Origin of the sequence: Cellulophaga sp. F20128, assembly GCF_023015805.1 — a bacterium.
Taxonomy (GTDB): Bacteria; Bacteroidota; Bacteroidia; order Flavobacteriales; family Flavobacteriaceae; genus Cellulophaga.
This window is the reverse complement of the sequence record NZ_JALKBA010000016.1, coordinates 1-57,671: the sequence shown is the minus strand read 5'-3', so window position 1 is coordinate 57,671 and position 57,671 is coordinate 1. Positions and strand designations below refer to the sequence as shown.

Below are 57,671 nucleotides of genomic sequence, written 5' to 3'. Positions count from 1 at the left end.
CTTTCACGCAGATTACCCCCTTTTACCGGTTTTGGTCAAGTTAGAACCAATATAGGGCAATTAGATAATAAAGGTCTTGAGGTTTCTTTAAAAACAGTTAATGTTTCCTCTAAAGATTTTGAATGGAGCACAGGAATGACATTTTGGTACAACCGTAATAAATTAGTTAGTATTGTAGGTATAGATGCTGACGGTGATGGTATTGAAGATGACGATATAGGCAATAGATGGTTTATTGGTGAGTCGTTAAGTTCTATTTATGACTTTACTATTGACGGGGTTGTTCAAACTGAAGATTCCGATTACTTAGATACTTATGGAGGAAACCCTGGTGATCTAAAAATTGTTGATATTAACGGTAGAGATAATGAAGGTAACTTAACAGGTGAACCTGATGGAAAGATTGATGCAGATGATCGCTCGATAATAGGAAATTCTTCACCTAATTATAGAGCCAACATAACCAATACTTTTCATTATAAAAATTTTCAACTTTATTTCGATATTAATATTGTTTCTGGAGGTGGAAAAGGAAATCATTATCTAAGCGGCAATCAGCGCGCTTTTTTAGGAACATCTACTAATAATAACCATGTCGCAAATTGGATTTCAGGAAGAGAATACTGGATGCCTGATAACCAAAGTAATATTGTTCCACGACCTAATTACAGTAATCCATTTGGTTATGGTTTCTATCAAAATCGGGGGTTTGTTCGATTACAGAATGTTTCTCTGGCCTATAATTTTGATGATGGAGTTAAAGAATTGTTAGGGGTTAAGGAACTCAAGTTATACCTCACAGGGAAAAATCTATTGACCAAAACAGATTGGGTTGGCCTAGATCCAGAGAACGCTGGTCAACTCGCAAGCTCAAGTCCCGTAATACGTACATTTACGCTAGGTGTAAACCTTAGTTTCTAATTAAATAAATTAATAAAACATGAAAAAATATATAAATAAAACTTTGATGCTATTGAGCAGTTTGCTTTTCATGGTATCCTGTTCAGATGAGGATTTTTTGAAAGAGGAACGTAAAGATGCGTTTACAACAGAGAATGCCTTTTTAAACAAAGCCCAGTTCGAAACACTTTTGGCTAGCAATTACAGAATTTTACAAACAATTTATAATTCGGGAGATGCTGATAGCGACCCATGGGTTTTAGGATTGGGTACTGATGTATGTTTTTGGCCTTTAGGTGATACTCAAGCTTATAATGATTGGAATTTAGTCACACCTTTTGAAGCTTATACCGATAGATGGGTTAGCTGGCAATATCAATTTATTAGAAACTCCAACACTGTAATCGATGCTGCACAAAAAGAAGGGGTAGAGTGGAACAGTAATGAAGAAAGAGATGCAATCATAGCAGAAGGAAAGTTCTTTCGTGCTTTTGCATACCGTAACCTTGCTAATGTTTTTGGTGGAATGCCAATAGTAAATGAACCGGTTACTGAACCGAAGGTAGATTTTAAAAGGAATACGCGGGAAGAATGTTGGCAGTTTGCTAAGGAAGACTTGGAATTTGCTCGGACATATTTGAATACTACTGCCAAGTATCCAGGGAAAGTAACTAAAGCAGCAGCAGATCATTTACTGGCTGAAGTTAATATTTGTTTAGAAGATTGGGATGGCGCCATAGATGCTGCTAGTCGTGTTATTGACGGTAAAGACGGCGATTACCAATTAATGACAGGACGCTTTGGAACGCGGGCTAATGAAACAGGAAAAAACATTTTCTGGGATTTATTTCGAATGGGCAACCAAAATTACGAGACAGGAAATAAAGAAGCGATATGGGTAGCCCAGTTTGAAGATAAATTAAGTGGTGGAACCGTTAATTTTGGAAGACCTACCGTAGAGCGTACTTGGTGGAATAGAATTTGGAATTTTAGAAAAGCAGGATATAATGGGGTTGCACCAGATTCGACCGGAAGAGGCGCATCATTTGTTAGGCCAACAGATCACGCTAATTTCACCATTTGGAAAAACACGGGTAACGATTTAAGAAATACGGAGGCTGTTATTAAAAGAAAATTTTATTTTGGAGCAGATGTTCCTCCCTATGCTAAGGGGGACTTAATTCCTAAATCTTTTTTAACTGCCCCGGAAGATACCTTACAATTTGTGTATCCTAATTGGTCAAAATTTGGAACAGATAAACATATAGATGGTAAACCTGACAATGGTTATATCCGAGATTTCTATGTAATGAGATTACCTGAAACTTATTTATTAAGAGCCGAGGCCTATTTAGGAAAAGGTCAGAAGAACCTTGCTGCAGCTGATATAAATGTACTCCATACAAGAGCACAATCTCCTCTAATTAGTGCCTCAGATATAGATATTGATTACATTTTAGATGAGCGTATGCGAGAATTATTAGGAGAAGAATTTCGTATGTTAACATTGTGTAGACTCGGTTTATTGTACGATCGTACAAAAAGGTTTGGGTATGAACCTGCTCGAAATTCCATAAAAGAAAAAAACAACCTTTTTCCAATCCCTCAACGTGTTATTGATGGTAATGTAGGTGCTGCCATAGAGCAAAACCCAGGGTACTAAAAAATTAAAAGTAGTTTAGTTAAGTTTAGTTTGCAAGGTGTCATTGTCTATCGGCAGTGGCACTTTCTTTTATGTTAAACAAAAAATCTTTTAAAGTAATGAAACAACATAAAATATTTTTAGAAGCTTATATTTTAGTTATTGGCATTTTTTTTAGTTTTGGAACGCTAAATGCCCAGAACACCGGTTTTTTTGCTGAAATTGGAAATAAAAGCCAAAATGAACGTATGAATCTTTTGGAGGAAAAGCAGCCTCCCAAATTATCAGAAACCTATATTCCTTTTGAAAAAAGCAGCAAATATGCTTTTAAAGAAGTGCGGGAAATTAGTGATAAAAAAGAATTATATAAGGAGTTAGAGGTTTTGAAGAGAAGGTTCATCCCCTTTATGGAGAACAAAGCTCCAGAAATTGTAAATACCAGAGAACGACTCTATTTAACAGAATTTCAATGGAGGCAAGAAACTCCAGAGGATAGGCAAAACTTTTTTTCAACACTTCGAGGTGAAGGATCTTGGAAGAACATAAAAGTACCCCATTTTGACGCCCCTATTGGAAAAGCGACAACCTTTTATTTTAAAAAAATAAATATCACCCCTGAAATGTTAAATGACCGTGCTCTATTTGTTCATTTTAAGGCGGTTGATTACAAAGCACATGTGTTTTTAAACGGAGCTTATATTGGCTCCCATGAAGGTTTTTTTGCTCCTTTTGAGTTTAATATTAGCAAAAATGCTCGGATAGGTGAAAATGAACTTTTAGTACAGGTACAAAACGATTTTACAACTACCGGGTTTGTCGCAGCCGGAAAAGAACGGGTTTTTGGGGATAAGATCTATGGTGTTACTGGTCTAGGCTATGATAATTTTCACGATGGTGGTCATCAAGGAGCTGCTGGAATGGGTATTTATCAGGACTGTTATATTGAGTCTAGAGATTTTATTCATATCAATGATGTTTTTGTAAGACCTCTTTATGACGATAATATGGTTGAAATCCGTATCGAAGTGAACAATTACCATGAGACTAATAGACCCATTGGCTTTAATCTATCCATATATGGTCAAAATTTTGAAGATATAGTACTTAAGGATTCCCTTATAATACCCTCCGCCTTACACGTACCGGGAATTGGTGATTTACAAAAACCGATGGATTGGAAAAAGTCCCGAACCAATTTGGGTTATGGTCCCAATTATTTCACCTACTATGTCAAAATACCTGAGTTTCGTTCGTGGAGTAACGATTCTCCATGGCTGTACCAGGCGCAAATAAAGATTTTAGATAATAACAATACCGTTACGGACGTACGAAAACAAACCTTTGGAATGCGCTCATTTGCAATGGATACTGTTTCTATTCCCAAAGGACGTTTGTATTTTAATAATAAAAAAATAAGGCTGAGAGGGGCCAACACTATGGGTTTCCTTCAACAAGATGTTTATAAAAAAAATTGGGATCAGTTAATTGAAGATATTTTACTGGCCAAACTTACCAATATGAATTTCCTTAGGATGACTCAACGTCCGGTCCAACCAGAAATCTATGAATACGCGGATAAATTAGGCCTAATGTTACAAACCGACTTTCCTACATTTGGTGGAATTCGCTATAACCAATGGGAAGAATGTGTAAAGCAAGTTGCTGAAATGGAACGGTTAGTTCGGAACCACCCAAGTAATGTGATGATAACCTATATTAATGAGCGCTTTCCTAATGGCGAAGGGCATCCTCATAGAAATATGGCAAGTCCTGAACAATATTTTTCATTGTTTAGAGCTATGGATGAAGCGGTGCTAAAAGAGAACCCTGATCGTGTTATTAAAAAATCGGATGGCGATTATGATCCACCAACTCCAGGCTTACCTGACAACCATTGTTATAATACGTGGTATAATGGTCAAGGTTTAGGTATAGGGAAATTATATAAAGGATATTGGCAATGGGTAAAACCAGACTGGTATTATGGCTGTGGGGAGTTTGGGGCAGAGGCTTTAGATCCGGTTGAGGTTATGGAAAAATACTACCCCAAAGAATGGTTGCCTAAAAATAAGGAAGAAGATAAAAATTGGACGGCCAATCGAATATACGCTGCCCAGACCCAAAAGTTTCATTATATGTGGTACAATACACAGCATTCCTTGGAGGATTGGGTCGATGCCAGTCAAGATCACCAATCCTGGGCTTTGGAAACGGTAACCGAATCGTTTAGAAGAGATTCCAGTATGGTAACGTTTGCAGCACATTTATTTATAGACGCATGGCCAGCCGGATGGATGAAAACCATTATGGATGTGGATAGAAATCCAAAAAAAGGTTATTTTGCTTATAGAAATGCCTTAAAGCCAACCATAGTTAGCATTCGTAGTGATAGGAAGCACTTTTATGAGGGAGAGGATATTTCTGTTGAATCGTGGATTGCTCATGATCCTAATAGCAGTCCTAAAGATTATTTTATTCAATACCAATTGGAGCAGAATGGCAAAATTATTTATTCTGGAAAAAATGCAGCTGTTGTCCCGCATAACAGTTCAAAATTTCAAGGCTTTTTAAAGTTTAAGACTCCACAGGTGAAAAAAAGAACGCCATATATATTACGTGCCGCGGTTTTTGATGGAGCTGGCAACAGTGTAGATCAGACTACTATGAATATCGACGTTTTTCCAACGGTTGAAAATTCAAATCTGAAGAAGATAGCCTTTCTTGGGAATGAAAGCAAAATAAACACCTATTTGAAATATAATTTTAGAGAAACCATAACTTCCAATTGGGAAAATGCTAATGTTATATGGATTGATCAATTTAGTGATTATGAAAAAAATAAAGAAAAATTTGATCAATTGGCAAAATCAGGAACTAGAATTATATTATATAATGTTCCCATTGGAAGTCATACTATAGGTGGTACCAATGTGAAAATTCTAAACACCTCCATGGGAAGTTATTATTTTACTTCTCCTCTAACAGGTCATCGGTTTACTCAAAATGCAAAGCCGTTCGATTTTAAAATGTGGTATGACGAGGAAACTGGATATATTACTCCATTCTTAGACAAAATAATCTTGGCCGAAAACTGGTCGCCAATATTAGCCACTGGTAATACTAATTGGACAGAGGACCATGGTGAAGCTATGGCTGCGGGGGAACTAAAAATTGGGGATGGGGCTATATTTATTTGTCAATTAGATTTGATTAATAGAATAAAATCGAATCCAACTGCCCAAGATTTTGTGCTTAAATTATTGTTTAAATAATTCTTAGATTGGAATAAAAGGGGGAGTGTTTAAATGGCAATATTTTTATTTTGGGAACTTCCTTTATTTGAGCTGATTCCTAATGGTGTTTTTATTGCATCCCAATATTAAATTAATAAGATTTGTAGTTTGAAGAATAATAAAAATAAACCGATGAAATTAAATGTAATACTTACAATTTTTTGTACATTTTGCTTGAGTGTAAGCAGTTATACGCAAGATATTTATGTGTCTATTGACGGAAATAATAGTAATCCAGGTACAAAAGAAAAACCAGTTGCTACACTAGAAGCAGCACGTGATTTAATTAGACATTTCAAGTCTATAAATGATGTGCCTAAAGGAGGAATTACCGTATGGATTGGTAAAGGACAGTATGAACAAACTAAACCATTCATCCTAAATGAGAATGATTCTGGAAAGCCAGATGCTCCAATAGTATGGCGAACTTTGCCTAACGAAAATGCAAGTGTTACAGGTGGTAAAAGCATTCCTTCTGAAAAATTTATTAAAGTTACGAATAAGGCGATTCTCAAAAGGCTCTCCGAGAATGCTGTTAAAAACGTATTACAAGTTAATTTGAATGAATTAGGAATTTATGATTTTGGAGAAATAAAACAATATGGACATGCACTGTCGGTTACACCTGCACCTATTGAGGTTTTCTTCAATAATGATGCAATGAACTTAGCACGTTACCCAAATGAAGGTGATATTAAAATAGGAAAGGTAATAGATCCTGGTTCCGTTCCTAGAAATCAAGATTATACCAATCGAGGAGCTGTTTTTGAATATACTGACTTAAGACACGATAATTGGGTAGGGTTAGAGGATATTTGGTTTCAGGGATCTTTTATGTGGGGGTTTGCCGATGATAATATTTTAGTGGAATCTATTAATTCAAAAAAGAAACAAATTAAATTAGCCAATCCATCTCTATATGGTGTGGGGGGCGGTCGTAATTATCAGCATTATGTGGCCTACAATATTCTCGAGGAACTCGATAGCCCAGGAGAATGGTATGTAGATAAAAGAACTGGCATACTATATTTTTGGCCACCTAGTAGTATTTCGAATGCTTCTATAATGGTTTCCTGTTTGGAAGATCCTATTATAAGTTTAGAAGGTGCAAGCTATGTAACTATTCGGGATCTAACAATTGAAGTTGGAAGAGGTATTGGCGTTTATATGGAAAGAGGTTTTAATAATCTAATTGCAGGCTGTACCGTTAGAAATGTGGGAACGAGCGGAATTTTTATGGGACAAGGGGCTAAGCAAACATTTCCTTTTATTACGCACGATGACTATGAGGGGGTACCAGTGTCAAGAAGAATAGGCAACTTGCAAGGACATATTTATAAATACACCCATTGGGATCGTAATGCTGGATCAAATAATGGTATTTTAAGCTGTGATGTTTACAATACAGGAAGTGGAGGAATTTACTTAAGTGGAGGAAGTAAACGTAAATTGATACCTGGAAATAATTATGTAGAAAATTGCAAAGTGAATAATTATAACAGACGTAACAAATTCCTTTGGTCTGGGATTAATATTGACGGCTGTGGTAACAGAATTTCTCATTGCGAAATATTTGATTCGGAATGGCAAGCAATATATGTTCATGGTAATGACCATCTATTTGAATACAACAATATTCATCACGTAACCTTAAACTCTGATGATACTTCACCTTGGTATATTGGTCGTGATCCAAGTGATAGAGGTAATGTTATAAGATATAATTATTTTCACCATTCTGGTAACCCCAATCGAATGAATATGGGAATTTATTGTGATGACTCAACTACGGGTGTAGAAATTTTCGGTAATGTATTCTATAAGATGGATACAAAACACGGGATGTTATTTTCTAACAGTGGATGGGATTTAAAGATGAAAAACAATATTGTTATTGAGCCCATTTCTTCCACAGCGGAATTTTCTGCTCATAATTATACTTGGAGTAAAGCGCAAGCACCAAAAACATTTGGTGAAAATGGGCTAATAAGAAAACGTTTAACAGAAAATGTCAATATTTATGAAAGCCCATATTCTCAAAGATATCCCGAATTAACAAGTTATTTAAATCCTATTGTTGATGGCAAAGAATGGGAAGGAATGCGAGCAAAAGGGAATGTTCTTAGCAATAACCTGATAATAGGTGGGCCTGATAACCCTTTACTATTGAGAGGAGGTGAACATGCGAAATGCGAATATATTAATAACTACAAAACAGATCATGATCCAGGTTTTGTGGATTATAAAAATGAAAATTTTAACCTACGTCCCGATTCAGAAGTGTTTACGAAAATACCTGGATTTGAACAAGTACCTTTTGATAAAATGGGACTCTATATTGATCAATACAGAAAAAGTATTAATCCATCTGGTTCAAAATAGTAGCAAAATATTTTTAAGAAATTGAATAAAAATTATATGAAAAAAATTATTTGGGGTTTATTTTTGATGGGCATAATTGTGATTCCAGAATCGGCAAAATGTCAACAAAGGAATAGCGGTTCTAAAATTAGTAATTCAGATGTAATTTGGGATACTCCATCAGAAAATTCTTTGGGTTCTATGCCTGCAGGGAACGGTGATATCGCTATAAATTTTTGGATTGAAAAGAATGGAGATGCCATCTTTTACTTGGCTAAAACTGATGCATGGAGCGAAAATGCAAGACTTCTTAAACTTGGGAAAATAAGGTTGTCCCTTTCTCCTAATCCGTTTAAGGAAGGCGTACCATTTCTGCAACAGTTGGTTTTAAAAGATGGAGTAATTTATATAGAGGCAGGTGATAAAGGAGATAAGGTATCCATTAAAGTTTGGGTAGATGCCAACAACCCCGTGGTGGAAATTGATGTAAACAGTGAAAGTTCGCTATCGGCACGTGCAACCATAGAACCTTGGCGAACCCAACGTCGTAAATTAGTCAACCCTACCGAATTACACTCAGCCTACGGTTTGCATGGAAACGGAGCTCCGGATGTTTTTGTTGAACCTGACACTATATTGTCGGGTTATGAAAATAAGGTTGTATGGGCCCATCGCAATAAAAGTTCTATTTGGCAGGATAATTTAAAACTGCAGGGCTTGGGCCAATATACCATTCAGAATCTAGATCCCTTACTACATAGGACTTTTGGTGCGGTATTAGAATCTAAAGAACTGATAAAAATTAAACCAACAACGCTGTCTACCGATAAAAAAGTAAAGTCATTTTCCCTATCTGTTATTGCACATACCTCGCAAACGAATACATTGAATGATTGGGCTGTTCAATTAAAAGCCGTATCTAACTATATTTTTAAAAAATCCCGTACAAAAAGATTTAAAAGACATCTTGTATGGTGGCAGTCCTTTTGGGATCGAAGCTATATTAACATAAGCACCAAGAACGATAACGAAAAAGAAGAGATCTACAATATTAATCGTGGATATGCGCTTCAACGTTATATTTTAGCATGTTCGGGACGTGGGAACTCTCCAATAAAATTCAACGGTTCCTTGTTTACTGTTGATACGAAGCATTTAAAAGGTGAATTTGAAGGTTTTGATGCAGATTATCGCCGTTGGGGTGGACCATATTGGTGGCAAAACACAAGATTACCTTATTGGGCAATGTTAGAGTCTGGTGATTTTGAGATGATGAAACCCCTTTTTAAAATGTATCAAGATGCTTTGCCCATCCGGAAATTTGCCACAGAAACTTACTACAATCACCAAGGAGCTTTTTTTCCAGAGACTATGTATTTTTGGGGCACTTATGTCGATGGCAACTATGGGAGGAATCGAGATGGTTTGCCCTTAGGAATGACTGAAAATAAATATGTAAGACATTATTGGCAAAGTGGACTAGAGATTTCTTTAATGATGCTTGATTATTACGCTTTTACCAAAGATCCAATTTTTCTTAAAGAAACTTTGTTGCCTATAGTTTCTGAAATTATAAATTTTTACGATCAACACTGGGATCGTGATGAATTTGGAAAAATTCGATTTGATCCAGCTATGGCATTGGAAACTTATAGTATAGCGGTAAATCCTTTGCCAGAAATTGTTGGGATTAATAAAGTATGTACTGAATTATTAAAAATCTCTGATGTAGAAATTAACAAAGCCCTAAAAGAACAATGGGCACGATTAAAGAACGAAATACCAGAGGTACCCATGCGAGAAGTAGATGGAGTAAAAATGTTGGCTCCAGCGCAATCTTATAGTGGAAAACAAAATTCTGAAAACCCTGAGTTATACGCTATATTTCCTTACCGTGCTTATGGAGTTGGGAAACCTGATTTAGAAATTGCACTAGAGTCATTTAAAAATAGAGCTTATAAACAAACAGGAGGATGGCAGCAAAATGCAATAAAAGCTGCGTATTTGGGTTTAACCAATGAGGCAGCAAGATTAACTACTTCGAATTTTAATACTAGTAACGATGCTTATAGATTTCCTGCCATGTGGGGGCCTAATTACGATTGGACTCCCGATCAAGATCATGGGGCAGTTGCTATGATAGCACTTCAACGAATGTTGTTACAATACGATGATGAAGAGATTCATTTATTTCCTGCTTGGCCGAAAGATTGGGATGTAGAATTTAAGTTGTTCACTCCTGAAAAAGGGATCGTTACTTGCAAAGTAGAAAACGGGATTATTACACTTTTGGAACACTCACCAAAAAAAAGTAAACTAAAGGTAGATATTTCTGAAAAATTTAAAATGTAAGATGCTAAGTTACAAAGGTTATCCAAATAAAAAGTGTGGTGATAATGCAAATTTAATAGCTTTAAATATTACCAGGAATAATTAAGGTGTGCATATTTTAGGAGATTAAAATTATTATGGACTTTATAATAACTCTCTAGGTATAAGCCTAAATTACCTAAAGTTTTAGGAATCATTACGCTTTCATTTATAAAGGTGGAGGAATTACGTAGTAGTGCGATAACAAAAGCTAAGGAGTTTCAAGTGCCTTAAATGGAGGGCAAAAACCAGTGAACATCAGCATAAGTATTATTTGAAATTTGTGCAAGAAATATTGTTTAAAAGTTAAAAATGAAATTACCCAAGCATAGGTAATACCTATCATATTCACTGTTTCAGGTATGATTATTCATATTTATTTTGTGCACTTATTGATTTAAAGATGTTTTTTATGCTAAAATATGCATCTCAATACCTTGTTTTATTTTGCATATTAAAGGGGTGTTAATTTTATAATTGCAAATATAGAGGTGGTTATGGAAAATTTAAAACAATTCATTTTAAAAATCGATGGATACATTTGTGATGTAAATTATAAATGATAAAAATATAAGATGAATCTTTCTGGATTGGATATAATTGTTTTCGTGTGCTATTTTTTACTTGTTCTTTCGGTTGGTATAGGAGTCACTATATTTTTAAAAAGGAAACAAACCTCGAAAGATTATTTTTTTGCGGGTAATTCATTGCCGTGGTGGGTTATAGGCTCTTCTGTAATAGCCGCAAATATTTCTGCTGAACAATTTATTGGTATGACGGGATCTGGTTATGCTATAGGATTAGGCATTGCTACTTATGAGTGGTTAGGTGCTATTGGGTTACTAATTGTTGCTAAATATTTTTTGCCGATTTATTTAAAAAATGGTATTTATACGATGCCAGGGTTTTTAGAAAAGCGTTATGATTATAGATTAAGAATTAGTCTTGCTGTATTTTGGTTGTTAGTTTATTGGTTTGTTAATTTATCATCTGTATTTTATTTAGGAGCTTTAGTTTTAGAAGGGTTTTTAGGTTTGTCTCTTGTTCAATGGATATTAGTTTTAGCAGTTTTATCAGCGATTTATGCAGTTATAGGAGGGTTAAAGGCAGTTGCTTATACTGATGTAATTCAGGTTATTTTTTTGGTAGCTGGTGGACTCCTAACAACCTACTTTGTCTTAAAGGCTATTAGTAATTCTAACGATATAATTCTAGGGTTAAAAATGCTTTATGAAAAGGCGCCTGAAAAATTTGATCTAATTCTTGATAAGTCTGATCCAAATTATAAATATTTACCAGGTATAGGTGTTATTCTAGGGGGTCTTTGGGTGGCAAATATTGCATATTTCGGTTGTAATCAATATATAATTCAACGCTCTCTCGCGGCAAAAAACATTAAAGAAGCACAAAAAGGGATGGCATTTGCAGCATTTTTAAAGCTTTTTATCCCTTTAATTGTCGTACTTCCTGGTATAGCTGCATTTGTTTTACAAGCTGATATTGCAAAACCCGATGAATCTTATCCTTGGTTATTGAATACATTCATACCTACTGGTTTTAAAGGGTTGGCATTTGCTGCCTTAATTGCTGCCATCGTTTCTTCATTAAGCTCAATGGTAACTAGCGCTTCAACAATTTTTACATTTGATATTTACAAACCAATTTTCAATAAAAATGTAAAAGATAGTAAGTTAGTTTTTGTTGGAAGAGTAATGAGTGCAGTATCATTGGTTATTGCTGTTTTAGTTGCACCGTTATTATCTTCCTTAGAGCAAGCATTTCAATTTATTCAAAACTTTACAGGTATGGTAACACCTGGGATAGTTGTTGTTTTCTTGTTTGGTCTATTTTGGAAAAAAGCAACTGCCTTGGGTGCTTTATGGACAGTGATTTTAACGATTCCTGTAGCATTGATTCTTGATTTACTTATTGCTGATTTACCTTTTTTGGATAGAATGGGGTTGTCTTTTCTTATCTTATCGGTAGTGTTAATTGGTGTTACCTTTTTATTTAAAAAAGATGGTAAAGACATTATAAAAACAAATAAAAATAGCTATAAAACAGATATGATTTTTAATGTATCCGCAATAGTTATATGTGCATTACTTGGTGTGTTGTACTATACTTTTTGGTAAAACTGAATAGAATAATAATGTTATGATAAAATTTTGGAATAATGATGATGAGCTTTTTGCTGCGGCAAAAGAAGAGCTCTTTACTGCAGTTGTAGGTGATGCAATGGATAAAATGTTATTGCTACACCAATTTCTTCCGCCAAAGATTCAACCATTACAGGAGAGGATGTTTCTTATTGGTCGTGCTATGCCCGTTTTAGAAGCGGATACTTTTGAAGAATTAAGCTACGGTAGTCAAAATAAACTAATGTCAAAACCTTTTGGGTTAATGCTTGAAGCTCTTGATGACTTAAAAAAAAATGAAATTTATATCTGTTCAGGAGCATCTCCCAACTATGCACTTGTTGGTGAGCTTATGATGACTAGGGCTAAAATTCTAGGAGCTGCAGGTGCCGTTGCCAATGGTTATTCAAGAGATACTTTTGGAATGTTAGATTTAAATTTTCCAATATTTTCCTATGGCAATTATGCTCAAGACCAGGGCCCAAGAGGGAAGGTTATAGATTTTAGGGTACCAATAGAAATGGAAGGAGTACGCATAAATCCAGGTGATATTATTGTAGGCGATGTAGACGGGGTTTGTGTTGTTCCAAAAGAATATGAAGAAGAAGTGTTCCTTAGGGCCTTTGATAAAGCTAGGCGGGAAAAAACGGTCTTGAAGGCCATTCAAAATGGGATGAGTGCAGTAGATGCTTGGAATAAATATCAAATAATGTAAATATGAGGTTTTATATGAGTAAATTAAGTCTTAAAATAGTTTGGTTCGTTTTTATGATATCCTGTGGTCTTTCTCAGGCTCAAGTTAATAATGAAGTATCAGTAGCTTATAGTGATAGTGGTAATCCTGGTAATCAACCTTTTCTGGTACTCGGAGATAATTATACGTTTCCCGATGAAAATCTAGGAAGTGAAGTGGATAGGTCCTGTAACTATGGACCAAAGGTTATTTATGCGTTTGATAATATAGATATCAATGCAACATATTCTTTAAGAGCAGTTTTTGTTTCAGATGCTGATAGAACAATTAAGATCACAGCTGATGGAAATACAATAGGAGAAACTATAAAACTAAGCAAAGGTTCAAGGAAAGAAATTAATCTTCAGTTACCGGCAAAATCTTACGCCTATAAGCAGCTAGTTTTAGTTTTTGAATTGGTTTCTGGTGCTAATGTCATTATTTCAGAACTTGAAGTATTCTCCTCCAACAAAGCTTTACTTAAGCCATTTGATAATTCACGGCAAACAGAATTAATTAAATCAAATTCTTTCGTTATAAAAGAAAAGATAGAGGTTGAAAAGTTTTTACCACAATATACACCGCGCCCTTCAAAGGTAATTGAAGTATACAACCCAAAAATATCACTTAATGGTGAATGGAAGTTTAATGCAAAACCGGAAGTAGATTTTCATAAAAATAATGCATCTAACAAATGGAATACTATTAATGTGCCTGGAGAATGGGCAATGCAGGGGTATGAAGTAGATTCCGCTGCATTTGCAGGCTATGAGAGAAAATTTAATGTTCCTACAGATTGGAATGATAAACGTGTTAAACTTCGTTTTGATGGTGTTTCTAGCGAATGTACTGTTTGGATTAACGGCCAAGAAGTTGGTTCACATATGGGGGGAATGACCGCCTTTGAATTTGATGTTACTAAATACTTGAAAAAAGACCATAACAGTATTGCATTAAAAGTCCGTAATGAATCCTTAGCAGATATGTTAGGCAGTTTAACGCAATATGCCGCACATCAAATTGGTGGTATTACAAGAAAAGTAACTCTTTTTGCAGTGCCAGAAGTGCATTTGTCTGATATTAGAATTGTTACAGATTTAGATGCAAACTATAAAAATGCGATACTAAAATTAAAATTAGAGATTACTAATCTAGGAAATACAATATCGAAAAATAAAACTTTAAGGTTTACACTTCCAGATGAGAATTTGGTGAAAGAGTTCGGTATAGAAAACATAAATGTAGGAGAAACGATTACTAAAAACATTGAAATAAATGTTAGAAATCCTAAAAAATGGACGAATGAAACTCCAAATATGTATGATTTTTTTACTGATATTTTAGATGGTAATGATTTATCTGAAAGAGTTGCAAATAGAATAGGGTTTCGAGAGGTAGAAGTAAGAGGAAACGAATTATTGGTGAATGGTGTTTCTGTTAAATTAAGAGGAGTTAACCGGCATGAAATACATCCACTTACAGGTAGAGTTCTTAATCAAGAAACATGGGAAAAAGATGTGGAATTATATAACAAAGCCAATTGCAATTATATTCGTACATCTCATTATCCGCCAGGGGAAGAATTTATAGCTCTTTGTGATGAAAAAGGAATTTTTGTCGAAGTGGAAGCTCCAATTTGTTGGGTTGGACATCATGCTAATAAAAATTGGCTAACTTTAGATTATAAGGATGAACAATATTTTCCGTATATGTTACAAGCCAATATGGAAACCATTCAGTTTTATAGAAACCATCCTTCAATTATCTTTTGGTCTGCTGCCAATGAATCCTATTGGAATTATAATACAGCAAAGTTAATGAAGTATGTTGACGCGGCAGATGCAACAAGACCAAATGCTTTTCATGATCAAGGATATGGTGGCTTTAATAATCAAGGAAGTACTGCAAGTATTGCAAATATTCATTACCCCGGACCAGAAGGTTATAAAAAAGCAGTAGACTTTGATAAACCTTTAATTTATGGTGAGTATTGCCACTTAAATGTATATAACCGAAGAGAACTTATCACAGATCCCGGTGTTCGGAATGATTGGGCAATGGCATTGGCACCAACTTGGGAAAATATGTATTATACAAAAGGTATTTTGGGTGGTGCTATATGGTCTGGTGTGGATGATATTTTTCAAATGCCAAACGGCGAAGCAGTTGGTTATGGACCTTGGGGACCAATTGATGGATGGAGAAGAGAAAAACCTGAATATTGGCACGTTAAAAAAGTATACAGTCCAATACGAATTTTAACAAAACAGTTAGAAGTTCAAAGTACATTTGAAATTGAAATAGAAAATAGGTATTCATTTGTTAATTTAAAATCTGCCAAAATAGTTTGGTCCTATGGTGATGAAGCTGGTATGGTTTTTCCAGATATTAATCCAGGACAAACTGGATATACAACAATAAAGGTTGAGAAACTGCTAAAAAATGAAAAACTCAATCTAAAAATTTATGACCCTAGAGGTTTCTTAGCAGATGAATTTGTGATTCCAGTGGGGAAACAAACCTATTCAGATGTAGTGAATTACCAAACCCCAATAAAAACAAATTTAAGTACCAATAAAACTGAATTTATCATCAAAGGGAAAGGTTTTGAATGTGTTATTAGTAAGAAAAATGGACAGATTGTTTCACTTAAAAAAGACAATAAACTAATTTTAAATGGTGGTCCGTGGTTAATGGTATTACCTTTAGACGGTGAAGGTTGTGAGCCAGATCATGATGCTAATATTCCACCTTTCAACGAACTAGCAGCCAATTGGGTTGCGAATTCTGTGATTGCAAAGAAAGACGGAGAGGATATTAAGGTAATAGTTGAAGGAGTGTATACTGATTTTTTAGGAAGCTATATATTGTCAATTAATGCAAATGGGGAACTTAGTGTTGATTATTCTTTTCGTAGTAAAATTGGAGTAAACCCCAGGCAATGGGGAATGGTGTTTAATGCACCAAAGAGTTACAATACTCTATTTTGGAATAGAGAAGGTAGATGGACCTCTTACCCTTCAAAACATATAGGTAGACCATTTGGCGAAGCACCATTGTTCTATGAAGGCGTTCCTAATAAAATCAATCCTAGAGAAGAACCGCTTTGGCATTGGAGTATGGACTTTAATAAATTAGGGAGCAATGACTTTAGGTCTACTAGAAGAAATTTTAATTATGCAGGCCTAAAAGATGGAAATGGAAAGCAAGTTTTGGCTATTTCAAAAGATGCCTCTCAACACTGGCGTTCTTGGCTAAATGGTGATGATATACAATTTTTAGTGGCAAAATTTGTTACCGCAGGGAACGAACTTTTCTTAGGAAGTTTTTATGAACCAACCAGGGTTCCATTAAAATTAGGGGATTCAATTTCGGATAAAATTCAAATTCAAATAAAATAAGGATGAAATAAAATTCCGAATAATTATCAATTACTTTAACTATAAATAAAGAACTGTGAAAATTACTGATGTAAAAGTTTGGCTCGTTGAGGGCGTGAAATATAATTGGACCTTTTTGAAGATATATACGGACGAAGGTTTAACCGGAGTAGGAGAAGCTACGAATTGGCCCGGAAGCCAAATAGTTGAAGCAGCAGCAAAAGAACTTGGACAAAGAATTATAGGAATAGACCCAATGAGAGTTGATTTTATTTGGACAAAACTTTATCGTGATATGAATTGGGTTGGTCCTTACGGAGCCAGTATGTGCGCAATCTCAGGTATAGATATGGCTCTACTTGATTTGAAAGGAAAAAAACTCGGGGTTCCTGTCTATGATCTCTTGGGGGGATCCTATAGAACCAAAATCCAACTCTATGCAAATTATTGGTTTACAAACGGAGGCCATAATATGGAAGATTATGCTAGGCAAGCAGTGGAGGTTAAAAAAGCAGGCTTTACAGGTTTAAAATTTGATCCATTTGCTCATACGAATTACTTTTATGGAGATGATTTGGACACCAACTTGTCTTTGACAAAATCACAACAAAATAAGGCATTTGAAGTTAGTAAATCTGTAAGAGAGGCGGTTGGTGAGGATATGGATATTATGATTGAAACACACGCAATGCTTAATTTTAAAGTAGCCGTTACCATGGCAAAGCGTCTGGCAGAATTAGATATTACTTGGTATGAGGAACCTGCTGGACCTGAGAATCCAAATACGTTAAGAGCCCTTCGAGAACGAATAGATCCAAGTGTTTCTATTTGTGTGGGAGAAAGACATTATACTAGACATGGCATAAGACCTATATTGGAAAAACAAATATGCGATGTTATTATGCCAGATATTACGCGCTGTGGTGGACCATCAGAAATGAAAAGAATGGCAACCATGGCAGAGGCTTACAATGTTCTTGTAGCGCCTCATAATCCCAATGGACCATTGTCAACATTGGCATCAGCCCATGTGTGTGCATCTATTCCTAATTTTTTTAGACAAGAATTTATTTTCAAAGATGTACCCTGGAGGGATACAATAATAGATCACCCCATTCATGTTGAAGGAGGTCAACTCATATTAAGCAATAGACCAGGGTTAGGTGTAGATTTGATAGAAGATGAAATGGATGCACACCCTGGAATTAGAGAACACAGGGATGGATTTTATATTTAATAATTAAAATACGATTACAATGTTGACCATTGATTTAAAGGGAAGAACAGCCTTAGTAACAGGTGTTAGTAAGGGTATTGGCCAAGGAGTTGCCAAAATGTTGGCGAAAGCTGGGTGTAATATATCTGGGTGTAGTAACTCTCCAGAATTTTCCGAAGGTGTGAAAGCCTTTATGGATAGTGTAGCATCTGAAGGTAGACAAGCAATATACACTCCTTTAAATATTACATCTTGTGCAGATCAAGAAGCATTAATAAAAAAAACAGTTGCCACTTTTGGCGGTATTGATATTCTAGTTTCTAATGCCGGAGTCAACGTTTTTGAGGGAGCAGAAAATTGTTCAGACAAAGAATGGGAATTTAATATGGATTTGAATTTAAAATCACATTGGCAATTGAGTAAACTTTGTAAACCTTTTTTAGAATTGGAAGGAAAGGGGGTTATCATCATCATGACTTCAAATCATAGTAATTACACCATTCCTGGTTGTTTTCCATATAATGTAGCTAAAACCGCTATTAAAGGTTTGGTACAATCTCTAGCTATAGAGTGGGGGCCCAAAATCAGAACGATTGGGATAGCACCCGGGTTTATTGATACCAAAGGGAATCAAAAATGGTTTGATAGTTTTTCTAATGCGGAAGAGGAACGTCAACGTACTATAAACACTCATCCAGTAAAACGGATAGGAACCACAGATGAAGTGGGAGGATTGTGTGCCTTTTTAGCATCTGATCAAGCTGCCTTTATTTCGGGAACAACCTATCTGATGGATGGCGGAAGATCGGCACTGATGCAAGGTTAAAATTTAAAAAAGTTTATGATTATAAATATAGATTGAAAATGCATAAAATGAAAATCGAAATAGCATCATTATGGCTTAAAACCAAGGCAAACTTAGGCGAAGGACCTGTATATTTTAATGACTCCGAAGAACTGGTTTGGTTAGACATAAATAATGGCTATGTTCACGTTTCAGATTCTATATCCAAAGAAAATAAAATAATATACGAAGGAGAGAAATCTTCTTGTATTATTTCAATCTCTAATGAAGAACTTCTTGTTGCCGATATTGATAAATTGATTCGGTTAAATAGAAGTACAGGAGCGATAACGTTATTTCTTAAAGTTGATTACAAATCAACAAATATAAGGTTCAATGATGGTAAGGTAGATCCATATGGGAATTTATGGATTGGAACTATGGAAATGAATGGCTTACTCCAAAAAGGTAATTTATACTGTGTAGAGCCAAATAAAAAGATATCAATAAAATTAAAGGGCGTTAGTATTTCGAATGGATTGGCTTGGTCTATAGATAAAAAAACAATGTATTTTATTGACACTGCAATAAGAAGCATTTACGCATTTGATTTTGATAACAAAAGTAAAATATCCAATCAACGAATTTTAGTGACAATACCAAAGCAATTTGGGTCACCCGATGGTATGACTATAGATAATAAAGGTAATTTATGGGTTGCTATGTGGGGTGGAGCTTGTGTCTTATGTATTAATCCAGAATCTGGACTTATACTTGAGAAAGTTGAAGTTGATGCACCACTTGTTACCTCCTGTGTTTTTGGTGGACAAAATATGGATATACTTTTTATAACCACGGCCAGAGAAGGTTTGAAAACAAAAGAGTTAGAAAAATATCCTTACAGCGGAAGTATATTTTCTTTTCGAACGAATGTCAACGGTTTAAAACCTAATCGATTTATAATTAATTCAAAATAAATAAATAAATAAATAAATAAATAAATGATTCGGAAGATTTATAATTGGGTAAATGTCAAAGTGACGTTGTTTAGGAAATATTATAGAATAGAAAATTAATCATACAATCTACTAAAAATTAAAAACTGATTTATTATGAAAAACATTTTACTTATATCAATCCTTACTTTGTTTGTAAGCTGTTCAAAACAGAAAAAAGGAGTCGATATAGATTGGGGAAAACACGATCTTGATTTTAAAACTCTTGCACAAAGTTGGGATGAAGGTATTCCTTTGGGAAATGGTGTTATTGGAGCACTGGTTTGGGAAAAAGAAGAACGACTAAGAATGTCTTTAGATAATGTCAATTTGTGGGATTTGCGACCAATGGAAAATTTAAATACTCCGAATTATAAATTTTCTTGGGTCTATGAGCAATGGAAAAATAATAATTATGAAGAAGTTCAGAAAAATTTTGATGCGCCTTACGATAATTCGCCAGCACCTTCTAAAATTCCAGGAGCTGGTTTGGAATTTGAAATAGCAGAATTTGGAAATGTGATCTCCAATAAACTAGCGATTACTGATGCAATTTCTGAAATTAAATGGGAAAATGGTGTAACGATGAATTCATTTGTACATGCTACAGATCAAGTTGGGTGGTTTCGATTTGATGGAGTGAAGGAAGGATTTAAACCAATGCTGGTACCACCAGCTTATAATTCAAGTGGAAAGGATGAAATGGAATCGCCAGTTACCGGGCAAGATTTACGAAGGTTAGGGTACCCTGAAGGAACAATTATTGAGAAAGACAATAGTATTACATATAAACAAGAAGGATGGGGTGGATTTGAATATGAAGTAAATGTGTCATGGTTACAAATTGGAAATGTAGTTGCGGGGTGTTGGAGTATAAGTGCTGATTATGAAAAGCTAGAGAAATCGAAAAAAGCAAATGTATTTGTTGCAGAGCAATTAAATAAAGGTTTTGCAAAAGCTTTTGAATCTCACTCCGTATGGTGGAAACAGTTTTGGGGGAAATCATCTTTGCGTATTCCGGATCCAATTTTGGAAAAACAATGGTATTTGGAACAATACAAATTTGGATCGGCTGCTCGAGATGGTGCACCACCAATTTCCTTACAAGCAGTTTGGACTGCAGATAATGGTAAGTTACCTCCTTGGAAAGGCGATTATCACCATGATTTAAATACACAATTAAGTTATTGGGCATCGTATTCAGGAAATCACCTCGATTTAGAGAATGGGTATTTGGAATGGTTGCTTAAATATAAAAAAACTTTTAAGACGTACACTAAAGAATATTTCGAATCAGATGGATTAGCGGTTCCTGGTGTAACAACATTAACTGGAGAGCCCATGGGAGGATGGATTCAATATTCCTTTGGTCCCACAGTGTCAGCATGGCTAAGTCAACATTTCTATATGCATTGGCGTTATTCTATGGATAAAGAATTTTTAAGTAAAAAAGCTTATCCTTGGATTAAAGATGTTGCCGTTTTTTTTGATAATATATCTATTATAGATGATGCAGGTTTGAGAAAATTACCGTTAAGTTCTAGCCCTGAAATCCATAATAATTCCAGAGAAGCATGGTTCGATGAAACCACTAATTTTGATCTTGCAGCCATTAGATGGACATATGAAAAAGCTGCTGAACTGGCTTTGGAACTTGGTAAAAATGAAGAAGCGGAAAATTGGATAAATACTCTAAATGAATGGCCTTATTTTTCCATTGATGAATCCGAAGGGTTAAAGTTTGCTCCAGAGCATCCATATGAGGAATCACACCGTCACTTCTCTCATTTAATGGCATTTCATCCATATGGACTAATTGATTATTCTAATGGGGAAAATGATAAAAAAATTATTGACAATACTATTAATCATTTAGTAGATAAAGGGTCAGATTGGTGGACAGGCTATTCTTTTAGTTGGTTGGGTAATTTACAAGCACGTGCTTTTGACGGCGAGGGTGCTGCAAAAACACTTCGTATTTTTGCAGAAAACTTTTGCCTTCCAAATAGTTTTCATGTCAATGGTGAACAACATAATAAAGGGTATTCAAAATTTAAATATCGTCCATTTACTTTGGAAGGTAACTTTGCCTTTGCCTCGGCAATTCAGGAGATGTTAATTCAAAGCCACACAGGTATAGTTATTTTGTTTCCAGCAATACCTCACAATTGGAAAAATTCTTCGTTTGAAAGTCTTAGAACTGAAGGTGCTTTTCTTGTTACAGCAAAAATGGAAGATGGTACGGTGAAAGAAGTGAAAATAATTTCAGAAAAAGGCGGAGAACTACGTTTAAGAAACCCTTTTAATACTGATGATATTAACGTCAATTCCGAATTTATAGTTGAAGATGATATTATTGTAATAACAACAATGAAAGGTCAATTAATTGAACTCAAACAAGAAAATTAAAACGACAACTAAAGGATTAGGGATATTATTTTAGGTAGTTTCTCATAATGGGTGTAGGGTAAAAAAAATTATGAACTATTTCGTTCCTGAATTTTTTTACGTTACACCTTTTTTTAAGAATTTATTTTTTCCGTTACTATATTGATGACTATAATTTTTTAATATTGGAATAGAATTCAGAAGGAGATATTTTTTTGATAAGTCGAAATTGCTTATTAAAGTGTGAGGGACTATTATACCCACTTAGGTAAGCAGCCTCTGTTATACTATATTTTTCTTCATGGATTAATTTACAGGCATAACCTATTCTAATTTCGTTCAAAAAAGAAGTAAAAGTTTTATTAGTCCTATTTTTAAAATACCTACAAAAAGCTGTCTTATTCATCGACGCAACTTTGGCTACTTCGTCTAATGTAATAGGATTAGAAAAATTATCCATTACGAATTCGAAGACTCTATTAATTTTATTGTCGCCTTTAAATATAGTTTCCTTAAATAAAGAGGATGCTAATAATCTGTATTCATTGGACATTGAGGCTATATGTAATATTTCAATAAACAACAAAAGCCGTTCCATACCCATTAATGGTAACAGTTTCTTTATTTTTCGAATCAGTATTTTGGAGGTGTAATTGAAAAATGACATACCCCTTTCTGCATTTTTAAAAAGTTCATTGAGTTTTTTAGACTCAAACAAATCTAAAAATGAAGGTCCCAAGAAACCTGGCGAAAATTGTATGATAATTGAGGTGCAATGTGTTTTTGTATCATTTAAATTTTTTGGAGGGTTACTTCTCCAAACATGTGGGAGTTTTGATCCTACTAAAATTACATCACCTTTCAAAAATGTTTCAACGGAATCACCAATAAATCGCTGTCCTTCACCTTTTAATATAACTACAAGTTCAAGCATTTCATGAAAATGCCAATTATCATAGAAATGTGTGCGTTCGTCTTTTCTAATATGAAAGGCTTGTTCAATTGATGTATTTATCTTTCTAAAGTTTGCTTTCATTGGTTAAAATTTGTGGTTATAGCAAATATAGAGAATGTAATTGATAATTCAGCACAAGCTAACCTTAGTTTGGATTGGTATTTTTGTTTAAATAAATTTAAAACCAACTAAATATGAAAACTAAATTATGTTATCTAGTTACTTTATTTGTTATATTCTGTGTTAGCCTAGGGTATTCGCAGAATCATAAAATCACGGGTACGGTAACATCTTCAAACGAAAGTATGCCACTTACGGGTGTTAATGTCCTTGTTAAAGGTACTCTAACAGGAGCTGTTACCGATTATGATGGGAAATTTACCTTGACCAACGTCTCGCCGACCGGCATATTAGTTCTAAGTTACGTAGGGTACAAAACTATTGAAGTAGCTTTTAATACCCAAAAGGTGCTTTCTATATCGATGGAAGAAGATGCTTCTCAATTGGATGAAGTAGTCATTGTTGGCTACGGAACACAGAAGAAGGAAAATCTTACCGGATCTATTTCAACAGTTAAGCTAGAAGATGATTTAAATCGGCCAATTGCCAATGCAACCCAAGCCTTAGCAGGTAAGGCTGCAGGTGTTACTGTAACTCAAACCTCTGGAAATCCAGGAGGTGATGGTGCTACAATTAAAATTAGAGGTATTGGAACCCTTGGAAATAGTAATCCATTAGTGTTAATAGATGGAATAAGAGGAAGCCTTGGAAATGTAAATGTGGCTGATATTGAAACTATCACTGTTCTAAAAGATGCTGCCTCTGCCGCAATTTATGGAGCTAGGGCAGCAAATGGTGTATTGTTAGTTACAACTAAAACAGGTAAGTCTGGTAAAATGACCGTAAGCTATAATGGATATACTGGTATTCAAAAGCCTACGAAATTAACGGAGTATGTAACCAATTCTGTAGAGTTTATGGAATTGCTTAACCAAGCTAAATTTAATGAAGATCCTGCTTCTATGCCTGATTTTTCTGAATCCGAAATTAATGAATTTAGAAATGGCACAGATCCTTATTTGTACCCCAATACAGACTGGCAAAATGTAGTTTATAGAGACGCTCAAATTATAACTCATAATTTCAGTGTTAGAGGAGGTAATGATAAAACAACATATTCATTTTCAGTAGGTCACACCGATCAAGACGGGATTGTCCTGGGGACGAATACCAAACAGTATACAGCTCGATTAAACTTGGACACAAAAGTTTCTGATAAATTTAATTATTCCTTAAAATTATCAGGGAGATATGATGATGTAAATCAGCCGGTTGCTGGAGCAGGAGCTGTTATTGGATGGGTAGAAAGAGCGACCCCAATGCAAAGTCCGCGTTTGGAGGACGGAAGCTATGCTTATCCTTGGATTGGGTTTCCTAATGCAACACACGCCCTTGCCGGAGCTTTGGAAGGTAAAAATCGAAATGCCTGGGATAACCTATTGATTAATTTATCTGGAGAATATGAATTAATTCAGGATTTAAAATTAAAAAGTTCTATAGGGATAAATACTTACCATAATTTGCACAAGGTTTTTAGACCTCAAATAGATTTAATTAACCCTAAAACATTGGTAGCTTCAAATTTAGGGGTAGGAGGAAATCCATTATCTGCTTGGAATGGGTATACCACAGGCAGAACCTTAACTCTTCTGTCAACTTTAAATTATAATAAAACCATTGCTGAGAATCATAATTTTACATTGCTTGGAGGCTTTAGTCAAGAAAGTACCAAAACAAATCATTTGTCTGCTTCAAAGAATGGTTTGCCAAGTAATGCTTTGCAAGAAATAGATGCGGGTGCAGATGATCCGGCAGCTTCAGGTTACAGTGTTGATTATGGGCTTCAATCATTTTTTGGAAGGTTTAATTACGATTTTAATAGTAAATACCTTTTGGAGGCCAATGTAAGGTATGATGGTTCTTCAAATTTTGGACCGGGTAATAAATGGGGAGTTTTTCCTTCTTTTTCTGCGGGTTGGAATATATCAAATGAAGGTTTTATGGGGAATGTTACCTTTATTGATGACCTAAAATTAAGAGCTTCATGGGGACAATTGGGTAATCAAGCCATAACACCTAATCAGTATAGTTCTATTTACAATTTAGGTGGAATATATTCTTATGGCGGAAATTTAGTTGGTGGCGCCGCCCAAACTAGCCTGCCAAATCCTGATGTGACTTGGGAAACCTCTACACAAACAGATATTGGTTTTGATATTTCTATGTTTGGTAGAAAATTAAATATCGTTGCAGATTATTATTTAAAAGATACAGAAGATATTTTAAGAAGTATAAACATTTCAACAGTTGTAGGTGGCTTAATACCCCCAACTGTTAACTTGGCTTCTGTAAGAAACAAAGGTTTTGAGTTTTTAGTTGATTACAACAATGCAGCAGGAGAATTTGAATATGGTGTAAGTGTTAATTTTACAACGATAGATAATGAGGTGACAAAACTACCAACACCACAAATTGGAGGATTTTCAAGAATAGTTGAGGGCAGTTCTATAAATGAATTTTATACCATAAAAATGTTAGGCATCTTTCAAAATCAGGCGGAGATTGATGCCCATGGTGCACAACCAACTGCTCAACCAGGTGATATAAAATTTGAAGATTTTGATGATAGTGGAGATATTGGTGACGGGGATAGGCAGGCTATGGGAAGTTCTATACCAAAATTAACTTATGGGTTTAACGTTTCTGCTGCGTATAAAGGTTTTGATTTTTCAATGCTTTGGCAGGGTGTAGATGGAATAAATGCTATAACTGAGGAGGAACAAAAACCATTTTTTAATAGTGCTGGAATTCCAAAATTTTGGGTAGAGAATGCGTGGACTCCTGAGAAGCCTAATAATAATTATCCAAGATTGGTTAGAGCAAGTAATTATTTGAATAATATGTGGAGAAACTCTTCATTCTTGATTCAAGACGCTTCCTTCCTAAGGTTAAAGAATATTCAATTAGGGTATTCCTTACCCCAAAGATTTTTAGAAAAAATTAAAATTGATAAACTTAGGTTTTATGTTAACGCAACAAATCCAATTACAATTACCGACTATAGAGGATTAGATCCAGAAAAAAATCCTTTTGGAAATAGAGGGTCTTATTCTAATGTTCAAGTTTATTCATTGGGTTTAAACCTTTCATTATAAGTAAATATAAAAATTGTAGAACTATGAAAACATATATAAAATTAATACTAGGGTTATCCCTTATTTTGACTTCTTGTACAAAAGATGTCATTGAAGTAGCTTCCTCAACAAATATATCTTCTGAAACATTTTGGAAAACGGAAACAGATGCTCGATTAGCTTTAAATGGAATATATAACTCATTGGCTGGCTTAGAACAAAATTATATATATTATGATGTAATGTCTGATAATGCCTACAATAACTACCCTTGGGAAGGTTATAAAGCAATCGCAGATGGAACCCATGACGCGCGGGGGCCTGGAGTAATTGGATGGATATGGTCTTCCTGTTTTCAGGGTATTGGAAGAGCGAATGTGCTACTTGATAATGTGGATAATGTTGAAGGTCTTGATGAAGATTTTAAAAATTCAGCAATTGGAGAGGCTTTGTTTCTTAGGGCGTATTTCTATTTTAAATTATCAGATTTTTATGGAGGAGTTCCAATCATTACTGAAAGTCCAAAAATAGAGCATTCTGAATTACCAAGAGACACAAAAGAAGCCGTAATTAATCAAATAATTGATGATTTAGATCAGGCATATAATCATTTACCTATTACCCAAACGGAAGTTGGGAAAGCAACAAAAGGTGCAGCAAGAGCTTTAAAAGCAAGAGTGGAATTATACAATGAAAGATGGGAAGATGCTGCTATTTCTGCTCAAGAAGTCCTAGGAATGGGGTATACGTTATTTCCTGAATATAGAGATTTATTTCGTCAAGCAAATGAAAATAATGAGGAGGTTATTTTTGACGTACAGTATATTTCTCCTGAACAAGGTAACCTTATAGAATTATACCTTGGTAGTTATACAGTCGGGGGATGGTCTTCAGTGGTTCCTTTGCAAAATATGATAGATGAGTATGAAATGATTGACGGAATGTCAATATCAGACTCACCATTGTACGATCCTGAAAACCCCTATGATAATAGAGATCCTAGATTAAAGCAAACTATTTCTGTGCCAGGAGCTACAATAAATGGAATAGTAGACCATGTAGGTGAGTTTGGTGGGTATTGCTTTAAAAAGTATACTGAATATGATGAGATTGGAGTTGTTTCTCCAACTCCATACCCCACGGAAACAGGACAAAATGTTATTATCTTAAGGTTAGCCAGTGTATTATTGACTTATGCCGAAGCTCAAAATGAGGCTGTTGGTCCGGACGCTTCAGTATATGATGCCATTAATGAAATTAGGGCTAGACCAAGTGTTAATATGCCTCCTTTGCCTTTGGGTTTAAGTAAAAGTCAAATGCGCGAAGCTATAAGACACGAACGAAGAGTTGAACTGCTTCTGGAAGGTACGAGATATTCTGATATTAGAAGATGGGGTATTGCAGAACAAGTAATGGATGGTTTAACAGATCCGGGGGGTATAAGATCTTTTAATCCTGATAGGGATTATTTATTTCCTATTCCTGCAGGTGAGTTTGATATTGAGGGAACCGCATTAGAACAAAACCCCAATTATTAACCAACAATCCTTATGAATTTTAGTTAGTTGATTAGTTGAGAAAATGAGGTTTGTATTTATGCAGCCTCATTTTATCTTTTCAATTTGGTAGGACTAAAACTTTTACAAAATAATTTATTTATAATGGCAGTAAAGAACAACGTATTATTAGGGCTTTTTTTTATACTAGTATTTTCTTGCAAAAAAGAAGACGCTAAAATTTTTAATGAAAAAAAAGTTTCCACTGCGCTTTTTACTATTGCTTCTACAGAAACTACAAATATTAATTTTAAAAATGAATTAAATGAATCAAGTTCCATGAATGGACTGCTTTATGAGTATTTTTATAATGGAGGAGGTGTCGCTGTTGGAGATTTAAATGGAGATGATTTACCTGATATTTATTTTATTTCAAATTTAAAAACAAATACACTCTACTTAAACCAGGGAAAGTTGAAATTTAAGGATATAACTGAAATATCTAAAACGAAAGGAAAGTTTGGTTTTCCTACAGGCGTTACTATGGTTGATATTAATGGTGATGGAAAATTGGATATTTATATTTGTAAATCTGGCAAATTTAATGACCTCAATAAGAGAAGAAACGAATTATACATAAACAAAGGGAATAATATACAAGGGATTCCAGTTTTTGAGGAAGCCGCGGAAAAGTATGGACTAAATTTACCACATTTTTCTACACAAGCCTCATTCTTCGATTACGATAAAGATGGAGATCTAGACTTGTTTCTAATTAATCATGGTATTTTGTTGTATCCCGATGAGTCCATTGATAAGTTTGTAAATATAGACTCTAAATATCAAGGTGAACGTCTATTTCGAAATGAGAATGGAAAGTTTGTAGATGTTACTAAGGAAAGTGGTATTATTAATAATTTATTAAGTTTTGGTTTAGGTGTGTCTATTGGAGATTTAAATAATGATGGATGGCCCGATATCTTAGTGGGGCATGATTATTCTGAAAAAGACCATATGTATTTAAACCAAAAAAATGGTAAATTTAAGGAGGTTATTCTTCTTACAACGGGTCATATTTCTAATTTCTCTATGGGAAATGACATCGCTGATTTTAATAATGATGGGTTACTCGATTTTATTACCCTAGATATGATGTCTGAGCATAACTTTGATATTAAAACTAGTATGAGTGGAATGAACCCAAAGAGGTTTTACAAGCTTGTTGATTTAGGATTACACCATCAATATATGTTTAATACGTTGCAGATAAATAATGGAAACCAAAATGACTTACCTATGTTTTCTGATATAGCTCAATTATCCGGTGTCTCTAGTACCGATTGGAGTTGGGGACCTTTATTTCTTGATATGGATAACGATGGATTAAAGGATTTATTTATTTCTAACGGAATAAAAGGTGATTTCAGAAATAGTGATTTTGTTAACTATAGAAAAAAACGACAAAAGGAAATAGTCGAATTAAAGAAGCAAGGCAAAAGGATTGATCAAAAGACCTATGTAAATCATATTCTGGATAAAATGCCAGAGCGAAAAAAAGAAAATTATTTTTACAAAAATAACGGTGACCTAACTTTTAGTTCAATAGAATTAAATAGTAAAGATAGAATACAAACTAGCTCAAACGGTGCAGCTTATGCCGATTTTGATAATGACGGAGATATGGATATTGTTGTAAACAATGTTGATGATCCCGCCTTCATTTATAAAAATAATAGTTCCGAATTAAAAAAGGGAAATTATCTTAAAGTTAAATTAAATGGCCCTATGAAAAATAAATTAGGAATAGGTGCAAGATTAATTGCCGTACAAGAAGATAAAACCCAAATATTAGAGCAATACCTGACTAGAGGTTTTCAGTCTTCAGTTACCGAAATATTACATTTTGGATTAGGAAAAGAAAATGGTTTGAAAGAACTACAGGTTATATGGCCTGATGGGAAAACTCAATACCTAAATGGCGTTAGTGCTAATCAAACCCTTGTGCTATATTACAAAGATGCCATTGAAAAAAGGTTAGATGTTAAATCAACTACTCCGATTTTTGAAGATATTACTGAAACTGCCAAAATAAATTTCAAACATATTGAGAATGATTTTAATGATTTTGATAGAGAGAGCTTGTTGCCCCATAAAATGTCAAATTTCGGACCTGGATTGGCTGTTGGTGACATAAATAATGATGGTTTAGATGATTTTTATGTTGGTGGTGCAAAGGGGTTTAGTGGTGAACTATACTTTCAAAATAAAAATAGTACATTCAGGAAATCACCAAATAAATTATGGCAAGCTGACAAAAACTGTGAAGATATTTCTGCAGAATTATTCGATGCAGACTCAGATGGAGATTTGGATTTATACATAGTGAGCGGAGGCAATGCATTTAGTGAAAAAGCAATAGAATTACAGGATAGATTATACTTAAATGATGGCTCAGGTAATTTTAAAAAGTCCATAAATGCTTTGCCAAAAATGTTATCTAGCGGTTCCATTGTTAAATCACATGATTTTGATGGTGACGGTGATATAGACCTATTTGTAGGAGGGAGATTAATTCCTGGTAAATATCCTTTTCCGGCAAAGAGCTATTTATTGAAAAATGAATCAAAGAATGGCAGGGTGATTTTCAATGATGTTACTGCAAGTTTAGCTCCGGAGTTTAACAACTTGGGTATGATAACAGCCGCGGAATGGGTTGATGTAACCGGAGATAAAAAAAAGGATTTAGTTATTTTGGGTGAATGGACACCCGTTTTTATTTTTAAAAATGAAGGTAATAATTTTAAAAATATAACTTTGGATTCCAATCTTTTGAACAAAACGGGTTGGTGGTTTAGCGTTTCTTCTGCTGATATGGATAATGATGGTGATATGGATTTGGTCTTGGGAAATTTGGGTAAAAATTATAAGTATAAAGCAACTTTAGAAACCCCTTTTGAAGTTCATACTGCGGATTTTGATAAGAGTGGAACATTGGATATAGTTTTGAGTTATTATGATCAAGGTGTAAAATACCCACTTAGAGGAAGGTCATGTAGTTCTGCACAAATGCCATTTATTAAGGAAAAATTCAGAACATATTCTGATTTTGGTTTGGCGACTCTTGGTGATGTTTATGGCGATGATCTTGAAAATTCACTGCATTACTCTGCTACTACTTTTGCAACATCCTACTTTGAAAATTTGGGTGATGGGACATTTCAAGAATTTGAACTGCCAAGTCAGGCACAGTTTTCTTCTGTTAATAGTATTGTTTTAAACGACATTGATGGAGATGGGTTTAAAGATATTTTACTGGTTGGAAATTTATATGCTTCTGAAATTGAAACTCCTAGAAATGATGCTGGATACGGTTTGTTGTTAAAAGGTAATGGAAAAGGAAATTTCTTTCCTGTTGCATCTAAGGAAAGTGGAGTATTTATTAAAGGTGATACTAAAATTATAGAACCCATTAAATTAGGAAAAGAAAAGAAATATGGCTTAATCCTTTCAAAAAATAATGATTATATCCAACTACTTAGGGCAATCAGAGATTAAATAATAGTATGGAGGGGTATTATTGGATCAATCTATTTACTAGTGAGGATTAGGAATATATTCTTAAACCTTACTGTAATCTACAAGCCAAATGTTTACATAAATAGTTTTTCATTATTTTATATTCCAAAATTATCCATAGGCTTAAAAATTACCACTATTATTAATAAAGTAAATATTATAATTTTGAGATTCTTTGATTATAAATTGTAGGTTAATTTTAGTGTATTATATCATTATAAGAAAGATTGTGTAGACATTCATCATGGTAAATCAATGATGATTCTATATGATCGATAAAACTAAAATTAGCTAATTCATCCATTATAAAAGATCTGAGGCTATTAGAATTTTCTACCGCAACATGTAACATAAAATCAGTCTCACCAGCCAAGTGATAAAAGCGAATAACTCCTTTTAAAGAGTGTAGCTTTTGAATAAAAGAATTTACAACCTCCCTTTCGTGTTTTTTAAGTCGAACCGCCACGAGGACTTCTATATTGAATCCTAACTTCTTCAAATTTAAATCGGCATTGAATGCCTTAAAAAAATCTTTTTGTGTCAATTTTTTTAATCTTTCATGACAGGTTGATGGTGCTATGTCTAAAGCAACAGCTAACTCCTTATTGGATAACCGTGCATTATTCTGTAATAGTTTTAAAATTTGAATATCCTTCTGGTCTAGTTTCATAAAAGCGTATTTTAAGAATAATTTTCGTTATATGTAAATTACTATAGTGTAAAATTCGATATTTATGTAAAAATATGGAATTTTGTACAATATGTATAAGGGTAGTAGGTAATTAGGATAACTCAATTTTATGGAAGCTAACTTCGTTATACAATAACAATTATTAAAAGAATAGTTACGTAAATAAAAAGTAGAAATAATGATTAATGTATTAGCAGCCCCCCCAAAAAAAAAGTAGAATGTAATGACAAAAAGAAATACTAATGAAAGCATATTTTACTGATAAAAAAATATTGATGCTAGTAATGTATTATTAAAATTACGAGCAAGCTTAGGAATTGAGGCAAAGGACTTAGAATAAATACTATTAGATTAGGATTTATTTAATAGTGTCTGCGAGGATCAAAAACTAGCAAAAGAATTTGGTATTTATGGTGTTCCCTTTTTGTGTTTCATAATAGATATGAATTTTCTAGTGAACAGCCTGTGAATTTTTTTTAGATGTTTTAAATAAAACTATTTTGGTTAGTTCATGTCAAAGTAAACCTCGCAACCAACATATATTCTCTGGGAAGTAAACCTATTAAATAAGCTATGGGTATTAGTACGCATAGAGTAATAAGAATGATGTAATATTAATTTTTTCATATAAATAACTATACTAATGTCGGATTTCATAACCTTTGGGATTTTAAGTTTCACTTCCTTCTTTACATTAATTAACCCCTTGGGTACAATGCCAATTTTTATGACAATGACGGCCGAACTAAATATTCAACAAAGAACAAAAACCGCTAAAAAAGCCTCAGTTGTTGCATTTATTACTATTGTATTTTTTGCTTTTTCTGGACAATTATTATTTAATTTCTTCAATATTTCAGTAAATGGATTTAGAATAGTTGGGGGTGTTATTTTTTTTCTAATGGGTATGGATATGTTACAAGCAAGGTTAGGAAAAGTTAAAGTGAAGGACTCAGAAGTAAAATCTTATGTTGACGACATTTCAATAACACCGTTGGCCATACCTATGATTTGCGGACCTGGTGCCTTAACAAATGCCATAGTGTTGATGGAAGATGCTAATTCATTTGAAAAAAAAATCACTTTAATTATTACTGTTTTTATGGTCATGCTTTTGACCTACATTATTCTTTATAGTTCTTCAAAAATAATAAATATATTGGGTCAAACAGGTATCAATGTAATGATGAGATTAATGGGTTTGATTGTAATGGTTATTGCTGTTGAATTCTTTTTTGCAGGACTTCAGCCTATTTTATTAGAAATGATAAATTAATAAATGACATTTTCCTTGGTTGGAGGGGGACTAAATTTTTAACAAAGTTTATACTTTGGGTTATCTATGAAAAAATGACCAGAAAGAACTTTGACTGTTAAAAACAATTATTTCAGCCAAAGAATCATATATAAGTTAAAAGATATTATACATTACATTTCTGGATATTTAGAAGGGAAATTTTCAAATAGAAAATTTTCATATTCTAGTTAAACAGGCAATAGACATTACAAAAAAATTGGCTTCAAATTTTACTATTGCCCAACAGGATTTCATGATATATACTTTTACTACTTCAATCCATTTGGAATTTCAATTTTGGAACAGTACCTATAACTTAAATAGATGGACATCCATTAATTGATTTGGAAAGCGGTTTATTTTGATATGTATGCCTAATAAGCTATTCCTTGTCTAAGTGAGTATGGGCAGTTAACAAAATTTCTACCTTTTTGGGTGAAGAAATAAAGTGCAAATTAACTGCCTAACAAAAAAATAATTTAAGTCAACCATTAATTCTACGAAAAGCGGAGTATTCTACCTTGATTATTTATGCAGCACTTTACCGCTATATTTCGGGAAAAACTACATTTCGGGTAAAGAGCTTCATTGAAAATTCTTGGACACAATCCCCATTTTATACTTTTCATTCCATTACCTTTTCCGCTACGCTGGAATGGTTCACCCGTTTTAAACATTGCACTAGGAATTCATTACAAAGTATAAAATGTGAATTAAGTCCGCCTCACAAAATAACAACCACTTGCCAATTATTCGGCATCCTTTGCTTATACAATTCACAAGACCCTTTGATTCACAAGCTAAACCATAACTGCCTTACCTTGTTTTGATAGCAAATAAACAATATTCAGTTTTGTACTACAGCATAATCAGGTTCAGTTCGTATACTCCTTCGCTCTTTTTATATGTCTGTACAAACCTGAATATTGAATTGCCTTAAGTTACAAAAAGAAGGTAACGGAGTTGGCTCTATGGGAAGTTAATTAAAAATGTAATTTATCCTGATTATATGTTTAAATATACCCAGATAAGTGTAAAATATATTCTTTAAGGACTTTTAAAATCGGTTTAATCCTTATTCAACCTAGTGTGGTGTTTTTCAAAAAGTAATGTTTAACGATTTAGGCTTCCTTTACTTTCTAAAAATAATAGACTATAGAACAAGAATTTTATAATTTAATTTATTCATAAAATTATATAAAAAATCGCCTAAAAATTACTTTTAGACGACCCCTTTACTTTTGGTAATAATCAATAAAACCTGCTTTTTTGATAATTAACTTTATAATTTTATTCTTTAACAAGAACTATCTGGGAAATCATTAGATTACCTCCTTGTAACATTTTAGTTTTTAAATTTAATTTTCCATCATTACTATCTTCGCGCATTACATGTAATTTAACCCACTTCCCTTCTTTTCCTTGGTGTTTATCAAGTTTTAATTTTCGTCCTTCAAATTCTAAGAAACCTTCTCTTCCCTTATTGTTCCAATCATTAAATTGAACAAATAAGGTGCCTAAAATTCCACTAGGACAATTGATTTCAATACTCATATTTTCACCATGCCACGCACTTACATAGTCATCTTTCCAGACACCGTCAGAAAATACTTTATAATCTGTTTCGATTGATTGTATAACCTTATCGAGTTTTTTAGACCAAGGTGTATTGGCTTCTTTTTCTTGTTGGTTTTCAGCTGAATTTACTCGAAGGATTATATTTTTGAAATCACCATCAGAATTTACTTTTTCTACTTTAGGAATTAGTGGGAATAGGTTTTTTATAAATGAAACATTTACTTTTTGTGTGGGTGAAAAATCATCTGTTTTCATATACTCCGTTAAGCTATATCGTAACTGTTTTGCAACTAGATTATTTTTATTATTTATATCAAATCCGCATACTAGTAAATTCCCTTTTCCTACTTTAAATTCAAAAATAGATCCTTCTTTATTATTGCGATGAAAATCGTCAACTACCTGTGCAATAGGTTTATATTCGGCAGGTAAGTCATTTAGAATGAAACCTTTCGTTGAATTATTAAAAGTTTCCCATTGCCAATCACTATGAAATGACGTTGGAAAGTTTTGAAAAGCTGGATGTTGGTCTTTTAATAACATTCCAATACTGGTTTTTCCTTGACCAGGGAAAAATGTTAAGGACCAGTATAATGGATAAAAATCCACAGAAATACTGTTTTCATAAGTGCCTAGATTATTGGCAATTAATAACACATCAGCTCCATTTTCTAAGTCTGAAATTGTCTTGTCATCTAAGGTTTCTCTTATGATGATATTACTGTTGTCATTTACTGGTAATTGTGTTGGATAAACCCAAATTTTCCATTCATTCTTATATGGCGTGTCTTTGAGTTTTAGGGAAACAGTTAGTTGTTCTGCTTTGTCTAAGTTTTTTAGAGTGAAGGATATATTGCCAATATCGATTAATGAACCAATTTCGACATTTTTTACAGGCCATTTTTCACTTTTTAATAGGCTACCATTAGATGATAAGACGTTCATAATTATTTCGCCATTCTTAATTTCTTGGTTTCCATGGTGAGATAATTGTGCCTTTGCTTTAAAAACCTCATCATTTGCCCAAATAAATTTTTCCATACGTAGGAGTGGAACAGTAACATCAAAATGTTCTCTAAATTTTTCTGGTGTTGTGATTCCTTTACTATCCCAATGCGAATCTAACCAACCAATAAGTGCTTCGCCTTGGCCTTGGTAATCTTGCATACTTAATAATTGAACACCAGCACAACTTTTAGTTCGTAAAAAAGATTCGGTTTCATATTTATACATGATTTGGTTAAGGGCACCAGATGCCATTTTGAAGTCTTCATCTTGATCTACAATTCCATTTTTTTCTGCAACAGCCTTAAATTCTTCAAAGTTTCTAGCTTTTAAAACACCTGTATATTTCTCAATTTCTGTCCAAGACGGGTATACTGGCCATTGACCAATCTCGTGGGCTATAATAGGAATATTCATTTGGCTATAAACATCTTCAAAATCCCAATCCGTAGAAGCACCATTTAACCCTCTAGTACGACCTACATTAGGGATGTAATGTGTAGCCATATAATCATCTACATCCATAATTTTTCTAGCAGTAGATACAGCATACAGTTTTCTAGGATCTTTAATTTTAAGATCTGCTATCCATTGGTTCATCACATCAAAGTCAGCATTTCCAAGTTCGTTACCAATACAAAACATAGCGAATGAAGGATGATTTCCATAATAATTAACTACTCGGTTCATTTCTGCAATAACAAATTTGTCCCTTTCAGGGTCTTTTCCTAATCCTTTTGGGTGTCCCTTGGTATCCATTTCTGGTCTTCCTTTAATTATCATATCTTCACTCATCCACCAGTCAATCCAAATAGAGGCCTCTGCTTGCATGTAAATTCCAACTCTATTGGCTGCCTTAAAAGCAGCTTCTGGGGGACACCATGAATGAAAACGAACATGATTTAAACCATAATCTTTATAAATATTGAAAATGCGTTCCCAATCTTCAACCTTTGTAGAAGGATATCCAGTTAATGGAAAATGTACACAGTCTAAATTACCTCTTAAAAATACTGGTTGATTATTAACAAGTACCTTAGTACCATCATGTGAAAATTGAACATAACCAAATTCCGTTTGATGATTATCCTTATATTTTTTGGTTTTTAGTTTGACTTTTAGAATATAAACATTTGGATTAAACTCTGACCACTTTTTTAATCTACCTTCAAGATCTAAAACGATTTCTTTAGTGTTTTGGCCTAGCTCTAAATATTCTGTTATTGCAATATTTTTAACTATTATGTTTGATTCTAAATCAATTATTTCCATTGAAAATTTAACTTCTTCTTTTAAAGCAGCTTCAATTTGAAGTTCAATTTTTAGCTGGTCTTTATCTATCAACGAAAACGTGCGAATACCGTTTATATAAGTTGGGTCGTTGGCATGTAATTCCATTTTACCCACAATACCATTCCAAATACTTTGGGTGTATTCTCCGTAACCGTGACCTTTATCTCCAATATTATGGATTAAGTCATTATCAATGCGAATAGATAGCTTATGGATTCCAGGTTTTAATTTACCTAATTTATGAATGTGGGGTGTGCCTAAAGCGTCTTGTGTACTTAATTCGATGCCGTCAATAAATATTTTAGATTCCCATAAAACGCGCTCTAGAAAAATTGTAATTTGTTTGTTTTTCCATGATTTGGGTATTTCAATATCTTTGGTATACCAAGCAGCGCCAATATATTTGTGAGTAGGGGTTAAAACACCAAAATCAGAACCAACCGTTTTTTCTCCATAACCAGCTTCGGTTAACGTTCCTGGTAATTCAATTTGTAAGTTTTTAGAATTTTTATACCCATCATTTTGTTTGTCTAATTCTACATACCAAGTCGTTCCTTGTAAATCTATAATATCTTGTGCGCTTGTAAGGGAAGTAAAAAATAGTAATCCAAATAAGGGTATTAAATAATGTCTCATATTAGTAGGTGTTTTTATTTAGTGAAAATGTTATTAATAATTTTTTTATGCATTAGTGTACCGAAGTGGTTTTTGTCTAATTCCAGTACTTTTTTAAACTCATACAAAGCATCCTTAATACTACCAAGCCCCAAATTTCCTAATCCTATCAAATAGCGGCAATGGATTTCATTTCTTTTATTAAGATTATCTTCCCAAATCAGAAGATCCGGAAGTGAAACGGCAAAGTAATCTACTTTTACGTTATCCTTTAAGTGTGATTTTCCATGGTTTTTTAAACTGTTAAATCTTGTTTCAGCGTCTGTAGTTCTCTTTAACTTTAATAGAGCTAGACCTTGATAAAATATTTTATCTGGTTGCTGATCGTTGTAAAAAACAGCGGCACTAGGTTCTGTTAGTCCTTCAGAGGCTTTTTTCCAATAATATAAAGCCTTGTCCTTTTGGTTAAGCCCTTCATATGCGCATCCATACCAATAATTAATATCATTTTCTTGGGTACCGTATAACTTGCCTTCTCCTAAATTATCAGGATAAGTTTCTAATTTGTCTAAAAATTGAATTGCCTCTTTATAGTTGCTCTTAAAGATGGAATCTTGAGCTAAACCTATTAAGGCGTATAAATACATTCCAGTAACTTTACCTTCTCCACCTTCCCATGGATGAAATTTCCTTTCTACTAACATTTTTAATGCTAAAGAATTATTACCTAATATATTGTGGAGTGTACATTTTTCCAAATATAGATCATCCCTAAAATTGACCAAATTGGGGTGTTTATCTAAGATCTTCAAACGATGTTCTATGGGGTAATTTAGTCTTTTGTATAATTGATCTCGCTCCATTAATATTCTTGCATCCGTTGGGTCTAGTTCAAATGCTTTTTCTAATTGAGATAATGCTTCTTTTTTCTTATCTAATTTGTTAAAATAGGCCAATGCTAAATTTCGGTGCACTGTAGGGAAATTGTCATCTATAGATATTGATTTTTCCCAACATAAGATTGCTTCGCTATACTGTTTTTTATCATACCATAAATTTCCTAAATGATATAAAGCCTTGGCATCATTAGGATTTATTGATATGGCTGATTTTAATGCAGCTATGGCTTCCAATCTGTAAGCAAAACAATATTTAGGGTCTCTGTTTTTATACAATTTTAAAGTAGCCGTTGTATTGCCTTTTTTTGCTTCAAACCAAGATTTAAAATAGTAAGCCATTGGATTTTCAGTATTGTAAATCAGGCCATAATTAAGAAATGATGTGGCTTCTGTATATAGACCAGCTGAAGCGTAATCTAACGAGTATTCAATATAGTTATCTATATTGTTTCTCATTAATTCTTGGAGTTGATTTAAATGGATTTTGTTAGTACTTATTAGATATTTTTCAAAAAGTGCTCCAAAGTTAAATCGATCAATAATTAGGCTGTCATCTATTAATGTTAAAGCTTTTTCTAGATGTCCGATCTTCCTTAATAATGCAATTTTTAATGTTCTCGCTTTGTGGTTATGCCAATTTTTTAACAATGATTTTTCTACTAAATCTAGTGCTGAATTAAATTTTCCTTTTTTAGTATCTAATTGTGCTAAATGGAAATATGAAGCATCTTGCCACTCGTTATTCCATGCAGATTTATAAAAAATTTTGTAAGCCTCCTCATCCTTTTCCTGATATTTTAGGCATTGCCCTAAGTTATAATAAGGCTCGCCGTTGTAAGGGTTTGGGTTTCTTTCAATTAAAGTTTTTATGGCTTTTCTAAAATAGGGTTCTGCCATTTGAAATTGCCCACAACGTAACAGTAATAACCCCATAGCATTATTGCACCTTACATCAGTTGGTTCTCTACGTAAAGCCTCTTCATAGTAGTCTTTAGGATTATAGGTAGCATGTCTATACTGCTCTAGGTGCAATCCTCTTAAATATAATTGTTCAATGCTTTTAATCGCTTTAGGAGACTTAGCTGCTTTAGCCGGACAAGGCATAGTTTTATTTGAAAAATCTTTGGGCTGGTAACTAACCAAGTCTTGTCCGTTGCAATCTTCTAATTGAAGTATATAATCAGTTAATGGTACTGTTGTATCAATTATAACCTTCTTTTCGTATGAACTTTTAGGTGATGTGTCTAAGGTTTCCTCAAGAAAAATCTGTCCTTTAGCTTGAAGTTTAATTTTGGCATTGTTAAAAACACCTAAGGTGTAAAACTTAACTATAGCTGTTTCTCCATAAAATTCTAAATTCAACAAGGCTTCCTTAGTGGCATTTTTTATAATTCCTAAATCACGATAGGGCATAAAATATTGCGAAAATGATTTTTCTTCATAAGGGTGTAACCATGAAAAATCGGGTTGATTATCAGTATATACTCCACACATAAGTTCAATATAAGGGCCATCTTCATCAGTTAAATTTTTATCCCAAGCCTTACCAAATTCGCCATTACCCCATGTCCATTGTTTTTTACCTGGAGATATATGATGGTTTGCTACATGTAATAACCCACCTTTAGTATCATTTTCATAGCTACCTACAAAGTTAAAATCACTGTTTATAGCCATATAGGAGGTTGGTACTGGAATATTTTTATACCATGAAATATCAGTTCCTGGGGCATAATCTACTTTGTAATAGGTTCCTGTTGCTATTGGAAAGTCTGATACATCTCGTTTTCCATGATCAAATACGGCATTAACATCTGGAGGAAAAACAGATTGGTAATGGTCGTTTGCTTTAACGGCTGGATTAGCCCACCATAAAAAGGTTTGAGTTTGTGGAGTGCGGTTGTAAAGCTTTACTTTAGTTTCCATATAAGCTTTATCTGGATAAAGTGTAAAACCAGCCATCCCTTTGGTTCTAAACATACGTTCCACTTCGCTGCACCAAACTGTTTTACTTCCATCCGAATGTTCCTCAATATCAAAATCTACAGGACTATATGTGGAAGGTCTATGGTGCTGTGGCCAATTAAATTCAATTCCTCCAGAAATCCAAGGACCAGTAAGCCCTACTAATGCTGGCTTTATAACTTGATTGTAATAAACGAAATGCCTGTTTTTAGTCTTGTCAAATGCCATTTGAACCCTTCCCCCTAATTCAGGTAATATCATTATTTTAATAAAATCATTCTCTAAATAAACGGCATGCCAAACTTTATCAGTTTTTATGTCACTTATTTTTTCTATTACTGGATTTGGATACACTTTACCAGAACTTCCTTGATAGACTCTATTCTCTAAAAATAATGGGTTTTTTTCAGGCTCCCCAATTTCGTAAGTTGGTATTATCACGCTTTCCTTCCAAACTTTTACTTCCATTGATGTTTCTTTTTATTGTGTAATTTCTTTTTCAATTTCTTCTAAAGATTTACCCTTAGTTTCTGGTAACTTCTTATAGATAAATATAAAACCAGCTATCGATATTAATCCATATAACCAAAATGTTCCGGAGGCTCCGAAAAACTGATTCAATATTGGAAATGTGTATGTTAAAATAAAGCAGGCTAACCATAAGGCTATCGTAGCGGCTGCCATAGCTGCTCCTCTGATTTTATTCGGAAAAATTTCTGAGAGAATTACCCAAGTAACAGGTGCTAATGACATAGCGTAACAGGCGATAGCAGAAATTACTAAAATTAATAAAGGCCATCCGCTAATTTCAAAAAAATAAGCTAAGCCGATTAATGTATAAATGCCTGCAAGACCACCAGCTCCTAAAAGCATTAAAGAGCGCCTGCCCCAACGATCAACTGTAAAAATAGCTATAAACGTAAACACTAAATTAACACTGCCTGTTATTACAATATTAAATAGGATATCTGAAACCCCATATCCCGCTGCTGCGAAAATTTCATCAGCATAATTAAAAATAACATTGATGCCACACCATTGTTGAAATACAGCAATTACAATCCCTATTATTAAAATCTTTTTAATATTTGGCTGGAGTAACTTACGAAAGCTATCTTTAAGAGAATCATTTTTAAGAGTGACTTCAATTTTTTTAACCTCGGTATCTGCATAATTTTGCCCTCCTATTTTTGTAAGTATTGATCGTGTTTTTTCTTTGTATCCTTTTTGTGCTAGCCACCTTGGACTTTCTGGAACAAAAAACATTAAAATAAAAAATAGCCCTGCCGGAATAATTTCTATCCAAAACATCCATCTCCAACCTGTTTGCCCATTCCATGAGTTAAGAATTTCAAGAGAATTTGCATTAGTTGGAACAGGTTCTGCAATTTGCCAATTTACCAATTGAGCTGCTAGAATACCAATAACTATAGTTAATTGATTAAGTGATACAAACTTACCTCTTACCTTGGCTGGTGAAATTTCAGCAATATACATAGGTGATAGGTTTGAAGCTAGACCAATTCCGACACCCCCTAGGATTCTGTAAAAAATAAAATGATTAAAACTATTAGAGGCACCAGTGCCAATTGCAGATATAAAAAAAAGTAAGGCAGCAATAATTAACAATCTTTTTCTACCGTAATTATCACTTAACATTCCAGAAAAAATAGCTCCAACTAAGCATCCTATCAATGCACAACTCATAGCCCAACCCTGTAACGAAGGGGTGTTGGATATTTGGAAAAATGTTTCATAAAATGGTTTTGCTCCACCAATAACTACCCAATCGTATCCAAATAATAGGCCTCCCATTGCAGTTACTAAGGAAACCCTAAATAAAAAACGATAATTGAATGTGTGTTTTTGACTCATTTAATTTAAGTTTTATAGATTTTATTTAAACTTTTACAATTGGTTTTAAAATGACTAATAATCGTTTCAATACAAAAGTTTAAATAAGGTTGTTTTAAAAATTAAAAGATAATTTCAAATTTATGATTTAATTTTCCTGTAATAAATAGAGAATAGTTTAATAAAGATGGATTATCTTCCGATTAAATAGTTATTTTTAGGTTATGTTGAAAAAAGAAGGTTTTAAGCAAGAGAAGTCCATTATCTTGCCGAAGAAAATCATTAATGAATTAAAAGATAATGAATTCATTAATGATTTAATGGTAACTGATATTGGTTATTACCCTGATGCTGTTAATCACTATCGAGTAAGGAAAAATGGTAGCCCTCAAAACATTTTAATTTATTGTTCTCAAGGTGCTGGTTGGGTGGAGATTAATAGTAAGAAGATGCTTTTAAAAAAGTACGATTATATTATTATTTCTGCAAATACGCCGCATAGATATGGAGCAGATAGTATTAAACCATGGAGTATTTATTGGATTCATTTTACCGGTAGAAAATCTAATATTTTTATAAATCACCCTAATTTAAAAATAGAAATTGATAGTTCCCAATTTTCAAGGTTTACCGATAGAATTCTTCTATTTGAGGAGATATATAATAATCTTGAGATGGGATATAGTAAGGATAATTTAGAATATGCTAATATTTGTTTGTGGCATATGTTGGGGTCGCTTCGCTATTTATCTCAGTTTAGAAAAATAAAAGAAATTAATGCACCAGATAGAGTTGCCCAAAGTATAAAATTTATGCAGAACCATTTAAATGAAAAGATTAGTCTAAAAGATTTAGCACATCATGTTAATTTATCCTTGTCACAATTTTGTAATCTTTTTAAAGAAAAAACCGCTAGAACACCTCTAGATTATCTTATGCATTTAAAAATACAAAAGGCCTCCCATTATTTAGATTTTAGCGATTTAAAAATAAATGAAATAGCAACAAAACTTGGTTATTCAGATCCATTTTACTTTTCAAGAGTTTTTACAAAAGTTATGGGCAAATCTCCAAAAGCATATAGAAATTTAAAGAAAGGTTAGCCTTTTAAAAGTAAGAAAGATTCAAGATTTTTGTTCAAAGTGTCATTTTGATGTCTTTTAATTTTAGTAATAGTATTAATACATGCTCTTATGGTTGGTAAAAATTAAAGGAAGAAGGAATTTGGAAGTATTAGAAGGGGAAGCTACAATACTTCCGGCAGCACTTTACCGCTACCTTTCGTGGAAAACTTGCGGGTAAAGAGCTTCATTAAAAAGTCTTGGACACAATCCCCATTTTTTACTTTTCATTCCATAACCTTATCCGCTACGCTGGAATGGTTCACCCGTTTTAAACATTGCACTAGGAATTCATTACAAAGTATAAAATGTGAATTAAGTCCGCCTCATAAAATAACAACCACTTGCCAATTATTCGGCATCCTTTGCTTATACAATTCACAAGACCCTTTGATTCACAGGCTAAACCATAACTGCCTGATCTCCTCCCTTTATATGTTCATAGGTATTCATATATTAGTTTGAATAAAAGGGGTAGCATTATGTTTGTGTTTTTCTTCATATCATTAAAACGACTTGCCTGAAACGGTAGGAAACTTAGGAAATATTAGGCGAAATGACTTTAAATAGGAATTGCGTATGATTGCTTGATAATCCCCATTACAAAAGTACTTTGAGCACTACCAATATTTTTTATAGAGCCTAAATCATTGATAACAAATTCTTGATATTCTTTCATATCATTCACGATGATTTTTAGCATAAAATCATAATCCCCCGAGATATTATAACACTCAGTTACTTGTTTTAATGAGGTGATTTCCCTCACAAATTGAGTTCCTATTTTTTTAGTATGCTCTTTTAAGGTCACATTACAAAATACTGTTAGAGACTTGCCAATCTTTTCAGCTTCAACGATTGCAACATATTTTTTAATAATCTCCATCCTTTCCATACGTTTAATCCTTTCATACACAGGGGTAGGCGATAAATTAACTTTTTTAGCTATTTCTTTTGTAGTTAACTTTCCGTTTTGCTGGAGTATTTCCAATAGCTTCCAGTCAATTGAGTCTAATTCATTCATAGGTAAATTTTCTTCTAGTCTAATAAAAACGCATCATATAAAGATATTATATCTTATTTAATTGTATTAAATAGTTATTATATCTTAAAACAAGATATAACAAAGATAATATATTTAATTTATATAGTTTTGAAAGAAATTTAAACTTTATATAAGCATGAAATCTATTGTATTAGGCTATCCTAGAATAGGAGAAAAAAGAGAATTAAAAAAAGCAATTGAAAGCTATTGGAGGAAAAATACTTCTGAAGATAACCTAAAAATCATTACAAAGGGACTAAGAGAAAAGGCTTGGAAGTCTCAAGATAATTTAGGTATTGATTTAATCTCTTCAAATGATTTTTCACTCTATGATCAAGTATTGGATATGTGCATCACTTTAGGATGTATTCCAGAAAGGTTTAAAAACCTGAGTGGTCTTGACCAATATTTCGCAATGGCTAGAGGTCTTCAAAATGAAGAGGTGGATGTTACAGCTATGGAGATGACCAAATGGTTTGATACAAATTACCATTACATTGTGCCTGAAATTATTAAAAATCAAACTTTTGCCTTAAACTCAAATAAAATTATTAATGAATATAAGGAGGCCTCAGCCCTTGGTATTAAAACCAAACCTGTCATTATAGGACCACTGACATTTTTATTACTTGGAAAAGAAAAAGAAAGTGGATTTAATCGATTAGAATTGTTGGATCAACTTCTTCCAATATATAAAGCGTTAATTAATGAGATTGATTCTCTAGGGGTAGAATACTTACAAATAGATGAGCCTATTTTGGCCACAGATCTTTCTCTAGACGAACAAGCTGCAATAACCCGGACCTATGAATATTTTGATGAAATCAACTCTGGGGTAAAAATCATCTTAGCAAATTACTTCGATTGCTATGGAAATAACTTAGACCTTGCGCTAAAATTACCAGTAGCTGTTCTCCATCTAGACCTGGTTAGTTGTTCATTACAGTTAAATGATGTTTTATCACACCGGTCATTTAACACTACTAAAACACTTTCACTAGGTCTTGTAGATGGTAGAAATATTTGGAAAAATGATTTTAAAAAATCCTTAGAATTTATTCAAAAAGCAAGACAAAAACTAAAAATTGAATCCGTCTGGATTGGTACTTCTTGTTCCTTACTTCATAGTCCTTATGATTTGGACTTAGAGAAAAATACTAAAGGAATCAATACAACTATAATACAGTGGCTTGCATTTTCAAAACAAAAATTAAAGGAGTTAGGGGATTTAAAAAAATTGGCTACGGATCCAAACAACGATGTCAGTGGTCATATTTATAATGAGAACATAAGAGCAAGCCAGAATAAACTTGAATCAAAGTTGATTCACAACCCAACAGTAAAACAAAGGATACAAACACTTTCTTTTGCAGATAGTGAAAGAAATGCTAGATTTTCTAAGCGTCAGTTATTGCAGCGTAAAACACTTAAACTCCCATTATTCCCTACCACGACTATTGGATCGTTTCCACAAACGAATGCTGTAAGATTAACTAGAGCAAAATTCAAAAAAGGAGAATTATCACAAGAGCTATATGATGAGTTTATCAAAAAAGAGACGGAAGAAACTATTCGTTTTCAAGAAAACATTGGTTTGGATGTTTTGGTACATGGAGAGTTTGAACGAAACGACATGGTTGAATACTTTGGAGAACAGCTGGATGGCTTTATTTTCACCAAATTTGGTTGGGTACAAAGCTACGGAACACGATGCGTGAAACCACCAATAATTTTCGGCGATGTTTCCAGACCACATGCTATGACTGTAAAGTGGTCAACTTTTGCCCAATCTATAACAGAAAAACCTGTTAAAGGGATGCTCACAGGACCTGTAACGATTTTGCAATGGTCATTTGTGAGGAATGATCAACCAAAAGCGATTACTTGTAATCAAATTGCACTTGCTATTCGTGACGAAGTCAGTGACTTAGAAAAAGCTGGAATAAAAATAATTCAGATAGATGAACCTGCTATTCGTGAAGGGTTACCTCTACGAAATGAAGATAGAAAAAAATATTTGGATTGGGCTGTTAAAGCGTTTCGAATTTCTGCTAGTGGTGTGGCAGATGATACACAGATTCATACACACATGTGTTATTCTGAATTTAATGATATAATTAAAAGTATTGCGGATATGGATGCCGATGTAATTACAATAGAAACATCTCGTTCAGAAATGGAATTATTAAGCGTATTTGTCGATTTTAAATATCCAAATGAGATTGGACCTGGTGTTTATGATATTCATTCTCCAAGGGTGCCAACTCAAGAAGAAATAGAAAGTTTAATTGAAAAAGCATCGAAGCTGCTTCCTCAAGAGAATATCTGGGTTAATCCAGATTGTGGTTTAAAAACGAGGGATTGGCCTGAAACTAAAACTGCATTAGTCAACCTTGTTCATTCAGCTAAAAATATGAGAGAGAAACTAGCTCAGTCAGTTTAAAATCACATAACTTATTAATAAATAGCGGTTTATAAATTTTATTTAACCGCTATTTTGGTTTTTTTGGGTAATGAATACTATCCTTCGATTTATAAAAGTTAGCTTTTTCAAATAAAAAGGAAATTAACAAGGTCATTGCCAATTTTGGTTTTTATATATCTTCGGTACGCAACACTAAAAAGTCTATTCCTAAAATATTTGGGAACGATACGTATCCCTGTCTTGTTAGCCATTAGAGAATATTAAAAAGAATTCTAGAAATTAATCATGTTAATTTTATTTGTGAGCATTATTACTTCAATAACTACTCGTAACTATAATGAAAAGAAAAAGGGAAATTTCATAATTTATGGACAAGTAACTGGATTTCCTGATGGGACTAAATTTTATTTAAGAAACCTAGCAACAGATGCCGTTTTTGATAGTGCGATTGTTAAGAATAACACCTATAAATTTGAAGGAAACCTAGAAAGTCCGTCAGTACAAATTTGGTTAAACACAATACTTGATAAAAATTTCTACTACACCTACCTTCTAATTGGAAATGAAAATATTACTGTTAAAGGAGATATATCAGACCTTCCTTGGAACGTAAATATCAGTGGTTCAAAAACTCAGGGAGATTTTAATTATTCTTAAAGTCTAACAGAAGAAAATTATACCATGAGAGATTCTTTAGCGCAAATTTTAATGAATCTTTCGCAACAAAAACAGTAGGAAATTGATCGACTAAAATTCTTCAGAATTAGCTAGGTAATTGGTCAAAATCAATCATGAAATGGTGTATCGTATTACGTGTTTTTAGCAAAAGTCACCAATACCTTTGGCCTTATAATCAAACACTATATTCTTTTAAATTTTTATGTATATTCGGTTTGTAAAACTAAAATTAAAATAATCCAGAAATATCGTAAAATCTATTTTACCTTTTCTTTTCTTAGATCAAAATAACATCTTAAAAATTTATGAAAAACCTGCTTCTTTCCTTTTTTACACTGACAATGTTAGCCTGTAATCCAGAATCAAAAGTGAACCTAGTAAAGGAGACTAAAACTGAGAAAACGGATACGAATAAAATACGAGTATTGAATTTTGGCTCGGTACATCTAAGCGGTAGTACTGATGCTTATTCTTCAATTACAGACGTAAATAGCATAAAGGGTAAAGCAGACATACAGAAAATTGTAGAACAACTGGTAAAGTTTAAACCAACTATAATTTGTGTAGAAATACCACCTGAAAGTACTGAATTTATGAATCAAACTTTTCAAAAATACAAGACAGATCAATCGAGCCGAATTAACTATTCTGAGGAAGTGAATGTAATTGGACTTGAAGTTGCTCGGTTGAGTGGAACAAAAAAAATATATGGTATTGATAACCCCATCGGATTTGACTATCCTAAACTTATTGAATTGGCTAATAAAAATGCTTCTGACAGTATTTATGTTCAAAATATTATGGGGAGTTATGAAATTCAAAACAAAAAACCGCTTCTTGAACAATTTGCAGAAATAAATACGACTAAGTACAAAATGGAAACATTTGATTTATATAATTTTTTAGCAACTATGCATACTCCAAATGGTTTTGAAGGCGCTGATATAATTGCAGATTTCTATAAAAGAAATTTGAGAATGTATACGAATTTTTCAGATATTCCTTTAACAAAAAACGACCGGGTTTTAATTATTATGGGAGCAACACACACTGCCTATTTTGATATCTTCATTGGAAATAGTCCTAAATATATTTTGGAAAATACAACTAACTATACAGACTATACGGATTAGGTTTAAGTACAAAGATGGGAACCCTTGCCCAAGGACATGATTTATAAAATAATGATTGCTGTAACCGCCTTTTTGGCGGTTTACTTTTTTAGGTTTGGGAATAATTGTTTTTGGAGAACGTATAAGTCATTATCAACTAAAAAGTAATTTGATCTAGTCCTGTAATTTTTATGTATCTTAGATACTAATCACTAAAAAAAATATAGTCTCGGAATTTTTGGAGATCTACGTTTTGCCTAGTGTTAGCAACGAGTTGAATAATGGCAAATGAACACAAGGACACAACTAGTTTACGAGAAGCGTTTTTTAACAATACGCAAGAGACACTTGCTATTTTTGATAAGGACTTAAATTTTGTTGATGCCAATGAAGCTCTTCTCCGCATACTTCGACTTAAAAGAGATCAAATCGTTGGAAAAAATGTTACTGAAATAAGTCCAGGTATTGAAGTGACAAAACGGTATGAAATATACAAGGAAGTACTAAAAACAGGAATTCCAGTTGTTATAGATGAAGTGAGATTGCATCCAAGTTTAGGAAATTATATGTCACGAGTAAGTATATTTAAGGTAGGAGATTACTTGGGATTATCAGCTGTGAATATTACCGACCTTAAAGAAGCCACTGACGAACTCGAAACCTACATTTATAAAGTTTCACATGATATGAGAAGGCCCATTGCTAGTGTTTTAGGACTTATCAATGCTGCAGACTACGACATGAAGAGCCTTGAAACTGCGAAGGATTACCTATTAACGATAAAACAGGAAACCGAACGATTAGACACTATATTGCTGAAACTGGTTGAGACTATGAGTATACGTCAAGGCAAAAAAACAATTCATTTGATTGATTTTTGTCAAGTTATTAAATCTGTTCTGAAATCGCTTGAATATATGAACCAGTATGATGAAATTAGGTTTGAACAAAACATTTCTACAGAACGAAAATTTTATAGCGATAAGTCCCTTATTATTTCATTGATGGAAAATTTACTAGATAACACTATCAAGTACAAAAAAGAAAACAATAAAGATTCATATGTGAAAATATCTGTTGAAGACGAAAACGGTGGGGTTAAAATTATGGTTACAGATAATGGAATTGGAATACCAACCAATTTACAAAAAGATGTTTTTAAAATGTTTTTTCGTGCTACACACCAAGCCAGTGGAAGTGGACTTGGACTTTATACAGTTAGACATACGGTTAAAGTTCTAGGAGGAACAATAAAATTTGACAGCAGTAAAAATATAGGGACAGTGTTTACAATTTATCTTCCAAGTGAAAAAGTATACGGGAGGGCAGAATAAATCTGCTGTATTAGCACCTATCATGAATTGCTTAATTGAATAGAAAAACAGATTTATCCCTCGAAACCATTTATGACAATAACATGATTTGTGGTTGCTAATGTCTAGCACTTCTAGGTCCAAACCTTTAGCACTAATTGAAACATCCCTCCCTAAAAGAACCTTCAACTACATATTTTTATCTAAAATTTGCGTAGTTAAATGACTTCATATATATTTGTAGTCAAATAACTTCATAATGAGATTAAGACGAGATATTTTTCAAGCAATTGCAGACCCAACGCGAAGAGCCATATTGGTTTTGCTAACGACACAGACGATGACAGCCGGAGACATTGCTTCTAATTTTGACACTTCCAGACCTACAATTTCCAAACACATACAAATATTAAATGAGTGCGATTTGATTGAAGCAAACCAACAAGGCAGAGAAATTCATTATCAAATTAAAATTGATAAAATGAAAGAAATTGACAAATGGTTGCAGCAATTCAGGAAAATTTGGGAAAATCGTTTCAATCAATTAGATAATGTTTTAGCTAACCTAAAAAATAAAAATAATGAAATCTAATTTATTATTTGACTTCACTGTCAATAAGGAAAATAATACCATTCACATAAAACGTGAGTTCGACGCGAATCTTCCTTTAGTTTGGAAGGCCTGGACAACCCCGGAAATTCTTGACCAATGGTGGGCACCCAAACCCTATCGAAATCAAACTAAAACTTTAGATTTTAAAGAAGGTGGAATATGGCATTATGCTATGATAAGCCCTGAGAATAAAATGCATTGGAATAGGTTTGATTACGAAAATATTGAAGTGCAAAAAATGTATACTGGATGGGATGGCTTTTGCGATGAACAAGGAAATTTTATAGAAACGGAATTTTCAAAAATACATTGGGAAAATAGCTTTAAAGATAGCCCTAAAAGCACTATTGTTCATATAACCTTAACACTTGTTTCTTTAACAGCTTTAGAAAAAATAATAGAAATGGGCTTTAAAGATGGTTTTATATTAGGCCTAAATCAATTAGACAATTTATTAGTTACAATTAAAAACAAGAAAAATGAAAAGTAATTTACAATTCGATTTCTTAATTGATAAAGAAAACAGCTCCCTTACAATTGTTCGTGAGTTTAATGCTGCAAGACAATTAGTTTGGGATTGTTATACCAAACCAGAGTTACTGGATCAATGGTTTTCGCCTAAACCATTTTCTACAAAGACAAAATCAATGGATTTTAAAAATGGTGGTCATTGGCATTATGCAATGATTGACCCAGAAGGAACTGAATATTGGGGTTATACCGAATATTACGAGGTAAACCCTATTGATTATTATCGAACAATCGATTCCTTTTGTGATAGTAAAGGCTCAGTAAATCATGAGTTGCCTACAGCAAATTGGAAAGTGACTTTTAATGACAAAGGCAAAAATACTACAGTTACAACTGTGGTTAATTATGATTCATTAAAAGACCTTGAAACTGTAATCAATATGGGAATGGAAGAAGGTATGCTTTCAACGCTTGAGAAGTTGGATGAATTATTAGTAAGCTTTAAAAAATAATAAAAATGAAAAAGAAAATAATTTTCGTTGTAAGCCTATTATTCGGGCTTATGTTTATCAACGCAGGGTTGAATAAATTTTTTAATTATATGCCAATGCCTGAAGATTTACCCGAAAATATGGTAAAATTAATGACTGCATTTATGAAGATAAGTTGGCTTATGCCATTGGTGGGTTTTGCTGAAGTTTTTGGGGGTTTATTGTTTGCCATTCCTAAAACAAGAGCACTCGGTGCCGTTGTAATTTTTCCGGTTATGATAGGTATAATGTTAACGAATATCATTTCCACACCGTCTGGTTTACCTATTGCATTAACCTTATTTGCTATAAACCTTTGGGTTATTTATGAAAATAGAGAAAAGTATTCAGTACTAATCAAATAATAGAGGAACAAGGTACCCCAATGGTTGTGATAGAACCATCAACATACAGGTAAAAAACTGATGCTAACAAAGAAATGGGTTTAAAAAACAAGTAAGTTTTCGCCAAGGATAAGAGTTCTGTAATTCAGAAATGACATTTAGCCCTATAATGGTATTAATTCAAGAAATCAATTGAAACACAAATTTTACATAAAATCGAAAAAAGAGCGAAATCAAATTCAAGTATGGATAGGTATTATTGCATTTACGCTAATTCTGATATTTCTAGTTATTTCTTGGAAAACAGAAACTTATTTATTGGCAATTTTAACCATCCCAATAACGCTATCTATAATTGCGCCTTTCTTCGATACACCTTCCTTAAAAAAGAGCGGAGGTTTAATTTATTATTCGCCACTATTCTTATCTGAAAAACCTAAAAATGGATTGATTAAAATACACGGAGGAACATTGTTTGATTATGTATTTGTAATTGATCTAAAATTGAATGGAAAACAAAGAACTAATTTTATAATTCAACAATATTTAGAAGGTCTTTTGAACCTCATTGAAGAAAAAGAAAACAATAATTGTGAAAACATAAATGTACGTGGAACAAGTTATATCATAAACGATAGAACAGCGCAAAGAATGGGTTTTACGATTGTCAAGACCGATTATATTCAAAAGTTGATTTTGATATATAATTATTTCAACGTCCTTATAGCATATTCAATTGCAAAAGGAAAGTTATCATTTCCAAATTTAAATGAAACAAAGACTTTTGTAACCACTCTAAATGATCTTATTGAGCGTAAGGAATTCATAGGAACCTTGAATGAAAAATTAAAAAATACTATTACCAACAAGGTACAAGCTAATATGGACGAAAGTGATAAATTTAAATGAATAGAATATTGAGAAATATAAGGTTAATCTAAAAGGGTAGTGCCTGTAAAGCTACATTAAACCAAGACTTGATTACTTTAGATTATTCGCTTAATTGTAAAAAATTTATAATATTTGGTATAGATTTTGAAATCTAATTTTTAAAAATTCATTCATTTAAACAATAAAAAATATGTTTAAAAAACAATTATTACTAGTAGTTACAGTAGTGTTTTTAACTGTATCTTGTGGACCTGACGATGACCCACGGGATAATTATCCTCAGAATAAAGATATTTCATTTGTAATAACATCTTCGGATAATAACAGACAGTCAGATATTACACTGGCCATACAAGGAAAAGGGATAGATGTTTCAGATTTTTCCAGTGGCGAATCTCATTTACCTTTTACCAAAGATTATTTGAATCAAAAAATCGCTTTTTTAACAACATTAGATATTACCTATAGAGATAATTCTGGAGGGGAAGTTGGAGTTTCTTTTGAACCCTACAATATCAAACTTAAAATAAGTGCAGATTCAGAAACTTTAACTGAAAAAGAAATTACGATTACAGAGTCAGGAACTACTGATTTTGTGGATTTTACGTTTAATTAAAAAAGTTTATCAACACAGAAACAGCACAACGGCTAAAATGTTGTGTTATGATCTAATAAGAGTAATTTAAACTGGCACTATTGTCTTTTTGTGTGTTTTTATGTATCTTCCATACTAATCACTAAATGAATTAATCGCGAAACATCGGGGAAATCTATTTAGCCCTGCGTTGTAAATAATTTTGATTCCCAGATAACTAATAAGCTACAAAACTAAAAGTCAAAAATGATTTATTATTGGTTACACATGATTTATATCTACACTGGATCAAGGATATTTTGGAAAAAAGTCAAAATAACTTCTGATTTTACTAGAACAAGAAGAGTGAATATATTGGATTGTGAATCTTTAAGGTATATGGCAAATTCGAAATATTTTTATTATATGGATTTAATAAGATACGAAGTTGTTTTTCGGTCAAAATTGTATGACAATACTATAAAAAAGGGAATGTTTGGTGTTCTAGCATCTCAGAAAATAATATACAAAAAACCATTAAAGAAATTTAAAAAATTTGATATTACTCTAAAACTAGAAGGTTCAGATGAAAAATGGGTTTATCATCGACAAACTTTTGAGCAGAATGGTCAAATATGTGCAATTGGATTCACAAAAGCAGGATTTTGGAAAAATAAGAAAGTTCAAAATATGAGAGAAATAATAATTAATAGTGATTCCGAAAATGAAATCAGAACTCCCTCCGTTGAAGTTATGAGCATGTTTGAAAATGATTATGAAACACTAAATACCAATAAAAAAACTAGTAAAAAAACTAGTAAAAAAAACGGAACACAAAACGGTATCCATTGAAAAGCCCAAGGCTAGTTCACTAAATAATTTAAAAAAGCTCCATTGCATTTTTTTGTTTTTTGGTATCTTCGATATCCAATACTAAAAAAAGCAAAAGCCGAACTACGTTTCGCCCTGCGTTGTAGCCAATTAAAAAATAAAATGTCAATAACAAAAGAATCCGAACTAATCGGAATGGAAAAAATTAGTGCAGTTGTTGGAACTACATTAAAATTAATGAGAGAATATGCTAAGGTTGGAATGTCAACTAAAGAACTAGATGAATACGGAGGTAGTATTTTAAAAAGTTATGGAGCAAAATCTGCACCTTATGAAACATATGGATTTCCGGGTTACGCTTGCATAAGTGTAAATGAAGAAGCAGCTCACGGAATACCATCAGAAAAAAGAATACTGAAAGAAGGAGATTTGGTTAATATTGATGTGTCAGCAGAATTAAATGGTTTTTGGTCCGATAATGGAGGTTCTTTTGTACTTGGAAAAGACATTCATAATCACCAACCTCTTGTAGATGCTTCAAAAAACATTTTACGCAAGGCAATAAGCAATATCAAGGGCGGAGTAAAAATTTCTGAAATTGGATATTTAATTGAAACTGAAGCTAAAAAATCAGGATTTAAAGTTATTAAAAATTTGGCTGGTCACGGAGTTGGTAGAAGTTTACACGAAGAGCCTGAAAATATTTTAAATTACAGGGTCAAAAGTAACAGAGAACGATTTAAAGTAAATACCACAGTAGCCATAGAGACTTTCATTTCAACGAACTCAACTGTGGCTGTAGAATTGCATGATGGTTGGACTTTAGTTGGAAACAAAGGAGGATATGTAACCCAACACGAACAAACAATATTAATCACGAATAAAATTCCGGTAATTTTAACGGAATCTAATGAAATATGGAACTAAATAACTGGCTACAGCACCGTATCCTCTATAAATTTCTTAATCCAATTCTATAAAGTAATTTAAACAAACGTTATTGTCTTTTTTTAGTTTTATGTAAATTAGATACAGAACATTAAAGAAATCCAGAGCATGGTTCCATATAGCCGAGTGTTCAGGAAATGATAAATTCAATAAAATGAAAAAACAAGATTCAATAGATGAAGTTCCTGACTTTATTCTTCCAGATAAGGAAAGTATACTAAATTTAAGAGATTTAATAGTTCAACAAATGTCATTTTTTGAAAAATTACTCGACCAAAACGGTAAAGTAGTTTGCATTACAAAAAAACAAAATGAAGTGGAGTTTAAAGACATTTTCCAAGACTTTATAAATTTTGGAATTTTTAAAAGCTATAAATCTTGCAGTGCGTCTCTCTTATTAGCAGAAAATTTTTTAAAAGAAGATTCACAAATAATTATAAGAACAATTTATGAAAATTATTTAGCTATTAAATATGTTTCCAAAACACCACAAGCAGTTTTTCATTTCACATATAAGGATTTAGGAGTTTCAGCAAATTTGCTTTCACATCCAGTTAGTAAAAATGGTAGAATGGAAAAGAATAAAATTGTGAATCCGAATACCGGAAACATAGAAAGCTTTGGACTTGGAGTTTCTAAAATGGCTGCAAGTTTGGAATCTGAAAATGAAGTTGAATTACATAAATCATTCTACCCATATTTGTGTGAACACACTCATCTTAATATGATTTCTTCTGGAAATTATAGGACTAGAGAAAATAACAAATATATATATGATTCTCTTGAAGGATATTATAATCCGTTTGTTTACCTAGGTTATATGCTTACTTTAATAATTGACTATTTAATTTCAGAAGCTGGTATTTCAAATCAAAATTTATCTAAAAAAATGTTAGTTCAAAATAAAAAAATAAAAAAGGAACTGATACAATTTTTAAGTCAATATGATAAAGAAAAATCAATAAGAGGTTTAGTTGAGAATATGATTAAAAGATTAAAAGAAGAACGAAAATTGAAAAATTTAATGACTAAGTCCGTATCCTATGAAAAGCCCTAGTCTAGTTCACTAAAGTAACTTAAACAAGCACTATAACTTTTTTGTAACGTATTTAGACAACACTAAAAAAAATCCAGAGCTTAGCTACATTCAGCCCTACGTTTAAAAACGTTTAAAAAGGGCGGAAGGGAAATAAAAGAAATTAAAATAATTCATTGAATGATAAAAGGTTTTGTTTGATAAAAGTTAGATATTGATTATTTGTAAGGGTGATTTTAGAAACTAAGAATAATATCGAAAGAATTGTTGTTAAACCTCAAGACGACTTAGTATTCTATTTAATCAAAGTTATATTCTAGAATAAAAACCTAGGTACATATTACACTTATAAATAAAATACAAGAATGAATTAAAAGATGAAATATTTTTATATATCAAACCTAATCTAATGTAGTTTATGCGATTGAAATTTCAATAAAAACGATTGCTGTTTTAAGATAGGAGGGTTTATATTTGTTAAATTGTTGCTTAAAGTTCACAACAAACCATTTATAAGTGCGTTAAAATTAAAACTCCAACTACCAACCTATGATTGTATACAGTGGTCATCATTTAAATGTCAAATTTGAAAAAGAAAATATCCTTTTTATTAATTCTTGGAAAAAACCACCTGAAACTACCGAAATATTTAAAAGTGAATTATTAGAATACCGTAAGGCTCTAGAGAAAATTAACCCGACTCAAATTATATGGTTGCAACAAAATTTCACTTTTAAAATTGATGATGAAACAAAATTATGGGTAGAAATTAATATTTTAAAACCAAGGTTTGATGCTGGTTTTGTAATTGCTGATAAAGATGGGTTTCACCCCATTGCTTTTGTTGTTGGCCAGGATGTGCTTTCTCATATGGAAGTTATGGGTGTATTTAACGAACCCTCTCCTAGTGTTTTTAATCCTAAACACTTTGCTAACGAGCAGGGAGCTAGAGATTGGTTGAACAAAGAGTTTTCTTTACCTTTAAAAGAAGCTAAAAAGACCGAACTAATTTATAAGGGATTGAACGATGAGGGTGATGCTATTATTGAATTTCGAAGCTCTCCTACTGATATTGAAAATACCATAAAATCTTTCAAAACAATACTTGAAGAAAATGATTT

37 protein-coding genes (1 of these 37 running past the window's edge) are annotated in these 57,671 nt (G+C 33.0%); 31 read left to right on the top strand and 6 right to left on the bottom strand.

What is annotated here, in order from left to right; all coding sequences use genetic code 11:
- The 12 genes from MWU65_RS13810 to MWU65_RS13755 form a co-directional block, all read left to right on the top strand.
- A protein-coding gene (locus MWU65_RS13810; protein WP_247078811.1) for a TonB-dependent receptor crosses the window boundary here: on the top strand, window positions 1-921 show its final stretch. 2,157 nt of this gene lie to the left of the window's left edge; 921 of the gene's 3,078 nt are visible here — the last part of the coding sequence; the start codon falls outside the window, past its left edge; its stop codon occupies window positions 919-921.
- A 19-nt stretch (window positions 922-940) separates the two neighbouring features.
- Window positions 941-2,563, top strand: a complete 1,623-nt coding sequence (locus tag MWU65_RS13805; RefSeq protein ID WP_247078809.1) for a RagB/SusD family nutrient uptake outer membrane protein — start codon at window positions 941-943, stop codon at window positions 2,561-2,563.
- Between the two features lie 98 nt (window positions 2,564-2,661).
- Complete coding sequence (locus MWU65_RS13800) at window positions 2,662-5,814, top strand: sugar-binding domain-containing protein (RefSeq protein WP_247078807.1); 3,153 nt, start codon at window positions 2,662-2,664, stop codon at window positions 5,812-5,814.
- Between the two features lie 153 nt (window positions 5,815-5,967).
- The gene (locus MWU65_RS13795) at window positions 5,968-8,217 is read left to right on the top strand and encodes a right-handed parallel beta-helix repeat-containing protein (protein WP_247078805.1); all 2,250 of its coding nucleotides are present in this window, start codon (window positions 5,968-5,970) and stop codon (window positions 8,215-8,217) included.
- A gap of 36 nt (window positions 8,218-8,253) precedes the next feature.
- The gene (locus MWU65_RS13790) at window positions 8,254-10,548 is read left to right on the top strand and encodes a DUF5703 domain-containing protein (protein WP_247078804.1); all 2,295 of its coding nucleotides are present in this window, start codon (window positions 8,254-8,256) and stop codon (window positions 10,546-10,548) included.
- 593 nt (window positions 10,549-11,141) lie between these two features.
- Window positions 11,142-12,701 carry a sodium/solute symporter gene (locus MWU65_RS13785; protein WP_247078802.1) on the top strand — a complete coding sequence of 520 codons (1,560 nt, stop codon included), beginning with the start codon at window positions 11,142-11,144 and terminating at the stop codon, window positions 12,699-12,701.
- A gap of 22 nt (window positions 12,702-12,723) precedes the next feature.
- Window positions 12,724-13,419 carry an RraA family protein gene (locus MWU65_RS13780; protein WP_247078800.1) on the top strand — a complete coding sequence of 232 codons (696 nt, stop codon included), beginning with the start codon at window positions 12,724-12,726 and terminating at the stop codon, window positions 13,417-13,419.
- Window positions 13,420-13,433: 14 nt separating this feature from the next.
- Window positions 13,434-16,838 carry a glycoside hydrolase family 2 TIM barrel-domain containing protein gene (locus MWU65_RS13775; RefSeq protein WP_247078798.1) on the top strand — a complete coding sequence of 1,135 codons (3,405 nt, stop codon included), beginning with the start codon at window positions 13,434-13,436 and terminating at the stop codon, window positions 16,836-16,838.
- Window positions 16,839-16,953: 115 nt separating this feature from the next.
- On the top strand, window positions 16,954-18,054 hold the full coding sequence (locus MWU65_RS13770; protein WP_247078796.1) for a mandelate racemase/muconate lactonizing enzyme family protein: 1,101 nt from the start codon (window positions 16,954-16,956) through the stop codon (window positions 18,052-18,054).
- 19 nt (window positions 18,055-18,073) lie between these two features.
- Window positions 18,074-18,859, top strand: a complete 786-nt coding sequence (locus tag MWU65_RS13765; protein ID WP_247078795.1) for an SDR family oxidoreductase — start codon at window positions 18,074-18,076, stop codon at window positions 18,857-18,859.
- 47 nt (window positions 18,860-18,906) lie between these two features.
- Window positions 18,907-19,794 carry an SMP-30/gluconolactonase/LRE family protein gene (locus MWU65_RS13760; protein WP_247078794.1) on the top strand — a complete coding sequence of 296 codons (888 nt, stop codon included), beginning with the start codon at window positions 18,907-18,909 and terminating at the stop codon, window positions 19,792-19,794.
- 135 nt (window positions 19,795-19,929) lie between these two features.
- A complete protein-coding gene (locus tag MWU65_RS13755) occupies window positions 19,930-22,221 on the top strand; it encodes a glycoside hydrolase family 95-like protein (protein ID WP_247078793.1) in 2,292 nt (763 codons plus the stop codon).
- A gap of 148 nt (window positions 22,222-22,369) precedes the next feature.
- On the opposite strand, the gene MWU65_RS13750 is transcribed toward MWU65_RS13755, so the two are convergent.
- The gene (locus MWU65_RS13750; protein ID WP_247078792.1) at window positions 22,370-23,236 is read right to left on the bottom strand and encodes an AraC family transcriptional regulator; all 867 of its coding nucleotides are present in this window, start codon (window positions 23,234-23,236) and stop codon (window positions 22,370-22,372) included.
- Window positions 23,237-23,349: 113 nt separating this feature from the next.
- Between MWU65_RS13750 and MWU65_RS13745 the strand changes: the two genes are divergently transcribed.
- The 3 genes from MWU65_RS13745 to MWU65_RS13735 all read left to right on the top strand — a co-directional run bounded on the left by MWU65_RS13745 (window position 23,350) and on the right by MWU65_RS13735 (window position 31,400).
- Window positions 23,350-26,370: a TonB-dependent receptor gene (locus MWU65_RS13745; RefSeq protein WP_247078791.1), complete on the top strand. Its 3,021-nt coding sequence runs from the start codon at window positions 23,350-23,352 to the stop codon at window positions 26,368-26,370.
- Window positions 26,371-26,393: 23 nt separating this feature from the next.
- Complete coding sequence (locus MWU65_RS13740) at window positions 26,394-27,887, top strand: RagB/SusD family nutrient uptake outer membrane protein (RefSeq protein WP_247078790.1); 1,494 nt, start codon at window positions 26,394-26,396, stop codon at window positions 27,885-27,887.
- A 123-nt stretch (window positions 27,888-28,010) separates the two neighbouring features.
- Window positions 28,011-31,400 carry a VCBS repeat-containing protein gene (locus tag MWU65_RS13735; protein ID WP_247078788.1) on the top strand — a complete coding sequence of 1,130 codons (3,390 nt, stop codon included), beginning with the start codon at window positions 28,011-28,013 and terminating at the stop codon, window positions 31,398-31,400.
- 220 nt (window positions 31,401-31,620) lie between these two features.
- Here MWU65_RS13735 and MWU65_RS13730 read toward each other — a convergent pair whose 3' ends face one another.
- Window positions 31,621-32,091 carry an Lrp/AsnC family transcriptional regulator gene (locus MWU65_RS13730; RefSeq protein ID WP_247078786.1) on the bottom strand — a complete coding sequence of 157 codons (471 nt, stop codon included), beginning with the start codon at window positions 32,089-32,091 and terminating at the stop codon, window positions 31,621-31,623.
- Window positions 32,092-32,755: 664 nt separating this feature from the next.
- Here MWU65_RS13730 and MWU65_RS13725 point away from each other — a divergent pair.
- Window positions 32,756-33,388, top strand: coding sequence for a MarC family protein (locus tag MWU65_RS13725; protein WP_281501055.1), 633 nt, complete (start codon window positions 32,756-32,758; stop codon window positions 33,386-33,388).
- 1,311 nt (window positions 33,389-34,699) lie between these two features.
- Here MWU65_RS13725 and MWU65_RS13720 read toward each other — a convergent pair.
- Genes MWU65_RS13720 through MWU65_RS13710 form a run of 3 tightly spaced genes read right to left on the bottom strand, consistent with a single transcriptional unit; the run spans window position 34,700 to window position 42,639 of the window.
- Window positions 34,700-37,921, bottom strand: coding sequence for a glycoside hydrolase family 2 TIM barrel-domain containing protein (locus MWU65_RS13720; RefSeq protein WP_247078781.1), 3,222 nt, complete (start codon window positions 37,919-37,921; stop codon window positions 34,700-34,702).
- Window positions 37,922-37,935: 14 nt separating this feature from the next.
- Window positions 37,936-41,232, bottom strand: coding sequence for a DUF5107 domain-containing protein (locus MWU65_RS13715; RefSeq protein WP_247078779.1), 3,297 nt, complete (start codon window positions 41,230-41,232; stop codon window positions 37,936-37,938).
- A 12-nt stretch (window positions 41,233-41,244) separates the two neighbouring features.
- Window positions 41,245-42,639, bottom strand: coding sequence for a sugar porter family MFS transporter (locus MWU65_RS13710; protein WP_281501054.1), 1,395 nt, complete (start codon window positions 42,637-42,639; stop codon window positions 41,245-41,247).
- A gap of 203 nt (window positions 42,640-42,842) precedes the next feature.
- On the opposite strand from MWU65_RS13710, the gene MWU65_RS13705 reads away from it, so the two are divergent.
- Window positions 42,843-43,721 (top strand): AraC family transcriptional regulator, encoded by an 879-nt coding sequence (locus MWU65_RS13705; RefSeq protein WP_247078777.1) that lies wholly within the window; start codon window positions 42,843-42,845, stop codon window positions 43,719-43,721.
- A 580-nt stretch (window positions 43,722-44,301) separates the two neighbouring features.
- On the opposite strand, the gene MWU65_RS13700 is transcribed toward MWU65_RS13705, so the two are convergent.
- A complete protein-coding gene (locus MWU65_RS13700) occupies window positions 44,302-44,763 on the bottom strand; it encodes an Lrp/AsnC family transcriptional regulator (protein ID WP_247078775.1) in 462 nt (153 codons plus the stop codon).
- A 157-nt stretch (window positions 44,764-44,920) separates the two neighbouring features.
- Between MWU65_RS13700 and metE the strand changes: the two genes are divergently transcribed.
- The 14 genes from metE to MWU65_RS13630 form a co-directional block, all read left to right on the top strand.
- Window positions 44,921-47,227: a 5-methyltetrahydropteroyltriglutamate--homocysteine S-methyltransferase gene (gene metE, locus MWU65_RS13695; protein WP_247078773.1), complete on the top strand. Its 2,307-nt coding sequence runs from the start codon at window positions 44,921-44,923 to the stop codon at window positions 47,225-47,227.
- A gap of 267 nt (window positions 47,228-47,494) precedes the next feature.
- Entirely contained in the window at window positions 47,495-47,866 is a 372-nt protein-coding gene (locus MWU65_RS13690) for a DUF4369 domain-containing protein (protein ID WP_247078771.1), read from the top strand.
- Between the two features lie 326 nt (window positions 47,867-48,192).
- Window positions 48,193-49,020, top strand: coding sequence for a DUF5694 domain-containing protein (locus tag MWU65_RS13685; protein WP_247078769.1), 828 nt, complete (start codon window positions 48,193-48,195; stop codon window positions 49,018-49,020).
- A 260-nt stretch (window positions 49,021-49,280) separates the two neighbouring features.
- Complete coding sequence (locus MWU65_RS13680) at window positions 49,281-50,333, top strand: PAS domain-containing sensor histidine kinase (protein WP_247078766.1); 1,053 nt, start codon at window positions 49,281-49,283, stop codon at window positions 50,331-50,333.
- 238 nt (window positions 50,334-50,571) lie between these two features.
- Window positions 50,572-50,904: a metalloregulator ArsR/SmtB family transcription factor gene (locus tag MWU65_RS13675; RefSeq protein WP_247078764.1), complete on the top strand. Its 333-nt coding sequence runs from the start codon at window positions 50,572-50,574 to the stop codon at window positions 50,902-50,904.
- On the top strand, window positions 50,894-51,415 hold the full coding sequence (locus tag MWU65_RS13670) for an SRPBCC domain-containing protein (RefSeq protein ID WP_247078762.1): 522 nt from the start codon (window positions 50,894-50,896) through the stop codon (window positions 51,413-51,415). The genes MWU65_RS13675 and MWU65_RS13670 overlap by 11 nt, the downstream gene beginning before the upstream one ends.
- On the top strand, window positions 51,405-51,908 hold the full coding sequence (locus tag MWU65_RS13665) for an SRPBCC domain-containing protein (RefSeq protein ID WP_247078760.1): 504 nt from the start codon (window positions 51,405-51,407) through the stop codon (window positions 51,906-51,908). The genes MWU65_RS13670 and MWU65_RS13665 overlap by 11 nt, the downstream gene beginning before the upstream one ends.
- A gap of 5 nt (window positions 51,909-51,913) precedes the next feature.
- A complete protein-coding gene (locus tag MWU65_RS13660; RefSeq protein WP_247078759.1) occupies window positions 51,914-52,291 on the top strand; it encodes a DoxX family protein in 378 nt (125 codons plus the stop codon).
- Between the two features lie 171 nt (window positions 52,292-52,462).
- Entirely contained in the window at window positions 52,463-53,179 is a 717-nt protein-coding gene (locus MWU65_RS13655; RefSeq protein ID WP_247078758.1) for a hypothetical protein, read from the top strand.
- A gap of 172 nt (window positions 53,180-53,351) precedes the next feature.
- On the top strand, window positions 53,352-53,777 hold the full coding sequence (locus tag MWU65_RS13650; RefSeq protein ID WP_247078757.1) for a hypothetical protein: 426 nt from the start codon (window positions 53,352-53,354) through the stop codon (window positions 53,775-53,777).
- Between the two features lie 225 nt (window positions 53,778-54,002).
- A complete protein-coding gene (locus MWU65_RS13645; RefSeq protein ID WP_348646038.1) occupies window positions 54,003-54,587 on the top strand; it encodes a thioesterase family protein in 585 nt (194 codons plus the stop codon).
- Window positions 54,588-54,728: 141 nt separating this feature from the next.
- Entirely contained in the window at window positions 54,729-55,493 is a 765-nt protein-coding gene (gene map, locus MWU65_RS13640; protein ID WP_247078755.1) for a type I methionyl aminopeptidase, read from the top strand.
- Window positions 55,494-55,668: 175 nt separating this feature from the next.
- Window positions 55,669-56,571 carry a DUF5677 domain-containing protein gene (locus tag MWU65_RS13635; protein WP_247078754.1) on the top strand — a complete coding sequence of 301 codons (903 nt, stop codon included), beginning with the start codon at window positions 55,669-55,671 and terminating at the stop codon, window positions 56,569-56,571.
- 528 nt (window positions 56,572-57,099) lie between these two features.
- On the top strand, window positions 57,100-57,671 hold a 572-nt coding region (locus tag MWU65_RS13630), incomplete at its 3' end, for a hypothetical protein (RefSeq protein WP_247078753.1).

What these genes read in the sequence shown, in the direction of transcription:
- MWU65_RS13795 (WP_247078805.1), top strand. Translation starts at nt 5,968, where the DNA reads ATGAAATTAAATGTAATACTTACAATTTTTTGTACATTTTGCTTGAGT.
- MWU65_RS13725 (WP_281501055.1), top strand. Translation starts at nt 32,756, where the DNA reads ATGTCGGATTTCATAACCTTTGGGATTTTAAGTTTCACTTCCTTCTTT.
- MWU65_RS13690 (WP_247078771.1), top strand. Translation starts at nt 47,495, where the DNA reads ATGTTAATTTTATTTGTGAGCATTATTACTTCAATAACTACTCGTAAC.
- metE (WP_247078773.1), top strand. Translation starts at nt 44,921, where the DNA reads ATGAAATCTATTGTATTAGGCTATCCTAGAATAGGAGAAAAAAGAGAA.
- MWU65_RS13700 (WP_247078775.1), bottom strand. Translation starts at nt 44,763, where the DNA reads ATGAATGAATTAGACTCAATTGACTGGAAGCTATTGGAAATACTCCAG.
- MWU65_RS13660 (WP_247078759.1), top strand. Translation starts at nt 51,914, where the DNA reads ATGAAAAAGAAAATAATTTTCGTTGTAAGCCTATTATTCGGGCTTATG.
- MWU65_RS13715 (WP_247078779.1), bottom strand. Translation starts at nt 41,232, where the DNA reads ATGGAAGTAAAAGTTTGGAAGGAAAGCGTGATAATACCAACTTACGAA.
- MWU65_RS13790 (WP_247078804.1), top strand. Translation starts at nt 8,254, where the DNA reads ATGAAAAAAATTATTTGGGGTTTATTTTTGATGGGCATAATTGTGATT.
- MWU65_RS13735 (WP_247078788.1), top strand. Translation starts at nt 28,011, where the DNA reads ATGGCAGTAAAGAACAACGTATTATTAGGGCTTTTTTTTATACTAGTA.
- MWU65_RS13675 (WP_247078764.1), top strand. Translation starts at nt 50,572, where the DNA reads ATGAGATTAAGACGAGATATTTTTCAAGCAATTGCAGACCCAACGCGA.
- MWU65_RS13785 (WP_247078802.1), top strand. Translation starts at nt 11,142, where the DNA reads ATGAATCTTTCTGGATTGGATATAATTGTTTTCGTGTGCTATTTTTTA.
- MWU65_RS13710 (WP_281501054.1), bottom strand. Translation starts at nt 42,639, where the DNA reads ATGAGTCAAAAACACACATTCAATTATCGTTTTTTATTTAGGGTTTCC.
- MWU65_RS13750 (WP_247078792.1), bottom strand. Translation starts at nt 23,236, where the DNA reads ATGAAAGCAAACTTTAGAAAGATAAATACATCAATTGAACAAGCCTTT.
- MWU65_RS13720 (WP_247078781.1), bottom strand. Translation starts at nt 37,921, where the DNA reads ATGAGACATTATTTAATACCCTTATTTGGATTACTATTTTTTACTTCC.
- MWU65_RS13670 (WP_247078762.1), top strand. Translation starts at nt 50,894, where the DNA reads ATGAAATCTAATTTATTATTTGACTTCACTGTCAATAAGGAAAATAAT.
- MWU65_RS13805 (WP_247078809.1), top strand. Translation starts at nt 941, where the DNA reads ATGAAAAAATATATAAATAAAACTTTGATGCTATTGAGCAGTTTGCTT.
- MWU65_RS13775 (WP_247078798.1), top strand. Translation starts at nt 13,434, where the DNA reads ATGAGTAAATTAAGTCTTAAAATAGTTTGGTTCGTTTTTATGATATCC.
- MWU65_RS13635 (WP_247078754.1), top strand. Translation starts at nt 55,669, where the DNA reads ATGAAAAAACAAGATTCAATAGATGAAGTTCCTGACTTTATTCTTCCA.
- MWU65_RS13730 (WP_247078786.1), bottom strand. Translation starts at nt 32,091, where the DNA reads ATGAAACTAGACCAGAAGGATATTCAAATTTTAAAACTATTACAGAAT.
- MWU65_RS13740 (WP_247078790.1), top strand. Translation starts at nt 26,394, where the DNA reads ATGAAAACATATATAAAATTAATACTAGGGTTATCCCTTATTTTGACT.
- MWU65_RS13685 (WP_247078769.1), top strand. Translation starts at nt 48,193, where the DNA reads ATGAAAAACCTGCTTCTTTCCTTTTTTACACTGACAATGTTAGCCTGT.
- MWU65_RS13800 (WP_247078807.1), top strand. Translation starts at nt 2,662, where the DNA reads ATGAAACAACATAAAATATTTTTAGAAGCTTATATTTTAGTTATTGGC.
- MWU65_RS13780 (WP_247078800.1), top strand. Translation starts at nt 12,724, where the DNA reads ATGATAAAATTTTGGAATAATGATGATGAGCTTTTTGCTGCGGCAAAA.
- MWU65_RS13665 (WP_247078760.1), top strand. Translation starts at nt 51,405, where the DNA reads ATGAAAAGTAATTTACAATTCGATTTCTTAATTGATAAAGAAAACAGC.
- MWU65_RS13705 (WP_247078777.1), top strand. Translation starts at nt 42,843, where the DNA reads ATGTTGAAAAAAGAAGGTTTTAAGCAAGAGAAGTCCATTATCTTGCCG.
- MWU65_RS13745 (WP_247078791.1), top strand. Translation starts at nt 23,350, where the DNA reads ATGAAAACTAAATTATGTTATCTAGTTACTTTATTTGTTATATTCTGT.
- MWU65_RS13650 (WP_247078757.1), top strand. Translation starts at nt 53,352, where the DNA reads ATGTTTAAAAAACAATTATTACTAGTAGTTACAGTAGTGTTTTTAACT.
- MWU65_RS13680 (WP_247078766.1), top strand. Translation starts at nt 49,281, where the DNA reads ATGGCAAATGAACACAAGGACACAACTAGTTTACGAGAAGCGTTTTTT.
- MWU65_RS13765 (WP_247078795.1), top strand. Translation starts at nt 18,074, where the DNA reads ATGTTGACCATTGATTTAAAGGGAAGAACAGCCTTAGTAACAGGTGTT.
- MWU65_RS13755 (WP_247078793.1), top strand. Translation starts at nt 19,930, where the DNA reads ATGAAAAACATTTTACTTATATCAATCCTTACTTTGTTTGTAAGCTGT.
- map (WP_247078755.1), top strand. Translation starts at nt 54,729, where the DNA reads ATGTCAATAACAAAAGAATCCGAACTAATCGGAATGGAAAAAATTAGT.
- MWU65_RS13760 (WP_247078794.1), top strand. Translation starts at nt 18,907, where the DNA reads ATGAAAATCGAAATAGCATCATTATGGCTTAAAACCAAGGCAAACTTA.
- MWU65_RS13645 (WP_348646038.1), top strand. Translation starts at nt 54,003, where the DNA reads ATGATTTATTATTGGTTACACATGATTTATATCTACACTGGATCAAGG.